The organism is Microbacterium sp. NPDC076768, assembly GCF_040687205.1.
Classification (GTDB): Bacteria; Actinomycetota; Actinomycetes; order Actinomycetales; family Microbacteriaceae; genus Microbacterium.
Map to the genome: position 1 here is coordinate 1 of NZ_JBFBMU010000005.1, position 44,856 is coordinate 44,856.

Genomic DNA, 44,856 nt, shown 5'->3' on the forward strand with positions numbered 1-44,856 from the left:
GCGTCGACGGACAGATCCACAAAAAGACAACCGCAAACGGCGTCCGTGTAATTTCGAGTCACGCCGGCACCAGAGCCGAATCCATCATCTCTGTGGAGTTTCTCGACACCGTGCGGGCCAGCTGGTTTGATTATGCCGCGTTGAGTTCCGGGGTCGCCACCTCCTCGTCGGTGGTGGTGAGGAGTTTCATGGAGTGCTCGGAGAAGTAGCGGCGGTCGGCGCCGTCCCATTCATCGTGCTGCTCGATCAGGACGTGGCCCGCCAGGCGCAGGAGCGCGGCGGGGTTCGGGAACGTGCCGACGACGTCGGTGCGGCGTTTGATCTCTTTGTTGACGCGTTCCAAAGGGTTCGTGGACCAGATCTGTCGCCAGTGCTGCTGCGGGAACCCGCAGAACGCGAGGATGTCATTCTTCGCGTCTTCGAGCATGTCCGCGATCCTTGGGTGTGACCGTGTCAGCATGCGCACGACCTCGTGGAACTGCGCGAAGACGTGCTCGGTGTCCGACTGCGCGAAGATCGTGCGGATGATGGACGCGACCATCGGTCCTGATGTTCTCGGAACATTCGAGAGCACGTTGCGCATGAAGTGCACCTTATGCCGATGTTCGGATTATGCCGATGTGGGCGATGGATCCCTTCTTTGGCGCGGGTCCTGTGCTGGCAAGGTCGGCATAATCCTGTGATCTGATCGATGCTCTTCTCATCTGTTCTTTGAGAGAGGAGAAGTCATGGTCAAGGTGTTGCGTTCGTTCGTGCGTGGCCCACTGGAGCGGTTCGCCGCGGGGTTCGCAGAGGAGTTGCTTCTGCAGGGTTACGCGCAGAGCTCCGCGGATCAGCATGTGTGTTTTGTTGCTCATCTGGATCGCTGGATGCTTGGTGAGGGTGTCGGCGTGGACGGGTTGACCGCGCCGGTGTTGCGACGATATCTCGAGCAGCGGCGCACGGCTGGGTATCGGCAATACCTGTCGATGAAGGCGCTTGCGCCGTTGCTCATCTATCTGACGCCGATGGGAGTCCTGCCAGTTGCGGAACCTGTTCTGCTGGGTCCGATCGAGGAGTTGCTGGCTAGTTACCGCCAGTATCTGCTTGTCGAGCGCGGTCTGACCGAGGGCACAGTGCGCGGCTACGTCGATAAAATGCGCCCGTTCGTTGCTACTCGCGTGCACGGCGACGTGCTTGATCTGGGCGGGATCACGGCGGCCGATGTCACCGGATACATACGAGCAGTCTGCCCGGGCCGGGCGCCGGGGACGGCGAAATTGATCGTCTGCGCGCTGCGTTCGTTGCTGCGATGGTTGCATCTGACCGGTCAGCTTCCGACGCCGCTCGACACCGCGGTGCCGGCGGTGGCCGGGTGGCGGCTGTCGAATCTCCCGAAAGGGTTGGAGCCTGCTCAGCTGGATCGGCTACTGGCCAGTTGTGACCGGTGCACTTCGACGGGCCGACGGGTTTACGCGGTGATGCTGTTGCTGTCGAGGCTGGGATTGCGCGCTGGTGAGGTCGCCCGGCTCGGGCTCGATGACATCGATTGGCGCCGCGGGGTGATCACCGTGATCGGGAAAGGCAACCGGGGTGAACGGCTGCCACTGCCAGACGACGTCGGAGAAGCGATCACTGCGTATCTGCAGGACGGCCGTCCGGCCGCGGCCGAAGGACGCTGCGTGTTCGTTCGAGTGCATGCGCCGATGCGGGAGTTGACTACCGGCGGGATCACGATGATTGTGTTCGATGGAGCGCGGCGCGCGGGGCTGGGGAAGATCCACGCGCACCGGCTGCGTCACACTGCCGCGACCGTCATGCTCCGCTCCGGCAGCTCGTTGCCGGAGATTGGCCAGGTGCTGCGACACCGGTCCCTGCTGAGCACGGCGATCTACGCGAAGGTTGACCGGGACGCGCTGAGCGTGCTCGCCAGAGCCTGACCGATCGTGACCCGGGATGGTGTCTCATGACCGGGCTACTGCGGGAGCATCTCGCTGACTACCTCACGCTGCGCCGCGCACTGGGTTACCGGCTGGAGCGTCCAGAGAAGCTGCTGAATCAATTCCTGGACCATCTTGAACACCTTGACGAGACGGTCATCACTGTCGCGGGCGCACTGGCCTGGGCACAGCTTCCCGCCAGTGGATCATCGAACTGGCGGGCCTATCGGCTTTGCGTGGTTCGTTGCTTCGCGACCTACCTACATGCGATCGACCCGGTCCACGAGGTCCCGGCCACCGGCCTCCTGGCACAACGACCGATCCGCGCCACTCCTTACCTATATTCCGACGTCGAGATCGCGGAGTTGATCGCGGCCGCCGTGATGTTACGCACTCCGCTGCGTCGCGCGACGATCGCGACGCTGATCGGGCTGCTCGCGGTGACCGGAATCCGGATCGGGGAAGCGATCAGACTGGATCGTCGCGACGTTGACCTTGCCGAGGGTCGCCTCACGATCCGGTTCGGGAAGTTCGGCAAGACCCGGGAGCTGGCCCTGCACCCCAGCACGATCGAGGCGTTGCGCGCCTACCGGCAACTGCGCGACAAGTCGGCACCCCCGACTGGGACGTCGGCATTCTTTGTCTCCACCGCTGGGACTCGGCTGATCTACTGCAACGTTCACAACACATTCCACCGGCTCGTCAAACAGATCGGTCTGATGCAACGGGCAGCGTCATGCCGTCCTCGTATCCATGATCTGCGACACACCTTCGCGGTCCGGACGATGCTTGATGCCTACGCGGCCGGTGAAGACGGGCAGGTCCGGCTGACGCTGCTGTCCACCTGGCTCGGCCACGTTCGTCCCCGGCACACCTACTGGTATCTGTCCGCAGCGCCGGAGCTGATGGCGTTGGCCGGGCGACGGCTCGAAGCGCACCTGACCGGCGAATCGGGGGCCCAGTGATGAGCGCGCTGGCCCCCACCTTGCAGGCGTTCTTTACGGACCGGCTGATCCGGCAACGCAATGCGAGCGATCACACTATAGCCGCCTACCGCGACACCATACGGTTGCTGCTCGGCTACGTCACCGCCCGCACCCACGTCCCACCGTCCCGGTTGGATATCGGCGAGCTTGATGCGCCGATGATCGGCGGGTTCTTGGACCATCTCGAGCAGGAGCGCGGCAACAGTGTCCGCACCCGCAACGCCAGGCTGTCCGCGATCCACTCGCTATTCCGGTTCGCGGCCCTCGCCCATCCCGAACATGCCGACAGCATCGCCCGCGTGCTCGCTATTCCACCCAAACGGTTCGACCGGGCGTTGATCAACTACCTCACTGAAGATGAGGTCGATGCGCTGCTGGCAGCCTGCGATACCGGCACCTGGACCGGCAGGCGCGACCACGCGCTTCTGCTGTTGGCCGTCCAGACCGGGCTGCGAGTCTCGGAACTGATCGGTCTCACCCCAGCCGACCTGGACCTCGGCGCCGCCGCACACGTCGCCTGTCATGGCAAGGGCCGCAAGGACCGGATCACCCCGCTCACACGCGCCACGACCGCCGTCCTGCGCGACTGGATCACCGAACAGCACGGCCAGCCAGACGCCGCGTTGTTCCCAACGCGTCGTGGCAACCGACTCAGCCGCGATGCGATCGAGCACCGTCTCGCGCACTACACCACAAAAGCGAGCACCGCCTGCCCATCGCTGCGAGGCAAAAAGATCACGGCACACGTGCTGCGACACACCACCGCGATGCGGCTGCTGCACGCCGGCGTCGACACCAGCGTGATCGCGCTCTGGCTCGGACACGTCAACATCGACACCACACAGATCTACCTGCACGCCGACATGACATTGAAAGAGAACGCACTCGCTCGAACCAGCACACCCGACGGACGAGACACCCAATATCGGCCGCCCGACAACCTGATCGCCTGGCTCGAAGCACTCTGATTATGCCGACCTTGCCAGCACAGGACCCGCGCCAAAGAAGGGATCCATCGCCCACATCGGCATAATCCGAACATCGGCATAATGCACTCGACAACGCTGCCATGCGGAGCCAGCGAAGACGGTCTCGATCGCGGAGATCAGACCAGTGTGAGCGTCGCTGATGACGAGCTTCACCCCGCCGAGCCCGCGGGCCTTCAACGAACGCAGGAAACTCGTCCAGAACGGCTGCGACTCGGTCTCGCCGACTTCGAAGCCCAGCACCTCGCGCCGCCCGTCCGCGGCGACACCGATCGCGACGACAACGGCCTGGGACTCGACCCGCCGGCCGACGCGGGCTTTGCAGTGAGTCGCGTCGAGGAACACATACGTGTACGCGGTGTCGGCCAGCGGTCGGTCACGGAATGCCGCAACGTCCTCGTCAAGGTTCGCGCAGATTCGTGACATCTCGGACTTCGAGATGCCGGTGTCCGCGCCGAGCGCCTTCACAAGGTCATCGACCTTCCTCGTTGAGACGCCGTGAACATAGGCCTCCATCACGACCGCGAACAGGGCCTGATCGACGCGGCGGCGTCGTTCCAACAACGACGGGAAGAATGACCCCTGTCGAAGCTTCGGGATCCGCAGATCCAGTTCCCCCGCGGTCGTAGTCAGAGTTCGCGGGCGAGTGCCGTTGCGTTGCGTTGTTCGTTCCGGAGTTCGTTCGAACGGTCCGGCGCCGATGAACGCGGCCGCTTCCGCATCGATCAGCTCCTGATAGAGCGTTTCGGTCGCGACCCGGATCCGGTCGGTGACATCGGTGAGTTTCAGTTCCCCGAGGAGCTCGAGGAGGGCAGACTGGTCAAGAGCCATCGTGCTTTGTGTCCTTACGTTGAGATTCCTAGACAGTTCTCACTGGCCATCGCACGATGGCTCACCCACGTCTACGACGCAGGCGACCTCATCGGAATCTCCACCACTCCACGGGACGTCACCCTCGTAGAAGCGCCAGCAATACGCTAGGAAGGCCTGAGATCCCCTAACGGCCGCTGTTCTGCGCCATCAGCAACCACCGGATGCATGTGTCGGTGGTTGCCATCCTCTTGGTGCGCCCGTCGCCCTTCACGCCCATTGTGCACTGGTTGTGCGTGGCTGACGTCGCCTGCTCCGGCGCTCCGCATTCCTTGCCCTAAGAAGGATCACGGCTGAGACCGGCCCGATCACGATGAACTTGAGCGCGTTCCAGATGCAGACAAGGGCAACGACGTAGAGCCAGCGGGACGCTCCCCCGTCGATCAGAGCTGTGCAGATGCTCGCGGCGAAGAGATACGGGACGGCGAGAAGCATCGCAGGCACGCCCCACTTGAGCCCGCGGCGGGTGCGAATCACGTCGAGCAGGATGTTCGTGGGCATGTACCTGCGCATGAAGTTGCGGAGGTGGATGCTGATAACCCAGATGATTCGAAGCAAAACAACGGTCCTCTCGTGGCTCGGCAACGTTGAACCTTGGAGGACTGCCCTGGGCCGTCATGCCATCGCGCGGGCGATGGCGAACATTGAGTGTGTCGCCTGTTGCCAAGGGTACGCCGAACCAACGACATAGGAAAGGGCGCGACGAGACTCACTTAAAGTGCCCGCGAAGCGCGAGTCGTGCCTCACGTGAGAATGCCCGCGAAATTCGTGGGGGCGTGATGATGGGGCATGGGATGTGAGTTGAGTGTGGCCACTCGGGTCGAGATCACGCAGAAGTATGCTCGCGCGTATGCGCGGGCGTCGAAGAGGGTTCGCGGTGGGTTGCTTGACGAGGTCGTCGCGGTGACGGGCTGGTCGCGCGATAATGCCAGGCGTCGTCTGTCCGCAGCGGCGAAGCCGGGCCCGCGGTCGGTGAGGAAGTCGCGGGCGCCGAGGCCGCGGAAGTTCTCGTATGACGCGACGAAGACGCTGCAGCGGGTGTGGGCGTTCAGCGGCGGGCAGTGCGGGAAGTATCTCGCGGCCGTGATGGAGATTCTCCTGGCCGCACTGGAGCGCCATGGCGAGCTCGTATTCGGGAGGAGCCGCTACTCGGCCGAGGTTCGGGAGGAACTGCTGGGAATGTCGGCGGCGACGATCGACCGCTACCTCGCGCCGGCGAAGGCGAAAGACTCGTTGCGGGGCATTTCGACGACGAAACCGTCGCCGCTGCTGCGGAACTCGATCACCGTCCGCAAGGCCGGTGATGAGGTCGAAGATACGCCGGGGTTCTTCGAGGGCGACACGGTCGCGCACTGCGGGCCGACACTGAAAGGCGAGTTCTGCCGGACACTGAACCTGACAGATATGCGCACGGGGCGGACGTTCCCGCGCTCGACGCGCAATAACGCCCACGTCCACATCCTCGCCGCGCTCACTCTCGCCGTCGAGACGATCCCGTTCGAGGTCACCGGGCTGGACTTCGACAACGGCGGCGAGTTCATCAACTACGACGTGATCGATTGGGCTGCGAACCGGAAGATCTTCTTCACCCGGTCCAGGCCCTACAAGAAGAATGACCAGGCTACGATCGAGTCCAAGAACAACCACCTCGTCCGCCGCTACGGCTTCTACTGGCGCTACGAGAACGCTGACGCACTCATGGTCTTGAACCGGCTCTGGCCCGTCGTGAACGACCGGTTGAACTACTTCACCCCGACGAAGAAGCCCATCGACTGGAAGACCGACAAGATCGGCCGCCGCTGCCGCATCTATGACAAGCCGAGAACACCGTTCCAGCGGCTCCTCGATGCCGGTGTCCTCTCGCCCGTCCAGGAACGCGAGTTGCTCGAGTATCGCGACAAGCTCAACCCGGCCGAGCTCGCCCGCCGCATCCAGTCCCTTCAGGACCGGCTCGTCGCGATCGCCAAGCGCGCAACCCTGGACCTCGAAGCCACCCTCGCGAAACCACTCCCCGATACCGCACGCGGCGTCACACTCCGCAAAGCGAGCTGAACTGACCCTCGGATTTCGCGGGCATTCTCAACTGAGGCACGGAGAAGATCTCGCGGGCATATTGACATGAGGCACTTCGGGGCGGATCTGTGCACCTTCACGGTGATGACTGCTGTGAAGGAGCCCTACGATGACTTCCCTCTCTTCCCTCGGACACGACGAGCGAAGCGCGCGTACCGTTCTCTCGCTCGTGGCTGCACCGAATGATCCGTCGACGGGTCTTCTCCTCGGCCAAGTCGGTGCCGTAGAACTGCTCCGCTTCGCTGATGCTGACGGCACCGTGCCCGGCCTCGACCAAATCGCAGCGGCAGTATGGCGCGAACGCTTGCACACTGTGAGCAGCGCCGACACCTTGGCCACACAGATGGCGACCTTCGAGCGACAAGGCCTCCGGGTCCTGATTCCGGGTGAGAAGGATTGGCCAGTCGCCCTCAACGATCTCAGAGCACGCACACCATATGCACTTTGGACGCGTGGCGAGACTGCGCTGCTGGCCAAGCCTCTCGCCGACCGCATCACGCTGACCGGTGCGCGCGCCTCCACCGCGTATGGGGACCACATGGCGATTGAACTCGCCAGTGACCTCGCGCTCAGTGGCCGTGTCGTTGTCGCTGGCGGTGCCTACGGTATCGAAGCAGTCGCACACCGGTCGGCATTGGCGACCGGTGGAAGAACGATTGCAGTCCTCGCGGGTGGGGTCGATCGCGCATACCCTGCTGGACACGCGGATCTGTTTGCGCGTATTGAGCAACGAGGTCTCCTCGTTTCTGAGGTTGCACCGGGTGTTGCACCAACGCGGCAGCGCTTTCTCGATCGTGGCCGGATTATGGCCGCGCTCTCCTCGACGACGGTGATCGTTGAGGCGGGGGCGCGGTCAGGATCGCTGCGTGTCGCCGACGAAGCGGTGGAGCTTGGGCGCTCAGTCGGTGCGGTTCCTGGGCCCGTGACGAGTGCCGCCAGCTATGGCTCCAACATCCTTATTCAAGACAGACGCGCCCGTTTGCTCACAGGTTCCGGAGACGTTCTTCGACTCGCTGACGAGGACAAGAGCAACGACCGCAACGCGGAGCTATCACGAGCATTTCGCATCGCTGCAGCGTGTGATCGTCGCTCACCCGATTCACGCGGCCTGTAATCGCCCATCTTCCTCAGCGCGGCTTCTTGGCGGTACGAGCGTGTACCGGCGTGACTGGGCAGCGGTCAGAGCACCCGCCCCTCCGAAGTCCGCTCAGACGGCTCACGATGGGACTGCACAACCTTGGCCGCGGCGCTCAAACGGCGGATCTCGGTGAGTGCTGCTTCGGCCCTTGCGTGATCGATTCGCTGCGCCGTGGCTTCGGGTCGGAGCCCAAGCGGGCTCGGCGTCGTGACGGCGTATCGGTCGCGATACGCGGCGATCGTCCGCGCCGCCAACTGCCACCTCTCACGCCCCGATGCAGTAGCGGGAGCTTCACCGAGTGACGCGATCCATTGCGCATCATCTGCGATGGCTTTGCCGAGCACTGCGTCGGCTCGCTGCGTGATGAGGTCACGACGTTCATCGAGCGCCTGACGCATGTCATCAGCGACCGACCCCATCGCTTCGGGCACGAGCCCGGCAATGAGCCTGGCCACTTTCCGTGAACGCCCCGATCCAGCGGGCTGAGCAGTCGCCGCTATCAGTCGGTGACGGATGACCGCAGCGATGTCGTCCGCATCCCCAAAGCCGCGCGCACGGACAAGACGCGGGAGCACACTGGCCAGGTCATGATGGTTGGCTTCAGCTCGGCGCAGCTCTGCGGTCAAAGGGCCGAACGCATCCGAGCCAATGACCTCATCCATTTCTTCGGTAGTGAGGCCGGATGCCCGAACCAGGGCGGCCCACCGATCGCGTTGCGCTGCCGCAGCGATCGTCTCGTACTCGGCGGCGAGCTGTGCAATCGTTCCCCAGACCTCTTGTTCGACGGCAATCGTTTCATGCGCGGAGAGTTCCGCGCCGACGTGCTGGAGCACGCCGCCGAGAACACTGCGGCCGGTGACTTCATTGTTCTCACCGGGATGCCGACCATCGTGGGAAGTGTCGGGCGTATCGACGGCCACGTAGGCGATATTGGCGTCACGTCCCCGCGTCATCGCCACGTAGAGCGTCTCCCTGGTCATGGCCGCGTCGACGAGCACGTGGGCAGTATCGGTGGTGAGGCCTTGCGCGCGGAAGGATGTCACGGCGTAGCCGAGTTCGACGTACTCAGCTACATAGTCGGCTGGCAGAAGAACGCTGGTCCCCCAGGAACTTCCAGCCCGTCGAACCAGCATCGATCCATCGCGTCGAACATCGACGACGCTCCAGCGATCCCCGTTGCGCACCCAGCCTCGCCCTGCCAGCAGGCGGCGGTCATTGCGGCGAGTGATGACGATATCTCCGCACGCCGCATGGGTTCCATCGTGCAGCTCTGATTCGCGCGTCCCGCTGACAGTTCCGTCGAGGATGAGATCGGTCCGCGCGCGGTTATTGAGCGCGGTCACGGATTCGTTGGAGTCGGAGACGAGAACCGTTGCGCGCCCCGCGACGAGATCGGTGCGCCATGCGGCGTAAGCCGCATCGATCATGCTTTCGGTGTCACCGTCAACGATTCGATTGCACGCGTCGTAGGTGTCGATAACTTCGGCGTGACCGTGGCGAAGATCGAGAGACGCACGCTTTTCCCAGTCGTGCGTGAAGCGGTGAACGTCGACGAGTTCGGGCACGTCATCGCGGTCGTGGGTGAGTAGTCCGAATGCACCGCCCGCGTCGACCGCCTGGAGCTGTGCGTAGTCGCCGACCAGGAGCATCTTTGCCCCAGCCTCAGCAGCGAGCTGGGCGATCCGGTCCAGCGACAGCGTCCCCGCGAGTGACGCCTCGTCAACGATGACGAGCTGGCCCGACTGAAAGGTCTCACCTTCTCGCAGGTGATTCTGCCACCACTTCGCCGTGTTCTCGGTTGCGATACCGAGATCCTCGGCGAGCACTTGTGCCGCACTCGACGAGGGCGCAAGCCCGACGACGGATCCTTGACCGTGTTCCTTTTCCCATGCCCGGCGTAGTGCGTTCATGGCGGTCGTTTTCCCGGCGCCAGCCGGGCCGACGAGCAGATCAACGACACGACCGGAGACAGCGATCTTCGTCAGCGCAGACGCTTGGTCTTCCCCGAGCACCAACCCCTCGCGGTCAGGCTTCCGCGTGACACGTTCAACCGTGGCCAGTGGGATCGTCGGCCCCGTCGTTGTGTGCGCGAGTTGAAGCAGGCGCTCCTCGGCGTCGAGCAACTCACCAGACGAGAACACCGTGGAGTTCTTCGGCCGAAACACCGAAGATTCATCGCTCCTGCGAAAGACGGCAGGGCTGGATGCCAGTTCGGGCGGCGTGAGTCGAATCGACACAGCCTCAGCAGCATCCACAACCATGCCGATGATCGCTTCACGATCGCGGGTGCTCGCGAAACGGTACCCCATCGTTTGCCGGGCAGCTTCGGCAGTGAGATTCCACCGGCGCCAGGTCGAACGCTTCTCCCCGACCGTGCCCACGACGCTCTCCCCCAGCCCACGAACGACGTCAAGCGGCAAGTCATCCGCGCGAAGAAGCAACGGCGCGTTATTCGTTGTGACCTCACGTGCCCAGCCTGTTGCATCACCACCAAGGATGTTGCCCGCCCGCTGCCTCCACTGAGTGGTGAGTTCAGCCAGCGAATGGATCTCCTTCTCCGGTCTTGTCGCGAGCGTCGCCTGGGCACGTAGTTTGATGATCGTCGCGCTGGAGGGTTGCCTGCCGTGCTTCTCCATGTACGCAGCGATGAGACGATCCTTCTCCTCATTGATGTAGCGCGAACGCGACGAGAACTCGGACACGAGTTTTTCAGGGACCTTAGCGATGGCCCATGCCGCGTTGCGGTCCCGTCCGCGATCACGCGTTTCCCACTCAACGCCGAAGAGCCGCGTGAGGTGATCCGCGAACACCGCTTCGTGGAACTCAGAGAGCGCCACCGTCGCAGCGTGGAGAGGGCGCCCATCCAAGCTTCGCCACTTGTTGTCAAGCACCGTCTGCACCTTGTTGCTGATAACGACGTGCGTGTGCAGATGCGGGTCGCCCGAGCGTGAGTCGTAATGGTCATACGCTGTCGCAATCAACCCACGCACGTCGACCTGCGCAACGGCACCATCCCCAGGGGTTGCACCGGCACGAGTGGTTGCAACCTCGCGCTCCATGAACGCAACCACCTCTGCAACCGCCGCATGGTGTGCGTTGACGACGAGAGATTGCGTCCCTGCGTCAGCAACTGCCCACAGCACGGAGGCGGACTTCGGGATGGAGAAGGTGAAGTCATACCCGGCCACTGCTCGTCGAGTGCCACGCTCGGATTCCTCCGCCTCGATCGCCGCGACTGCTCGGGCCCGAGCGGTAGGACCCAGCTCCGGATCGAGCGCACTGACTCGCTCACCAACCCGCTCAGCCGCCGATTTGTAAGCCGGGTACGCGCGCCCAAGCGGCTCGCCCGTGACAGGATCACGACCCATGCCAATCAGCAGCTGAAGCTGCGCCTCGGTGACCTCATCACCTTCGTGGATCTGCCCGCTTCCAAGGGCTGTGAGGCCACTGCCCATCCATCGCCCCGGCGGTGTGCCGTCTGCGTTGTAGTACCTCGTCAACGGGGTCGAAAGGTCCCGATCGCCGTCACCAGCAGCCACCGTGCGCAGCAGATACTTGTAGCCGTCGCCCGCCGACATCACACGCATCGACACCGTCACCGCAGCTCACCTTCCCTCCATTAAGGAGGAGGTAAACAAGCAGGAGCGGAGACTTCAGAAATCACACGCGAGTTGTCGCGACCTCGATCTGCAAGACGCGTGGGAGTTCAGGATGCGCAGATCACTCGTCGAGCGCCTTGAGAAGCGCGTCCTTAGCGTCGCTATAGAAGATGAATGAGACCTTCGTCGCGACCTCGTCACTGACATCCAGGAGTTGACGACGCGCGGACACCGGCAGAAGTAAAGCGGAGGCGCCCTTCTCCATCGCGTGCTCAGCGAGCGCCGCGGCGTTCAGTACCGTCTCGACCCCGCCGCCGAGCGACAGGTTGCCAACCGCAATCAACCCGCCACGTACCGACCGCTGAAGCATCGCGGAGGCCAGTGCGAGAAGGATCGGGAGCCCAAGACCGGCTCCGGTCTTGGCAGCATCGAGGGCTCGGACCTGAGCCGTGAGGTTATGCTCACGGGGGTCGCGGTCGCCCACGAGTTGCCTCGCCTGGGCGACGAGGTTCTGCTCGGCGACCTTAAAGCTCTCGCGGAGAGTGGCAGGCGCGGCCTGGTTGAGCAACCCACGTGCGCCCGAGCCGGGGGTGTCAGCCGCCTCAATCCGGTAGAGTCCGGGGCCGGCATCACCGCTGCCTTCGGAGATGGCCCAGACCTGACCTGGCGGCAACGGGTCGATGCCGATCGAGTCAGGACTCGCTAGCTCGGGGGTCGAGACGAACTGCTCGACGCCCTCACCGAGGCGGTAGCCGAACTGCGTGTTCCGGAATTCGGCGGCACCGATACGCCGCTGCTGCTCCTTGACGCGACGACGGGACTCCAGCGCGATGCGCACCGCCCATTCGAGGTCCTCGTCGGAGATGGCGGACTCCGCATCGGGGTACAGCAGCTTGAGCAGCCCGTCGACAGTCTTGTTCACCGCAGAGAGGTCACGGCCAGACAACGCGTCGGAGTAGTTCACGCGACCTTGGATCGACGTAAGCCGCGACTGGTCCCGGAGTCGCGACCAGCATTCGGAGAGGAAGTCGCTCACGAGTCCGAAGTGGTGGGTGAAGTACGTGGGATTGAGCTTCGGGACATCCCAGCCAGGCAGGTAGGCGTGGATGCGATCCATGAACGCGGTGTCGTCGCGCATCTCCGGCGGCAGGGGCGAGAGCAGGTGGCCGATGCGCTGCTGATGAGCGACATCAACGTCGAAGTTGCCGACCAACACGATCGAGCCGTCGGCACGGATGGACTCACGGCCGCGGGAAAATTCGCCCGACTCCATGTAGCCCTTCATGATGTTGACGCCGTCCTTCTGATCGAAGGAGACGCCGGAGACCTCGTCGAAGCAGACCACGTCGTACTGCGCGACGAGTCCGCGCTGCCCAGTCGCGTTGTTCACGAACATGCGGGCGACGGTCGCCTTGCCGCCTGAGATCAGATGCGCATACGGCGATACCTGCTGGAACAGGTGCGACTTGCCGGTGCCACGCGGTCCCAGTTCCACCATGTTGAAGTTTCGTTGCACGAACGGAACCATTCGAAGCAGCAGCACGTCCTGCGCGCGGTCGCTGAGCTGCGCGGGCTCGAATCCCACCGATCGAAGCAGCAGGTGCTTCCACTGCTGGGTCGTGAACCGTGAGCGTCCGTCGGCCAGGCGCGAGAGCGTGTCACGAGTCGAGAGCTGGATCGGGCGCAGCGAGCCGATGGCGAAGGGCTTGCCGTTGTTCTCCTCCGCGATCGCTGCGTCATAGAACAGGTCAACCTCGGCGTAAAAGCCACCCGTGAGCATGCGCTCGTTGTCGCGGACGACGGCGTCGTCTATGCGCACGTCGCGGAGCCCAAGGCTCGGCAATTCGGCGACGTAGGCGTTCGACTTTGCGTCGAGTCGAGCCTTGACGAGGTCGATGAGCTTGATCGTCATGCGCTCGCGAGCGCGCGACTTGAACAGCTCCTCTTCGCCTGCGCGCACGGTGCGGTCGGCGAGCAGGCGTCGCACAACCTGGAGACCCTCTTCGATCTCCTCGGGATCGGTGGTGGCGCAGTAGCGCCCGATGAGGAACTCACCCACATACGTAGGGACCGGGTAAGCGCCCTTGAACTGCTGCGCGAGATCCTTGCGGACGACGTAGCCTTCGAAGGCCGATGCTGCGGTCTCGTCGATCTCATCCAGCGTGATCGCCTCGGTCATTCGGCGCCTCCTACCTTGGTCTGTGTTTGGGCCAGAACCCCACCGTTCGGGTCGAGAAGCACGACCCACGCGACAGCCCCAGCGGGGGCAAGTTCCTCATCGACGAGCACTTTGACCTCGCCCGGCTCCGCGGGCGACTTCGGGCCGCCCACGACACTTGACGCGTCGGCGGGGCGGAGCCGGATCTCGGCGACGATGTCGGCCTCCGCGGGGCTGTAGTCGAGGCGACATCGCTGTCCGGTCCACCGGACGGCCTCAACCTGGACGGGCGCAACGGCCGTATCGCTGCGCGTCACCGTGACGACCGGAATCACACACTCTTGGAGGCTCAAACCACCGTGCTCGTAGAGGCGGCCCGCCTCGAACGCAGCGGCTCCTGGCGCGCTCACCATGTCGACGGACGTGTCCCAGGTCCAGGGCAGGATTGGGAAGTCCGGGCGCGCCGCTGCGGCCTTCAACCGAGCCACACGCGGCTTGCGCGCCGCGTCCCCTTCCGTAACCTGCAACGACAGGGTGACTTTCTGCGCTGCCTGGCCGGGCAAGAGGAACCCGTGATCGGTGACTATGACGACCTTCCGCCACCCCGCATCGAGCAGCCCTCGAACGCGCTCTGCAACGAGGTCGAGCTGCTGGTCGACGAGGTCCGCGAGCGCGTGTCCGTGCGAATGGCCGAGCGAGTCGATCGAGTTCGTCTGCGTCCATGCCTTTCCGCTCGGGTCGCCGACCTCGGCGGCGTCCCACTCAAGGAACTGAACACCTGCACTCGCGAGTGCCGAGCGCAGGACCGCGCCCTTGAGGGATCGGCCCTGGTCGTCGGCCGCGTCGAAGGCGGTCCCGCCGCCCACGGTGATCGCGATGGGGGCAACCGCCGGCTGCCCGGTCGGCGTCACGCTGGGGAATGCGGCCAGCCGAGTCTCTACGGCGGCGTCAAGCGGTGACAGCCGCCGAGCCACACGTGTAGCCAGGTCGAAGCGAAGCGCGTCGACGTAGACGACGGCAGTTCCCGTTCCAATGTCGAGGCCGGTTCGCCCGTGATAATTGGTCACTGCCGCCTTCTGGAAAGCCCGCGCCGACTCGTCGACCCAGGGATCGTAGAGCGCGCCAAGCGCAATGGCCACTGCGGCCCGGTCTTGCGCGGTCTTGGCCGCCGAGATCGCTCGTAGTGCGAGATCGTCAATCATGTGGCCCTCATCGCCGTACCAGGCAACCTGAGTCTCGAGGTCTGTCGCAGGTTTAGCGGTCGCCGCGCGGTCTGCCAGTTCGGCGAGGTGACCTACGGCCCGAGCGAGCGGTGCCTGCCCGAGGGCCGCCCAGACGTTGTCTTCCCGCGCCGCGTGTGCGGCAGCGAGGTCCTTGACTCGATCGCCCGGGTTCGGGTGAGTCGCGAGCGCACCGAGTGCAGTCCGCAAGGCCTCCTCCTGGTCGCGATTCCATGAGGGCCACGAACCAGGATGCGGGTCGGTGTCTCCAAATAGCGGCACGACAGAGGGGCGTGCCTGATCGAGGAGGTTGGCGATGTTCGGATAGCGGGCGGGATTCTCCGCGAACCGCTGCCAAACCGCACTCCACTCGCCAGCCCGGCTTCCGAGTTTGCTGGCCGCAGTGAGCGCGCCGTCCTTCTCAGGGCTGAAACCGTAGACGGACTTGCAGGAGGCGATGAGTGCCTGCCATCGCGCGCCCTCAAGTGAGCTTCGCACGCTGACCGGATCATCCATCCATTCAAGGAGGGTGCGCACCGAGTCATCGAGCACGAGGTGGTGCAGGCGCGACGAGTCGAGACGCCCCATGCGCTTGAGGTCATCGATGTCCTCGAAGAAGAACTTGTCCAGCACCTGCGTGAGGGCCGCCTTTGTCGCGGCGTCACCAGCAATGTCCAGCCCGGCACCCTGCTTTGACGAGAGGAACGAGTGCGGCGTCCACGGCGTCTGGCCGTGAGCGGAGGGCCACCAATTGGAGCGGATCGCGACCTCGGCGAGCGGCGCGAGCGAGTCGTTGAGAGCCGATGCCTCGGCCACGGAACTTCGGCTGATTCCAGGCAGATAGATCACCCACGGGTTGCGCTCATCGCGTCCGGCAAGATGAGACGGTAGTTCCGCAGACTCGGGTGAGGCAAGAACGGCTCGAAGCCAGAGCGCCGGGCCCTGCGCAGTTGCGGGGTCGTACTCGCCGAGAACGAGGATGGGCACCGCCTCCTGAAGGCTGCGGATCACCGGCTCCCATGTGCGCTCGGGGTCGGCCCACAGAACAGCTGCTGGGGCAAAGTTCGCCCCCGCGTTGAAGGCCCCGGCATCACGAAGGGCCTTGGCGACTATGGCACGGACAAGCGTCATTCGGCTGCCTCCGCAGCCTTCCGGGCTGCACGGCGCTCATCGAGTGTCGGGTGCAGGTCGTTGTGCCGCTCGGATCCGTCGGGATTCGTTCCGCGGTCCTTCTTCCAGTGGACGCTGACCTTCGACCGGAGCACGCCGGCGGTCACGAATGGCCGGATGTTGAGGCGGACACCATCGTCAAGGTCAGGCTCCCAACCGATCGGCTGCTCGGCCATGGACTTCCACCGCACGTACATGTCGTAGGGCGGTGCCCCGTCGAGAATGAGCTTGAGCCTGCGCTGGAGATCCTCGGCTGCGGCCAGGCGCGCATCTGCACCTGCTCGCTCCGCGCGCGCCTCGTGCTTCTGCCGGTCGATCCACGATCCGAGCGACGTGAAGGTCAGCTTCTCCAGCGTCCGCCGGTCGAGCTTGTGATAGTTGACAATCGCCGAGAACCCGTCCTTGCGACTGTCCCAGATGTGCCAAAGGAACGGCCGATTGTCGAAGACCCTGACGTGCTGTGCGAAGAACGAGTCGCGGAGCCAGTCTTCGAGCCTGCCATTCTTGCCACCAGCCTCTACAACCAGTCTCCTTTCGGTTGTACTCGACCACTCGCTGCCGTACGCAACGGCAAGAGCTTCGCGGAGTCGCGTAACGAGGTCAGGTTCGCCAGGAAGCGCCACCAGCGCGGCGATACCGTCATCGTCCGCGTAAGAGTCCAGTTCCACGGAGGTGTGCTCGGGCCAGCGATAACCAAGCACACGGGCAACCGCAACCTGAAGAGGCTCGCTCGAATCTCCTACCGAGCCTGAGATTCCCCACTGCGCTGGGTCATTCGTCGTCGCCGAGGGCAGAAGGCCGGCTTCCGCCGCGGCAGCGCGCCATCGATCTATATCGAAAGGCACCTTGACAAGAGTGGAGTTCGTCACCTTTAGTGCCGGCTCAATGCGGCGCACGTCCCGGCAATACTCCTCGGAGGACAGGTAGGCATACACGGCTGGGAGATCTGCCGGGTTCTTCGGAATGACAGGTGAGGCATTCGTGTCGAACAACTCTCCAAAGTAGAGAGACACTGGAAGCTCCCGCATCTGGCTCACAAGCACACCGCGTCTACCCCAGGCAGACTTGCCAACGATGCGAGACCCCGAGCTGTCGACCATCGGCCCCCTCCCGCCGCGCCAGTCGACTACATACGACCGTCCGCCATAGTCCACGGTGTCATCGACTGAACTCACGAAGAGGCTCCACTTGCCCCAATCCTCAACTTCCCAGAAGTACCGTCGATAGCGCCCATCGTCGCCGGTTTTGATCCCCTGATATGCATCTGCGTAGTCACCAAGCAAAGTGCCGGTGAAGACTGTCGTGGAAACCCTGTGATCTGGAGCCGCCAAAGCATCCTTCGAACGGACAGAAATGAAGGCGCCTTCGCGCAGTACCGCAGATTTCTCCTCCGGTCGACGCGGCTCATGAGCGTCGAGAAACTGGATCATCTCGCCCACTGAGTTTGTAATCAGGTACAACGCAACGAAGGCACCTGCGGCAGCGGAGCTGGTAAAGGCGCCCTCTCCAAGACGAGCCACAAGGTCGATTGAACGCTCTGTCAGAATCTGCTCTCTGAAATCAGTGTACGTAGTCTGGCTCAGCCAGTTCTGCGGAGCGACGACTGCTATCGTGCCGCCTGCATCAAGCAGATCTAAGCAACGTTCGATCATCGCCGTCGCGATGTCCGAACGGCCGAGCGGGTAAAAGGCGTCGATGTGCGCCGTCAGGGGCTCGTCCATACGATTCCGCTGCAAGTACGGCGGGTTCGTCGCAACTAGCGTGTAGGAACCGCCGAGCAACTCAGCCGCCTGCAGGATGTCATTGGCGGTGTGTCCCAGGACGGTCTGATCCTGAGACTCGGCCTTCACCGCCACCGCCAGGAGCGCGCGCAATCGGGGCCACTCGACTCCGATGCCACCGTCTGCCCCAAATAGCGCACTCCGTTCCCGGGCCGGCCGAGGGTCGATCAAGGACCCCAAGGACTCGGCAGAACGAAAGACACCATGGAGGCGAGACATGGCGGAGCGGAGAACGTCGTTGCTCCCCGCCAACGACTCCCACTCCTCGCGAGTACTGCGCACCGGCACGCCAGAGCAAGCGACCTGCGGAGAGGGAAGCTCGCGGAACCCGCCTTGCTTCCACGCTTCCAGCGCGACGTTGAAGGTCGCGATCTGGGTGCAGCGCGGGTCGAGTTCGAGGCCGTGAAGGTTGTCGCGAATGACGGCGTCTTGTGCCTCGGCCGGTGTGAGCCCCTCCTCCTCGGCGCGCATGCGCCAGAGCATCCCGAACATGGCAACGAGGAAGTGGCCCGAGCCGCAGCAGGGGTCCATCACGGTGACGTCGGCCGCATGCTCGGGCCAGTCGCTGAACGAGCCCGCGGCGGGAGTGCCGTCCTCATTGCGGCGGAGGTACTCCCACGTATCGACCAGCGGCGACTCGGGGTGACGGGCTGCCCACCATGCGCCGAGCGAGTTCTCCAGCAGGAAGCGGACCATGTAGTTCTCGGTGAACAATTGCGTCACGGGAGACAGATCGGCTCCACCAATCTTGACGCCAGAGTCGTTCACCCGTTTCTTCTCGGCCGTCTGCCAGAACTGGTAGACCCAGCCCAGCGCATCTTCGGTCGTGAACACCTCTGCCGGGATCTCCAGCAGGAGGCGCTCCAGCGCGTCCCGGTGTTCGGCCGCGAGCCGCACTTGCACCGCAGGATCGGTCAGGCGGAACACACCGGGCAGGATCTCCGACGCGAAGCGAGCGGCGACCGCCCACGCGTCGGGCTCGCCGAGGTCGGGCGCAAAATCGCCGCAGTCCTCAAACGACAACGGGATGTCGCGGTACTCGGGGTGTCGCAGGAGCTCGTTGACCTCCAGGAAGCGCGCAAACAGCAAGCGGTGCCATTGTTCATAGGCGACGTCATGGACGAGGTTTGTGAGGGTTGCTCCCGTTCGCGACGTGTCGTCACCGAGTTGCCGGCCCTTGTCCCGAAGCGCCAGGCGAAGCCCGTTCTGCTCCTCGCTCAGATAGGCAGGCCGGCTCAGCTCACCGACCGCGAGTGCGCGCAGGGCATCCTCAGCTGCGCGCTGTGCCGCCTCGCGGGCGCGTTGCGTCTGAGCATCGAGGAATCGCCGTTGGTCGGTATTCAGGACAGTAATCGTGGCCTCGGTCATGATCAGCCCTTCACCACTACGGTGTCATTACTGCTCAGGGCTTCGAGAAGCTGCGTCCGCAGTTCGTCGATGTACCGCTCGACCTCGACCGAGCTACTCAGGCTCGCCGTCGAGACGGTGACCGTGGCGGTCGTCGCCGCAGGAGTCGTGAGCCGCAGGGCTGCCTCCAGAGCGCGAGAAGCACGCTGCGGGATCGCGTCCAGTTCGGCGGTCCACCCTTGGAGAGGTCGCGCCTGCGCCGCCGCCAGTACAGCCGATGGATCGGCCAGGTTGGGCTCCGGCTCCGCAATGAGGTGATGGTCCGCGAGGAGCGACGCGCGTTGCGCCTGTTCAAGCGGCTTCCATACAGACTGCGCTTCGAGGCTTTCGACAGCCTGCTTGCGGGCGTCCCTCAACGCGCCCGCGGCTGAGTGGATCGCGTCGCGAAGCGCGTCAGCCAGGTCCTTGACTATCGGGGCGACAGGGTCGGCGTCGGCGAGCAGATCACGGCTTGCGACCAGTGCGTCGAGGCGGTTGCGTACGGTCAACGCGGTCTCTAATCCGGCAGAGGAGGTGGCGAGTGAGCGTGCGAGCGCCAAGGCTGTGGTTCGGCTCTTGCTGCGGCCCTCAAACTCCCCGAGCATGTCGCTGAAACTCGTGAGTTCGTCTTTCGCGCCTAGTAGAGCGTGCACTCGGTCGTTGCCGGAACTGCTGATGATGACCTGGATGTTGCTCGGGACGCTGATGTCCGGGAGCGGCGCCGGTCCGCTCACGTCCTTCGCGCGCTGAACGAGCGACTTCACGGCCTGCTCGACCGCCGAGACGAGTCCATCGTTGTCGGTCGGGAACCCGAGGGTGCTCAGCACCTGGCGCCCCTGAATCTTCTCGGCAGGCTTGAGAACTGTTACTTCACGGCGGAGCTGCACATTGCCGAGGCGGGTCTGCTTGAGTACGTCGGTAGTCGTTGCTTCACTGCCGTTGAGCGTCGCTCGAATCACCCCGGTGTCGAGAAGCACACCGAGGGCAGCCATGAGCGCGTCCCTCGGCCAGCCGAGCGGTTTCGAGGTGACGGCCTTCTCGACGTCGTTCGCGGAGGTGCCAGCCGAGCCGATGTGGCTGAGTACCTCTTTGATGACGCGATGCTGCTCAGGGTCGGCGTCGTGATTGACGGCCTTGAGGGCATCAGCCGCCGACCCGCTCTTGACCCTGGCGATCACCTGCGGCCAGCGATTGTCGTCTGCCTCGGCGAACCGCGGGAAGAGCCGCGTCGCGGCGTCCTGCGCGCCAGCTTCGATCCGTTCGCGCAGGCTGACTCCGCTGGGTGCCGTCCCGCCGCCAAGGAGAACGTTCGCCTTGGAGGTGACGTCGCGGACATGGGCGTTCACCTGGTCCGTCGCGCGATTGAGGCGGGTCTGCATCGCACTTCTGGCTTGCTTGCCCTCATCGTCCTGAGGAATGCCCTGCTGGTCGATCACTCGCTGTGCAGCGAGCTTGTTGCGGACCGCCGCTGCGAATGCGGGGGCCTGGAGTCGCGGAACGTGGACGAGGATGATCGGCGAGTCGACGCCAAGGCTGCGGGCGGCCTCATCGAACTGCTTCGCCGTGATTCCTTCGTCCCACTCTGAGCGGAGCCACACCGGGATCGCCTCGGAGTCGGGCGGGAGCGACGCATCGGCGTGCAGGGCAAGCTTGCGCGATTCTTTGGCGCGCCCCTGCTGGATCGAAGCGGGCAGCGACCGACCGACCTCTGAGAGCAACAGCGAATCGCGCTCGGTGCTCACCTCGCTGTCGGTGACCTGGGCGTGGTGCCTGCGGAACGCCTCGTCCCAATCGCGGCCCGCCTTCGTCTGAAGACGGAACTCCTCGCCGTCCTGCTGGATAATGCCCTCCGCGGCGAGCGCTTCGAGCACGGCAGGCACTTCTTGCCGAAGCCTGTCGCCATCACGGGCGAGGTCTTCGACGAGCAGGTCGACGAGATGGTCTGCCGAGGCGCGCACGCCGATATCCCCATGCCCCGAGGTCGGGAGGAGACCGATGAGATGGATCAGGCCGAGGACGCGACCACGCAGGGCGTTCTTCTGCCACTGCTCGTGGATCAGCGTCTGCGTCTCCTTGAGGAGCAGCCCCGCGCCGTTCAAGTCTTCATTCTTCTGGGAGTAAAGGAAGTCCGCACCAACCACCGTGCCCAGTGGCTCGGGCGCAACCTTACGGTTCGCCTCATGCACGATCCGGAGCTGGGAGCGCAGCTGTCCGGCGCGGCCGGCGTCGGCCTGGCGGAGCACGCTCTCCCAGAATCGACGCCGCACAGGAAGCAGCGGATAGTCCTCGGCGAGGTCCTTGTCGTCCTCCGCGGTGTGCTGAATCTTGCTTCCGATGAGCTGCCGGGAAATCTGCCCAGCGACCGACGCGAGGGTGCTGTCGAGACCCGACTTCTTCGCAGGCTCCTTGCTCAGCAGCACACGACGGACGACGGCATCGACATCCTGATTCTTGAGCACAACCTTGACGGTGAAACGGTCCTGGATCTTCTGGAGTGTCGAGTCCGCCGTCAACTCCTGCTGGCCCGTGGCGACGAGCAGCACGCGACCATCGAGTTCGCGGGACACCGACTCGACGAGGTTCTGGACCTCCATAGCGCGGCCGCCGTCGCCACTGATGTACTGCTGCACCTCGTCGAGGACGATCAACGACGGCGGGATCTGACCATCGCCGACGTATTCAAGGATCTTCTTGAGCAGCGCGACGGTCTCGTCAGTGGAGAACGACCGCGTGTCCGGCGGGAACTGGCTGCGAAGCGCGGCTCGCACGTCCTTGGCTGATGCGGCGAACTCCGTGTCGGAGGCGAGGATGGCGTTCGCGAGCCTCGCGCTGAGGTTGTACTCGCCAAGTTCCTCGATGAAGTCCCCACCGTTGGTCGTGATGTGGTCGCGGACGGCGACGAGGTGCCCGTTGCCCGCAAGCCAGAGAGCCACTTGGGCGGGCGCGACTCGCGTAGGCAGCCCGGCCGCCCCGAGGACGATGGAGAGGAACACCGAATTGAGGGTGTCGCCGCTCCGGTCGAGCGCACCTGCGGCTGCCCACGGTGCGGCGCCATCCCGGCGGCCGAGCGTGGTCAGCTCCGTCAGCTGGTCCTGGATGCCTTGCGGGATGTTGGTCAGGCCCCGTGCGGTCGCACCGTTCGGGAAGCTCGTGTCTGCCCACAGGTGCTGAAGCACACGGACGAGGTGGGACTTGCCGCTGCCGTAGAAGCCCGAGACCCACACGGCAGGCTGCGTCGTCCTGTTCCGGTGGCCGACGTACGAGTCAAGGATGCGCTGAAGGCCGTGCTCGTACTCGCCCTCCGAGACGAAGCTCTCGAGCTCGTACTTGAGGACATCCCACTGGTTGGAGTCCTCGGGACGGTCGACGTTGGTGACACCGTCGTTCGGAATCTCGAAGCTCAGCGGGTGCCGAATAAACAGGTCATTGTTGATCGTCACGTGAGGTCCTTCTGAGGATCGATGACGCGGGCGCGGTAGTTGAACCCGTCGCGCGCGTCGAGCAAGCGGAATGAGTGAGTCTCCGGGTCGTGAAGTCCCGGAAAGAGCACGAGGAGGCGGCCGGCGACAGCAGAATCGACGGACTTGATCACGTTCGACGCACGCAAGAACGGGAAGATCGAGCCGATACCGACGAGCGACACGACGGCGCCTGCGGGAGCCGCTTCAAGTGTCTGGCGGATTCGCGCGACCAGTGTCGTCTCGAACTGATCGAGGATCGACTGCGTGAGGTCGCTCGGCTCCTCGTAGAACGCCTCCGCGTGCCGGTGTGACGACAACCAGTGCCCGAAGTCGTCGGTGACATCGAGGACGATCCAGTCGTGGCCTGCCTGGGTCGTCGCCAGCCCCAGGTTCGGCAGCGAGTGCCGCATTTGCCGCTCTAGGTCCGGCGGGTAGACGAGCATCCAGACGCGCTCACCACCCGAAACGTTGTCCTTCCACGTCAAGGACAACTCGGCTCTGTAGGCATCGACGAGATCGGAGACACGACTCATGCCACACCGCCCAAGGCAGGGAACGACACGTCAACCACGTTGCCCGCTACGAGCAGGTCGAGGAGTCCCTGGGTGTGCGCGTTGCGCAGCGTATCCAAGGAACGGCCGGGAGCAATTTCAAGGATCTGAGACCACGGGTTATCGAGGACGCCAAGCCCGCGCCCGCCCGCCAGGTGCCCCAGGTAAGCGGCGTAGGCGATGGCTGCCGGTTGGGCGTTCACGGCAGTGCGAATCTTCTTGGCGCGCCCGGCAAGATGGCCGGTTTGGGTCCAACAGGCACCGGTGTTGCGACCGGTCTTTCCGAGTGTTGACTCCGACAACGCGCTGCCGAACTGTGCTGTTATGGCTGCGGTGAGATCAGCCGAGGTAACACTCGCCCCCGCAGGCAGGTCAGCGATCGCACCAAAGGAAGCGCGGAACACCTCATCTCGGGTGAAAGCCAAGAGCCCGGCCAGGAGCGGGCGAGACGAGCGATCGAGATCCCAGAAGTGCCGCAAAGCAGTGAACTCCGTGCGACCCGGGTCGAGGAAGTACAACTCTCGCAGGTGGCGGAACGACCGGAGCCTCCCCGCTTGTGTTGGGCGCCCGAGGACGTTGCCATCGACCACGGCCTCACGGTACCGCTCCGCGGGAGCGCCCAACGGCACTTCCTGCAGAAGCTCCACGAGATGGGAAACGCCGATTGTGTGGCTGGCGGTCGTCCGGAGCGTACCGAGGGCAAAGCTGTTCCCAGCAGTTTCAGAACTCGTCATCTCTCGACATTCACCCCCTCGCACACAGATAGTGGATCACTCTTCAACAGATTTGGGACTCCACCTTGCAATGTGGCACCCTGCTTCACAGAGCCCACTGCACCAGGAGCCTCCGACAATCGCGCAATCACGAGTCGCCCTCTCCCGTCGTTGCGCCGCCGCCTCGAACCCAGTCGTCGACCTCGCTCGCCTGGAACTTCCACAGTCGTCCGATCTTGTGGGCGGGCATGCCCTTCTCAGCGATCCAGGTGTAGACGGTGTCCTTGGTGACGCCAAGATGAACAGCGATGTCGTCAGCTGACAGCCACGGCTCGGTCACGTAAGTCCTCCATCTCGACCCGCTCAGGCCGACATTCCCGATGATATCGGAGTGACAGCGGGTTGAGTAGGGTTTTTCCGGGTGTGAACCGGATTACTGCCCCGCGCGACATCGCAGTCGCATCACGTTGCAGGTAAAGGAACCAGCTGCTTCGCGAGCCAGGCGTTGACCGCAGAACACCATCGCACCGGGTCGGAGTTCCAAGCAAGCGTGTGCCCTGCACCAAAGGATTCCAGTTGAACAAGGTCAGGACGTCGCGCGCGCAGTGCTTTCGACAAGCTGATGGGAGCTGAGTCGTCCCTGGCGCCGTGAAGGATCAACGTGGGAACGGCGAGCTCTTCGGCGCGCTGCACCCAATCAAACTCCCGAAGTGGGATTGCCCTCGGCAGCCCAATCATTCGAGCGAACGGGCCGAACGTCAACCACGGGGCGGCGAGATAGCCTGCGACTGCAGGCAAACCGCTGCGCGCGCAGTTCGCTTTGATCACGTCGATCCAGTTGAGAACTGGAGAGTCCAAGACGAGTCCGGCGATAACACCACGCTCTCGTGCGCGGCTCGAAACTCGTAGCGCGATCGCGGCACCCATCGACCAACCAAACAGCACGATCCGTTGCGCGCCGTTCTGGATCGCGTACCCCACTGCAGCTTCGGCGTCCTCGCTCTCGGTGAGGCCAAGCGTTGAGCGTCCGGTACCGAATCGGGGGCTTTCGCCGTCGTTGCGGAAGCTGACGATGACCGACGTGTAGCCCATCTCCGTGGCGACCTGCGCACCGCGCAAGGTTCCGGCCCGACTACTCCCAAGACCGTGGATGTGGATCGCCCAGGTCGCACCGTTCTCTTCGCCCTCAATGAGCCAGGCCGGGACTACCCCCACGCCTGTGTCGATCGAGACGTCCGTGGCACTGAGGCCTGCATCGGCTGGGTTTGCGAAGTAGATCCCGCTCCATGAGAAGTGGTCGCCAGCGGAAGCTAGGAAGTCGTTTGCCGCATCCGTCACAACCCGGGCGATCTGATCAGACCCTCGGTCGAGCACTTCGTCGGATACTCGCACCCAGTCCCCCGTCTCGACCCACAGGTTGTAGACGCCACGCGCGGCAGTCTCGCGTGTGCGGTCGAGGACCAGTAGTCGCCGATCTCCATCAACCTCCACGTCGCGGATGGTCAGGTCGAAGTTCCTTGGCCCTGCCGGTGCGGTCAGCCTCCGGGCGATAGTCCATCCGAGCCCCAGACCTCCCGCGGTGAGCAGCGCCGCGCCCGCGGCGATGATCCGTCTCATACCTGTCCTCGTTCGCGTGCAGGGCGACCAGGCACAGATTCACGTGCGCCGCGCGCATCAGCCCCCAGGAGGTGAGCCTCGGCTCGCTCCAGCAATGCACGATCGGGTCCAGTGACTTCGAAAGAGACGCGTGGATCGATCATGGCGTCACGGATCTCGACGATCACGCGGTGGAGGCGCAGCTCTGGGTCATCCAGGCTCGACCCGAGCGAGTTCGTGCCGCTGAGTCCCGGCCGCACGAGTGTTGCTCGACGCCAGAGCGGCTCCAGCTCTCTCACCATCTCAGCTGTCTGCGCACGTCGGGCGCGATCCCGCACGTATCGGACCATTGGTTGCCCCACGAATCCGGCGCAAAGAAAAACAAACGCGAGTAGAGATAGTGGCCCATACGTGGCGCCGACCGCGCTCATGAGTTCGAGGTTGCCTGAGATGTGCGCAACATCCATAACGATCACCACCACGCAGAGTGCGACGCCCGAAGCGGAGCCAATCAACAGCAGCGCTGGCGGAACGCGCTGGATGCCATCACCAAGCCGGAACTGGCGTGTCGCCAGCGCGAGCATCGCGGCAACGACGATCCCGCAGTACGTGAAAGCGACGATCGAATACGTCGCGGCCCACGGTTGGGCGCCGAGATCAATCATGAAATTGACCGTCGTTGACCCTCGATCCATGAGAGTGAAGGCCGCTGAGGCGCCAAGGAGTGCGATGAACAGCGCGGAGCGACCAACGGCCGCGCGCACCAACCGAGGGCGATACTCCCCCGCTTTCATTGCTGCCCGGCCAAGGAAGAAGAGGCCGATCATCAGGAGGCCATCTGAGAGCAGCGTGGCCAGGTTGGTTGCGCCAAGTACTCGATCGACGACAACGTAGATCGCATCGACGTTGAGTGTCATGGCGATAGCGATGGTGAGCGCAGAGTACGTGATGCTGCGGTCTGTGCGCCCGCGCCGCAGGATGAGCAGGCTCGCCACCAGCACCCACATGAGTGCCGCGACAAGCGTCTGGATCATGCGAATATCTCCGAGTAGCGAGACTCCGCGAAGGCCGAACCGCGGATGCCTGCCGCGAGCCGGTCGGCCAATGACTCTGCAGCGATCTCAGTGCCTGTGTCGAGGTCCTGGCGCCTGAGCAAACGTCCGCGAGTGTGCGGTGGGATATCGGGCAGCAGGGCATCCACCTCGGAGCATTCGTCGCCGTCGCAGTGCCCAAGAATCATGTGAGCGAACTCATGCAGAACGAACTGTTGGCGGTGCAGAACCGAGTCACTGTGGGCGTGGAGGATCAGATCCTCAGTATCGGTAGTCAGCCAGACGGCGCAGATGCCATCATGGTCGCCAAGCTCGGCAAGCTCAACGACACGCAGCTTCCGATGTCTGCGCTGCCGCACCGCGTCGAACAAGGCGTCGAAGGTGAAGATTCCGCCCAGAGCAAGATCCGCGACAGCCGTGGACACGGTCAGTTCGATATTCATGCTCTGCTCACCCTCCTTCGAGAGCATCTACCGGCGTCGCTCCGCACCGGGGGCACCGTCACTGCTCGATTGTGTGTGCCACTTCTTCGTCTAGGAACCTGCTGATGGCTTGGAGAGCTTGCGGTGAAATATCTCCAAGGGTGCGGGCTGCGTAGGACTTGACCTTCGCCGCCCGCATTGAGCGCACAAGATCAAGCTGTGCACTCACTCTCGCCGGGACCTCGGCCCCATCAGAACCGACAAGGAAGTCAGTGTCGACATCGAAGAACGATGCCAGCCCTTCGAATACCTCGGGATCTTGCACGTACCGGTGCCCGTTCACCATGTAGGTCCACCGCGATCTCGACAGATTGGTACCACGTTCGCCTAGGTAAGCGGCGATCTGCGAATACGTCGGTTCGATACCGGACTCAGCGATCGCAACATCGAGCAGCAGGCGCAGGCGTTTCGCGAGATCCGCAGCTGCGGCTTTGCTCTCGTTCTCGGTCATTGGTGCTGACCCCTTCCGTCGGGACGGGTAGGTATCGGCGCCGGCCACCCCGGCGGGGTGTTGCGCATGCTCAATATAGCCGTTGAGCATGCACAAATCAAGGGTTGCGCATGCTCAATTGCCATGTTAGAACGGAAGGCCTAAGCCATTTGAGCATGATCAACGAGTGCAGTTTGACGTGACCGCACCACTGCTCAAAGAGAGGTGAACCATGCCAAATTCGAGGCGATGATGCGCGTTCAGTCGGTCGCGCGTGGTCGCAGCTTGCTCACGACACCTCGGCGAGCATGCCTTTCCCGCTATCGCGACTTGGGCATCCCCGCTCACCTCACAGGTGCATCGCCACACGCTTCCACAACGTGGCACGCCTGAGAGGAGGCCGACCGATGACTTCGATTGACGATCGCCGCGAAGCGCGCGAAGCGAAGCTCGATGAGTTGCACGAAAAGTTGACCGAGGCTGTCGATCAGCTGGTGTCTGGCGAAGACTGGGCCCAGGCACTTGCCTTCGCTGCCCAGTTCCGAAGCCGTTCGTTCAACAACACGCTTCTGATCTGGATGCAGCACACCGCCGCGCATGAGGCAGGCTTGGTGCCCGATCCGATGCCTTCGTATGTGGCCGGGTACAAACAGTGGCAGCAGCTCGGGCATCAGGTGGAGAAGGGTCAGCCGGGTTATCAGATTCTCGCTCCAGTTACCGGCCGCTTCGCCTCATCATCGCCATCTGACCCGACATCGTGGCGACGACTCAACCGGTACGAGAAGCCTCGCCCCGGCGAGCAAGTTCGGTCGAAGATGGTCGGCGTCCGCCCCGCGTACGTCTGGGATGCCGCACAGACCTCGGGCGACCCGATCCCGGCACCGCCTACCCCGAAGCTGCTGCGTGGTGAGGCTCCTTCGGGACTCAGAGCTGGAATCACTCGGCAGATCGAAGCAGCCGGATTCCAGCTGCACGCCGTGGCCGATGCAGGCGCGATCTTTGGTGCGAACGGCGTGACCAACTACGGGGAGAAAACCGTGAGCGTCCGCGATGACATGGACCCGGCCGCCCAGGTGAAGACGCTGGCTCACGAACTCGCACATGTTCTCATGCACGGCCCCGACCAGGGAGATGCACGTCAGCACCGAGGTATTGGTGAAGTCGAGGCCGAGTCGGTAGCGCTCATGGTGAGCGCGGCGCACGGCATGGACACTACCGGCTACACGATTCCCTATGTCTCGACGTGGGCGGCTCAAGTCGATGGGGAGGAACCGTCGAAGGTCGTTCGGGCAACGGGCGAGCGCGTCCGTGCGACGGCGATGAAGATTCTCGATCAGCTCGACACGCAAATGACCGGTGACGGCACACCTCCGGGGCTTGAGCGGGACTCGCTTCGTCAAAGTTCCAAGGCAGTCGAACGCACGGGCGCCTCACCCTCAACCATGGCCACCGCGGCGTCACAACAGCTGGCGTTGGTCGACGTGCGAGGGCTGCGATGAGTGCGCCGCAATCATTCATGGCGACGCTGGATCACATTGGTCGCGGGGTCTCCCTCCGTCAGAGCGCGCTCGCGTTCGCAGCATCCGGTGTCCCCGTATTTCCCTGCACCGCGGGCGGGAAACGCCCCGCCGTTGCGGGAGGGTTTCATTCGGCCAGCAGCGAGCCCGAGTCGGTTCATCGCTGGTGGGCCGCGATGCCGTCAGCAAATATCGGGATGCCGACTGGCGCTGCCACAGGCCTTGTCGTGGTGGACGTCGACGTGCACACCTCGGTCAACGGCTACGACGCACTCGATGGCGCCCAGCGTGCCGGGCTGCTTGAAGGTTGGGAAGCCGCCATCAGGACTCCGTCCGGCGGGCTGCACCTCTTCTTCCCAGCAGACAGGAACAGCGAGCAGCGCTCATGGCAATCCGCGCGGACCGGAATCGACTTCCGTGGCGACGGAGGCTATGTCATCGTCCCACCGTCTGAGCGCACCCTCGCCGGGTCGACGCACCGATACGAGATCCTCCAGTTGGCTGGTACACCAGGTCGTCCGCTCGACTCGCAGCAGCTCCACGACTATCTCGATCCGCCGCAACTTAACGAGGCACGTCGAAGTCCGCGGTCGGCGCAACAGCCCGTTGACGTGCAACGGCTGGCCGATTGGGTTGCGCGACTCCGAGAAGGCGAACGCAACCATGGGCTCTTCTGGGCCGCGTGCAAGATGGCGGAGCAGATGGTGCCGAACAGCGAGGCGCTCGACGCCCTCAGCGCTGCCGCCGAACAGGCCGGTCTCAGCCAGCGAGAAGCGGCGACTACCGTCCGGTCTGCATACCGGGCAGTGCAGGGTGCATCTCCGCAGCGATCGATACGCGCCAACAGAACAACGTCGTGCGATCGCCCACCACCCGCGTCACACCCACGGGCACTGGCATGAGTGATTTCAACGCGCGACGATGGGCTGTCATGACGGCCGTCGCGGGCACCGTCTTCATTGCCGCGGGAGCTTTCTGGCTGTCATTCACCTCGCTTGCGGATCTTGCCGCCCGTTCAGGGATTGGTGCCGGGCAAGCGTGGGCGTGGCCGCTCATTGTCGACGGCGTCATCGTTGTATCGACCGTCGCCGTCGTCGCGCTGGCCGGAGCCCGAGCGGCCTGGTACCCCTGGACTCTGCTGGCTGGCGCCGCGGCCGTGTCGGTGACAGCCAATTCGATTCACGCGGTTGTCGCGGCGGATGCCGATGTGCCGAGCTTTCTCGCGGCGGCGGTGGCGGCGGTGCCACCGCTGGTCTTGCTGGCGATCACTCACCTCACAGTGCTCCTCATCCGTATCCCCGAGCGACCCGAAGCTGCTCGCAAGACCATGACGCAGACCACGCCCCAGGAGTCTGCGATGGCTTTGCGCGCGGACGGGTGGTCGAACAAAAGGATTGCGCGTGAGCTGAGTGTGCACCCTTCGACCGTGGGCCGCTGGTTCGCAAACAACCCGCTCGATCAAGAGCGCAATGTGCCCGCATCCGCAACGCCGCACAAGGAGGAATTGAAATGAGCGAACAAGAAAAGGACGGCGCCGCTGTCGCTGCCAGCGAGAATTCCGTAAGGACGACGAGCGCTCCGGAAGCAGTTGAGGCAGCAAGCGTTCAAGGTCATGGTCGTAGCACTGGAATCGACCCCGCGTTCTACCGCGGTCGTGGAGTCGAGTGGGTACGTCCGACTGATCTGATGGTGCGCGGTGGTTCGCGCGTTGCCGGGGCAGGGATCAATTTCCAGGCCGAGCTTCGACGTCGCACCTACCAGGCGACCGCGACCAGCGCCCGCGGCATCGCGGAGCGAGCCCGTCACCTCCCGCCGTTGTCCGCGTTCGGACATGGCAGCTCCCGACGAGGGGCCGAGCGCGGCGCGATCGGGACCCCCTGATCGTCGGGCACGGCATCTCATGGGCACTTCGCTGACATCCAGGACCCCGCTGGGGAGCGGGCGCGCACCTGCTTGCCAGGAGGTGCCCACACCATGACCAATAACAACAGCCCGGCGCCGCAGCCACGCGAGGACTATACGACGAGCGAGGGGCTTCGCGCCTTGCTGCATCGACTGCACGACACGGGTGTCCGCGCGTGGGAGCACGATCGCGTCGCTGCTGAACTCGCAGCATTCGCCGCGGAGAAGTATGCCGCATTGGCTCGCAAGCATGGCCTGGATCCGTGGGAGGCAGCGTCGGCAGCTTTCGACGTGATGAGAACTCGATCCGCTCGCGAGGCCATCGATCCTTGGGCTGTGGTCACCCGTGGCGTCCAAGTCACCTGCATCGCCGAGGAACGCGGGCAGGGCTTGCTCTGCGCGACGCATCAAGCACGTCGCCCGCAGGTATCTGCGTTTCACGACCCCGAGCGTTTTGCCGACCGTGAAAATCCACTGGCCGACTATCACCCGGCGTTCCACGTCATCGATCGGTATCCCGTCATCGAAGACGAGAACCCCGACACTGCGCGCGACACCGACACAGCTCGGCGCACGATCGACCGCGCGATCACACTGTTCACGACCTTGGGGTGGCCCGAAGACACGGCGCGGGCCGCGATCGAGCATGTGTGCAGCGCGGTGGCGCGTATCGGGTCTCGGCAAGGTGCGTACGAGCTGCTGCGCCGAGACAAGCACGCGAGAGCGCTTCTCGACTTGCCCGCCGACTCCTGGTCGTCGCTTCTGCACGTGCTGCTTGGGCACCCCCATCCTGCTTACCGAGCGACGAGCACCGGTCGCGGCATCCTGCTCCGCCTACTCGTCGGCGAGACGCTCCCGACGCTTCTCAGTGACGACGACCTGGTAATGGTTGTTGCGATGTCGGCGCCCATTCACGGGAGCACGCGATGAGTGCACGTGACGGTCATATCGAGCTGGACCGGGCCGTCGACTCGATCCAGGTCGGACGCCGTCACCGCACTGAGCTCGGCGACCTCGGATCGCTCTCCGCGTCGATCGAGCGCGATGGTCTGCTGCAGCCGATCACAGTCACCCCTGATGGGATCCTGGTCTGCGGAGCGCGACGATTGGCGGCGATCAAGCAGCTCGGATGGCAGCACGTCAAGGTCTGGGTGCGGTCCGGCATCTCGGGGGATCTCGCGCACCTCCTTGCCGAGCAGGACGACAACGTTCTGCACAAGCCACTCACCCAGCTGGAGAGTGCCGCGCTCTATCGGGAGATCAAGACGCTGATGGCTGAGGATGCCGCTCGCCGTCAGGAAGCTTCACGGTTCAGCCACGAAAACCAGCCGGGAACTGACGGTGACGCAAATTTTGCGGCACCGTCAGAGTCGCTCGGAGATTCCCGTGCGCAGGCCGCCTCGATGATCCCGGATGGCGCGTCACACACCACGCTGGAGAAGATCAACTACCTGCAGCAACTCGCTGACGATGAGAACCAGACAGAGTGGGTGCGAGAGGGCGTCGCAGCTGAGCTTGAACTCATTGGGTCCGGCGCACCCGTGCATCCCAGTTATGAACGCGCACGGCAGCTGGTGTTGGGGGCTCAGGCAGACGCACCGGTCGAGGACGTGGCACAGCTGGCGGAGGCCGCGCTGGCACGTATCAAGAGCATGCCGCATCAGAAGCGCCGTACCTCGCCGAGCCCCAGAACGGCGCCTATCGACAGCGACGAGCCCTGGCCAGTTCGGGCGTTCGTGGTGACGTGGAACGAACTCGATGGATGGTGGCGACACTTTGAGGTCGACGACCTCGTCCGCCAGCTCAGCGGCGCAGAAGTCGAGATGTTCCTCCATGTCGTTGACGCGACTTCACACTTTGCCGAACAACTCCGAAGCGCGCTCGATGCCGAGGATGCAGGTTCCGACTCAACAGCATCAAGAGGCAACCTTCGCGCGATCTGATGACGGGCTGGTGCTGCGCACCTGCCCGATATGAAGCTCCCCACCGCGCTCCGCTCACGACGCACGCTCGTCGCTCTCATCACCGCTTCGATAGCGGTGATCCTCGTCACAGGTGTTGGCGTCTACGGGATCATCATCGGTTCCCGAGAATCCACGGCTCCAATCGGTCCGTCACCGTCGAGCACTGAACCAGCAGCGCAACCGTCGCGTGAGTCACCGGTCCAGCCGTCTCGGATCCCGACTATCCCCCACAGCACCGATGCGGAGACCTTCTCGCGCGGCGTCGCGACGGCGCTGTTCACCTGGGACACCGGCAGTGGGTTCCTGCCGCTGGACTATGCCGAAGTCATCCTCGATGTCGCCGACCCCACCGGCACCGAGCAGCCGGGGCTCGCAGCCGACATTGCAACGTACATGCCCACCCAGGACGCGTGGGCACAGCTGCGACAGTACGCGACGAGCCAACGCTTGGAAATCACGTCCGCGCACGTGCCGGATACCTGGGCCAACGCGCTTGCTCAGGCTCGCCCTAGCCAGCTCCCCGCAGGCGCCACCGCATTCACGATCGCGGGAATCCGCCATCGCTCCGGTCTCTGGAACGGTGACCAAGTCAGCGCTGAGCAAGAGGTCGCGTTCACGGTCTTCATCGCGTGCCCGCCCGATGACAGTTGCTACGTCTTGCGGCTCTCACAGCTGAACAATCCGCTGCGTTAGGAAGGCCAGCTCATGATGAAGAAGCTCGCGATCGCAGTCGTCGCCCTGATGTTCTTGGCTCCAACGCTAGGGCTCGTCACCGTCGGCCTCGTGATAAATCCCGCCGTTATTGCGTGTCTTTCCTCGTCAGGACTCACCTTGGGCAACGTGCCGGACTCTCTCGTGGTGACAACAGCGAATGGTGAGACGTTCACGCTCAACAAGCAGCAGCTGACTCACGTGGCCACGATCATCACCGTGGGCTCACGGATCGAGGGCGTCACCCGAGATGGCGTCCAGATCGCGATCATGGCTGCGCTCACCGAGTCGACGCTGCGGCAGCTCGCGAACACGGGCACCTACCCGGAATCCGGGGGCTATCCGAACGATGGAAGCGGGTCCGACCACGACTCGCTCGGCCTGTTTCAAATGCGCCCACAATCGGGCTGGGGATCCGTAGCTGAGCTGATGGACCCCGAGTATCAAGCTGCTGCGTTCTTTGGCGGACCGTCCGGCCCCAACTATCCCTCGCCCCGCGGCCTTCTCGACATTCCTGGATGGCAGAGCATGGGTAAAGGCGAAGCCGCTCAGGCGGTCGAGGTGTCTGCCTATCCTGACCGGTACAACAACTACGAGCCCGTCGCCGAGATGATCCTCACGACTCTCACGAGCGGCAAATCGACTTCTTCGACGACTGCCCCGTCTCCGGCTGACGCCGTGGCCGGATCCTCGCACGTCGTGTTCCCGTTGCCGGAAGGTACCTGGGTGCTCACTGGTGACTTCGGGCCCCGCTTTGACCCCATCACCGGAGAGAGGGCCTTCCACTCAGGAACCGACCTTGCTGCCGCTGACGGAACACCCATCCTCGCAGCAGCGGATGGTGTCGTGACAGTCGCGGAGTTCTCTGGCGGCTATGGCGGACTCGTCGTGATTGAGCACCGCATCGATGGCGAGACCATCGCGACCGCCTACGCGCATATGTGGGAGAACGGCATCCACGCCACCGTCGGAGAACACGTCATCGCTGGTCAACACATCGGTGATGTCGGCTCGTCTGGACACTCCACCGGTCCGCACCTTCACTTCGAAGTCCGCCCGGGTGGCACGAACGCTGAGGCGGTCGATGCGGCGAAGTGGCTCAACGATCACGATGCCGCCGACCTTCCGGAAGCCACCGCAGGAGCCGGATGCTCGGCAATGATGGGCGGCTTGTCGTGAACGTGTTTCCGGACTTCGGCAGCATGAGCGGTATCGGCGATCTCAAGGTTGTCATCGGAGCGATGCTCACGATCATCCTGATTTTTGCTGTCCTCATGATCATCATCAGCGCAATCATCTGGGCCATCGCCACCTCCACTGGCAACCCGGGGGCCGCCGCGAAAGCACGCGCCGGGGTCTTCGTCGCGCTGGGCGCCGCGGTCCTCGCTGGCGGTGGCGTGACGTGGATGAACTGGCTCATTCAGTTGGGTGAGCAGCTGTAGCTCGCTTGTTCGTACCTGTCGAAAGGGACGACCGGCGCACCTGGCTCTCGACCATGTTTCAGCTACCGCCGACGGCGGTGTTCATGCCAAAGGAGCCACCGTGTTCGAACTCATCACGACCATCGCCTCAGCCCTGCCGATGGACATCGACATCACCCCGAATGATTCGGGGCTGCCGGGGATTGCGCAGCTGCGCACGATCGTCGGCGCCGTCATGACGATCGGCCTGATTCTCTCCGTGCTCGCGCTCATCATCTCGGCGATCGTCTGGGGATTTGGGTCAAACTCGTCCAACCCGCACCTCGCCTCTCGCGGCAAACTCGGCGTACTCATCTCCTGCGGTGCCGCCGTCATCTGCGGCGCATCAGTAACGCTCATCAATTTCTTCTGGAACGTCGGACAGCAGGTCTGAGACCCACCCATCCATCACTTCCAGGAGGCCTGCGATGAGTGTCTGCGATATTCCTGTCATCTCCAACGTGTGTGATGCCGTCGGTGAAGGTGCCGCGACACTCGTGTCGGCGCCATTCGACTGGCTCGCCTCCACGATGGGGCAAGCTGCCGGATGGCTCATCGAAGCCATGTGGACCGTCTTCGACAGCACAACCCTCGTGGATGTCCAATCCCCGGGCTACCTGAACGTCTACAACCTGCTCTTCGGCATCGGTGTCTTCATCGTTCTCCTGTTCTTCTGCTTCCAGCTGATCCTCGGCCTCATCCGACGCGAACCCGCCGCACTTTCCCGCGCAGCCCTCGGCGCAGCCAAAGCTGTTCTGGGGTCGTTCGTGGTCATTACGTTGACGGCGACGGCTCTTGAGATCGTGGATCAGCTGTGCATTGGGGTTGTTCAGGCCGCAGGAGAAACCACCGCCACCATGGGCGACAAGATCGCGCTCCTCACCGCAGGACTCACAACAATCAACATCGCCGCTCCCGGGGTCGGCGCGATCGTCACGATCTTCCTCGCCGGACTGATGATCTGTGCTGTCGCTATCGTGTGGTTCTCGCTCCTGATTCGCAAGGCCCTGCTGCTCGTCGCAATCGTGCTCGCGCCCATCGCTTTCGCTGGGGCGGCATGGGACGTCACCCGCGGATGGATCGGGAAATGGGCAGCGTTCGTGATCGCGCTCATCATCTCCAAGCTCGTACTCGTCGTCGTGTTCCTCATTGCGATCACGCAGGTCTCGACCCCGATCGAGGCTGACCTGTCAGCCGTCACCGAACCGATCTCAGGCATCGTGCTGCTGTTCATCGCAGCCTTTGCGCCGTACATGGTCTACCGATTCATTTCGTTCCTCGGCTTCGATCTTTACCACGCGATGGGAAGCGAGCAGGAAGCGAAGAGCGCTGTGAACCGACCGGTGCCAGTGCCGTCGAAGCCTCAGAGCGACGGAGTGAAGAAAGTTCTCGACGGTGGCTCCGGTGGTGGCGGGACATCCAACGCCGCTCCAGCAGCAACCGCTTCACCCAGCGCGTCTGCTTCGGGTGGGGCGACGTCCGGCGGATCAGCTGCCGGAGCGGGGGCGGGAGCCAGTGCAGGTGCCGGTGGCGCTGCCGCAGCGGCTGGCCCAGCAGCGGCAGCGGTCATTGGCGCGAAGGTCATCAAAGCTGCCGCTACTGCCGGGCCCCAGCTCGGAGGCGCTGTCGGTGGCACGGCCGAAACTGCGGCTGCCGGTGCGGGTGGTTCGGGTGCGGCTGCACCCGCTCCTCATTCCACGCCTCAGCCTCCCGCACCGCGATCGGATCCAACACCACCCAGAACCCAGCAGCCACGATCTGGGAAGGAATAACTGAGCATGCCAAAGGACTACGACGATCAACGAGCCGGGGACCTCATTCCGGTGAAACTCTCCCGACTGACACGAAGGGGCATCCTGCTCGGACTATCCCTCTCACAGCTGGTCGCGCTCGGAATGGGTGTGACCACGCTTGTGTGGGCCTTCTATGCCGGAGGCGGCATGCTCATCGCGTTCTCGGCACCCGTATGGCTCTGTGCCGCGGCCGTGGTGTGGATCCGGATCGCTGGACGTCCGATCGTCGAATGGATTCCCGTTGCCTTCTGGTGGATGTGGAAAACCACCGGTGGACAGTTGCTCTACCGGCGGCGTGTTGTGAAGCCGCGACCTGCGGGCTCGCTCGCGCTACCCGGCGACATGGCACGACTGCGCGAGTACGACGACCCGACCACCGGCGCCGGAATGGTTCATGACCCGACCGCCAGTACCCTAACGGCCATCGTTGCGGTCTCGCACCCAGCATTCGCGCTCCTCGATCCCGGTGAGCAGGAACGGCGTGTCTCCTCTTGGGGGCGTGTGCTCGCGACCGTGTGCAGGTCCGGGCGCCTCTCAATGCTGCAAGTGCTTGAGCGCACCCTCCCGGACTCCGGGACAGGACTCGCTGAATGGTGGGCATCGCACGGCAACGCAGATGGCTCCTGGGCCTCGACGACGTACGCCGAACTCATCGACCGCGCAGGACCCGCTGGAGAACGCCACGCCACCACGCTCTCCCTCTCGCTCGACATGCAGACAGCGGCACGACAGATCCGCACTGCCGGTGGCGGCATCCGTGGCGCTGCGGCTGTTCTTCGCCAAGAGATGTCTACATTGGTCGCCGCGCTGCGCTCAGCAGACCTCGCACCCTCATCGTGGTTGACGTGCGGCGAGATCGCCGTCATCCTGCGTTCGGCATACGACCCGGCAGTCGCCGCGACGCTTGAACGGCACGGCGAACTCGGCCAGTCGCTCGCCACCGCAGGTCCGGTCGCAGTGAACGAATCCTGGTCTCGACTACGCACAGACTCGGCCTTCCACGCGGTGTTGTGGATCTCAGAGTGGCCGCGGTCGATGGTCTACCCGGGCTTCTTGGCACCTGTGCTCCTGTCGACCGGGATACAGCGGTCCTTCTCGCTGCTCTGCACACCGATGCGGTCCGACCAGGCAGCGCGTGACATCCGGAAAAAGAAGACGGAGTACATCTCAGACGCAGCTCAGCGTCAGCGCATCGGCCAGCTAGAGGATGCCTCGCAGACGGCCGAGTTTCAGGACGTTCTCCAGCAGGAAGCCGATCTCACCGCTGGGCACGGCGTCCTGCGCTACACCGGACTCATCTCAGTGTCCGCACGAACCGCTGATGACCTCGACGCCGCCGTCGCCGCGATCGAGCAAGCCGCCATTCAAGCGTCCTGCGAGACGCGACTCCTCGTCGGACAGCAGGCCCAAGCGTTCACCGCGGCGGCGCTGCCACTGTGTAGGGTTGTGTGACTCGTCAATCTAAGGAGGAAGTCGATTGACGGCGGAACTGGCGCGTACTACCTATTCAGCCACGATCGAGTTCTCTTCATCTGCGCGATCCCGTGCACTTTCAATCCGGAGTTGGCTCGCCGCCACACTGTGCACCCCGTCTTCGACAACGACTGCGAAATTGTCGATCTGCTCATCGTCCGCCGCGGAAGAGAACATCCAGGTGAAGTCCTTCCGATCAGTGGCGACGCTGATCGTCGACCGCACGTTGTCTGCTTGATTGCGGCGAGGTCGCACATACCGGACTTCGCTCAACGGGAACACGGCCCCCAGTTCGCCCTCCCGAAGTAGAGCACGCGGAGACGCAGTGACGATCCGCTGGTCTGTGACAGCTACAAACGTGCTGGAGGCGATCTTGTCCACGATCGCGGCCGCCCTCCCTGGAGCCAAAGCATCCCAAGATGCATCGACCCGCTTCGCGAGCACCGCTGGCACGAGCGCCGCAAGGGTCCCTCCCGCCTCATGCGGAAACGCAATCCCCTGAAGGACTTCTGTGTCGTCCATGAACCATCGGAGTATCTGAAGGTAGGGATCGAGGTCTAAGTCTTCCGGAGCGAGCACGACATCGGGAGCACTCGGCTTGTCAACAGGTGGGTGCATGATGTTCGCAACCGGTTCGAAGGCCTCAAGCAGCTGCGCGCATGTCAGTTGCGACGCCTTGGCATCTTTTCGTTTCTTTGTGAGCGGCATAGTGGCACGGCCGGGAAGCTCAGCGATAATTCTTAGCTCGCGCACGAGCTCCTTGGTCAGGATCGCGATCTCATCACGCGCGGCCTGGATCTCGATCGGAGTATCCCGAGTAATGCGCTCGAACAGCTGGGCTTCGCTCTCGTCATCCGCACTTCGCGTTCTCGCCCGTACTGCCTTGATCGCTTGGTACTCCGCGTATGCCTTCAGAGAGCTGAGCAATGAGTAAGTGTCGAACACCATTGCCTCAGCATTGGACTCCAGGAATTGGCGCCGTGGGCGCCCCTTGAGCTTGCCAAGCTCCTGAACGTAATCCGCGACATTCCTTCGATAGAGCTTCATTTGCTTTCGTAAAGACGGATAACTCGCCGCGATTGAGTCCCACACGGAGTCAGGCACGGCCTCGATACTCCGCGCATGGTCGACCGCTTCATCCACAGCCTCAACCAATGCTTCAAGCTCAGACCATTGCTCATTTCGGATCGATTTCAGAGTTTGGGTGGTCAGCGCAATATTTGTGCGCACGAGACCCGAAATCTCTCCAAGCTGCATCTGGAGTGCCAGCATGGCAACAGCCGGGCCAATGGCAGCGATGGCCGTCGCGGCAGTCATAGAAGCAGGGATGAAGCGTGCCTGTGCGACCAACTCCCCATTCTTGAAGATTGCCCCGAGCTTTGCGCCGTCCTTTGCCGCCAGCTTGCCCCCACTCTGGAGCAAGGACAACGTTGCGTCGTTGACTCGGTACAGCCCTTGCGCGCTGGAAATAGCCTCGGCGACATTGCCAACTACGGTCCCGATGTTCCCAATCGTCCCCAGCGCTGTGTTGAGTTGCGCTCTGTCGAACGACGGAAGCATGTCGAGATCGAATAGTTCTAGGCCCTCCGGAACTTCGCCGAAGACAACGGCAATGCCTGGCGTTACCTCCACCAGAGTCGTGGACGTCACCTCTTCAAGCTCAGTAGTGTCTCCAGCCCGCGGACCATCGACGTCGTGCTGCGCCGCAGAGTCGTCATCGGTTTCGCTGTGAGCTGCTGACGAGTCATCCATACCCGGTCGTCCCCTCCCCGGTGGCTGAGACGCAGCTATCACCGATCCACACCACAAGTATCGCAGGGAGGTCCGACATCTCCAGAAGCGACGGTGCACCTGGCTGGTGTCCAAAGCCACAACTCAGGAGGTCATCATGCCCACGTTCTACGATCCCGGTGCAGATGCCGGGGAAGCATCCGAAGCGTTGCGCGGGCTCGCGCACGCAACGCGCACGTTTGAAAGTCCGCAGGATCTGTACGGCGTTCTCGGCGACCTGCTGTCAGGCGTGCGATCGCTCAAGCAGGTTCTCGATCAGCTCGCTGCCGCCCACATCAAGAATCGACCTCGTGCGTTTGACGAGCACGGTGACCACTCCATCGGATCCAATGATGCTTTGGCCGCGGCCGACGAACTTCACCAGGCGGCGACCCTGATCGACCAGGCAGAGGAACGGCTCGACGCCGCGGCGGGTGCGGCGAGTCGCGTTGCTTGGCACGAAGCTCCAGCCAGCGAAGCATCGACAATCGCTCGTTGGATCAATGTCGTCTTCCTGCAAGGTCAAGAAGCAGACGAGGTGCTGGAGATGATCGACGCCGACGGTGCTCTCGCTGGGCTCAACCATCTGAAGTATTGGGATTACGGTGACGAGACCACCAGCGCAGCGATGGAGAACGGATACGTCTACGACGCACCGCCGAGTGGCCCGCTTGAGCATGAACTGCGCGACGGTGATTACCACCTCGCCTACAGTCACGCGTTCGCGCACGTCGCGCTCTACCGAATCCACGCGGTGGACACGGCAGATCAACTGCCCGATGACGTTCGAAGCGTCCCTGCTCTGTCGGCACCTAGCCGTACTCACGGTTCACAGCGAGCGTCGTGGTTTGAGCCCGCCAGCATCACGGCGGTCAGGCAGCAGCGAGGTCTAGGACTATGAGCCACGATGATGCCGAGCGCCTGCACACTTCGGTTCTCGTCGCTCCAGCATCCGAGAAGCGGCGCATACGCAGGCAGCGCAGGCAGGCTGCCGCGGAGTTGCAAGCGGAGCAGCAGAGAGCAGAACATCAGGCGTCCCGCGCCAAGTACGCCGCTGATCTGGCTGAGCGCCGAACAACCACATTCATTTCGCCAGCTGGCGAACCGGGACCAACGCAGCTGCGTTCGCCCGGGAGGCTTCGCCTGCCACGGCATCAAGACACGTCGGCAACTCTTGCTGGTGCATACCCATTCCTGGCTGAAGGCGGGCTCGGATCCGACGGGGTCTTCGTTGGTCAGGATCTGTACTCAGGTGGCTCCTTCGTTTACGACCCATGGGTGCTTTACGCGCGCGGCATCATCACCGCGCCGAACCTCGTGCTCGCGGGCATTGTCGGATCCGGAAAATCCAGCTTGGCCAAGAGCCTCTACACGCGATCGATCCCGTTCGGGCGTCGCGTCTACGTCCCCGGCGATCCGAAGGGTGAGCACACTGCGATCGCTGAAGCTGTGGGCGGTCGGGCGATCGTGCTCGGTCATGGGCTTGCTGCTCGGCTGAATCCACTCGACGAAGGCTATCGACCAGCAGGAATGAGCGATGAGAGCTGGTCGTCCACGGTCGGCGCGCGACGCCGCGACCTGATCGGCGCGCTCGCCGAGACGGTCCTCACTCGACCACTCACACCCTTGGAGCACACCGCAATTGACACCGCCCTGACCGAGGTCGTTCGAAGCAACGACGTTCCGGTCCTTCCCATGATTGTTGAACACATCCTTGCCCCGACTGCCCAGGCGGATCCGGATGGGCGCCTAGCCGAAGACGGACGTCTTGCTGGGCATGCCCTGCGACGCCTTGTCGCAGGTGACCTCGCCGGGCTCTTCGATGGTCCATCGACAGTGCGTTTTGATCCGTCGCTACCGATGATCTCCCTTGACCTATCGAGAGTGACGGAGAACTCGACCCTGACCTCGGTCCTCATGACCTGCTCGTCGGCTTGGATGGAATCCGCCCTACTTGACCCGAACGGCGGGCAGCGCTGGTGCATCTACGACGAAGCATGGCGCCTCATGTCTCATCCGGCGTTGTTGCGCCGAATGGATGCGCACTGGCGGCTCGCTCGCCACTACGGGATCGCGAACATGCTGATCTTCCACAAGCTGACCGACTTGGAGAATGTCGGTGACCAAGGTTCCGCAATGCGAGCCCTGGCAAGCAGCCTTCTCGCCAACGCCGAGACGCGAATCATCTACCGGCAAGAATCCGATCAGCTCGGGGCCACTGCTAGAGCGCTCGGCCTGACGGGGACCGAACAGAAGCTACTGCCGGGTCTCGGTGTCGGCCAGGGACTGTGGCGCATCAAGGATCGCTCTTTCGTCTGCCAACACCAACTGCACCCTGGGGAGCTGGAACTCTTCGACACCACGAGCCGCATGATGAGCTGAATCATTTCAATTGCCATGTCGGCGGCTACTGTGCAGAACCGAACGATCCGTCGCACAATGACTCCACCGTCCGCAGACTGTGGCTTTGTCAAGCTGAAGTGGCTCTTCCCAGATGAGGGTGTAGGTCGGCCGGGAGCGTCGGTCCGCAGATAGACGTCGAGGTCTCCCGACGACGGAGGTTCCTACGCCATCCGTCCGAAAGACCTCGACGTGACCGACGCTACCCCGCCGGCCGGCTTCGGCCGCCCTGACCTGACCGCCTTCGCGTCTTATCCCGATCGGCTCTGATCGGGTCTGCTGACCCTCTCGACGAGAACGCAGCGACATCACAGCCACCCAACCTCGACCGTCCGGGAAGCCGGGACACGTCACATGGGCTGTGCTGCGGGCGTGTCGAGTGGGTCGTCCAGGGGCGACGCAGGAGCGTCGACGCGACGTGCTGAGAGGTGGTTCCAGTCGAGCGCTAGGACACCGGCTACAGGCATGGCGATAGGTCAGGAACGGCGTCGCTCCCTGCGCAGGAGGGAGCGCAGAGTCTCGGCGTTCGCGTAGCCGACCCGTAGCGCGATCTCGGCGGAGGTGAAGTCCGTGGTTGCTGAGAGGTGCCGAGCTCGTTCGATGCGAAGCCGTTGGACGAAGCCGAGCGGAGTGAGGTTGAGCGCCGCACGGACTCGTCGTTCGAGGGTGCGCCGGCTGGTGCCGAGCGACTGCGCGACGAAGGCGACGTTGAACGGTTCGTCCAGGCGGGCGCGCACGAAGCGTTCGAACTCGACGACGATCGGGTCCTCGTGCCGGAGATGTTCGTAGGCGACGAAGGCCGCCTGCGACGGACGCTCGTCGATGATGAGGAGCTTGGCGACATGTTGGGCCAGGTCGGGGCTGATCGATCGCACGAGTGAGAGCGCGAGGTCGATGTGGGCGAACGCGGCGCCGGCGGTGACGAGGTTCCCGTCGACCACGACCATGGTGTCGAGATCGAGGGCGACGGTCGGATAGCGCTTCCGGAACTCCGGCCCCAGGAACCAGCTGGTCGTCGCCCTCCGATGATGCATCCGTCCGGTCTCGGCGACAGCGAACACGCCGGTGCACGCCGCGGCGATCCGGGTGGTCGCCTCGTCGAGGCGCCCGAGCGAGGCGATGACCGAACGAGCATCTCGGCTCTGGAGGGCGTCGTTGGTAGCGGCGGCCGTAAGGGTTCCAAGCGCAGGGACGACGACCACGTCGAACTCTCCGGACTCCGACAGCGGGTGGTCCACCGACAGGGTCATCGATGCCGTCGTGGTCACTCGCCGTTTCGGTCCGAGGATGGCGAGTTCGATCGGGTCGATCCGCGGGTCGACATCGCCGCGGGCTCCGTCGGCCACCCGCACGATGTCGATGATCGACGCGATAGCCGAACCGAAGCAGCCGTCGATCGCGATCAGTCCGATACGCATGACGTAAACAATAGCAATACTGCCGTATACGCCACTCCCCACCGGCCCTCGCTCGTCATACGCTGAACTCGTCCCACGAAGAACCCCGACGTCAAGGAGAGTCCCTCATGTCCACACCCGCATCACTTCCGTATGCCTTCGTCGCCAAGATCGTCGCGGCCGATGGACAGCACGACGCGGTCGCCGATCTGCTCGCCGGCGCTGTCGCGCTCGCCAACGAAGAAGTAGGAACGATTGTCTGGTTCGCGGTCAGGACCCACGCCGACACCTTCTGGATCTTCGATGCATTCCCCGACGAGGCCGCTCGCGACGCCCACGCCAACGGCGCCATCGTCGCAGCCCTGATGGCCAACCAGCACCTCCTCGGCGCAGCACCCGAGATCCTGGCGGCCGACGTCCTCGCGTCCAAGCTCCCGTAGTCCGCCAACGCACGAGACGATCGCGCCCCGCCGAGCCGTCGCCAGGTCGCGACGCAACGCCACGCTGCGTTGCCGAGCGGTGCGAGGCCTATCGGCACACGGACAGGATGCCGGCCGCGAGCGCTCAGCCGGCGAGGGGTCCGTCGCAGAGGAGAGCGACGTCGGTGTCGGGCAGAGCCGTGAGGCCAGCGCATCGCGCGACCACCAGAACGGTTCGCCGGAGCCGCCTGTCGGAATCGAACCGACGACCTAATCACGTCGGCTTTGCGTCTATCGCTTGATGCGCCCACTGGGCGAACGAGCCGCTGACCTGCGCAAACGCCGGGGCCTTGGCCCTTGATCGTGGACACGGTGTCGGTTCGGTTATGCCGCTTCCGCGAGCGTAGCGGAGCGTGCGGCTTCGTAGGCGTTCGGGCTGATGTTGCCGATCGCGGAGTGGCGCCGGCGAGTGTTGTAGC

The 44,856-nt window shown here is 63.8% G+C and carries 34 protein-coding genes and 3 pseudogenes; 20 read left to right on the forward strand and 17 right to left on the reverse strand.

The features are described 5' to 3' along the window. Positions 1-130 precede the first annotated feature (130 nt). Positions 131-601 (reverse strand): annotated as a pseudogene (locus tag AB0O87_RS15055) (transposase); the annotation flags it as partial. 127 nt (positions 602-728) lie between these two features. Between AB0O87_RS15055 and AB0O87_RS15060 the strand changes: the two are divergent. Genes AB0O87_RS15060 through AB0O87_RS15070 form a run of 3 tightly spaced genes read left to right on the forward strand, consistent with a single transcriptional unit; the run spans position 729 to position 3,873 of the window. Next, the gene (locus AB0O87_RS15060) at positions 729-1,919 is read left to right on the forward strand and encodes a tyrosine-type recombinase/integrase (protein WP_363517684.1); all 1,191 of its coding nucleotides are present in this window, start codon (positions 729-731) and stop codon (positions 1,917-1,919) included. Positions 1,920-1,945: 26 nt separating this feature from the next. After that, positions 1,946-2,884, forward strand: coding sequence for a tyrosine-type recombinase/integrase (locus AB0O87_RS15065; protein ID WP_363517687.1), 939 nt, complete (start codon positions 1,946-1,948; stop codon positions 2,882-2,884). After that, positions 2,884-3,873: a tyrosine-type recombinase/integrase gene (locus tag AB0O87_RS15070; RefSeq protein WP_363517690.1), complete on the forward strand. Its 990-nt coding sequence runs from the start codon at positions 2,884-2,886 to the stop codon at positions 3,871-3,873. The genes AB0O87_RS15065 and AB0O87_RS15070 overlap by 1 nt, the downstream gene beginning before the upstream one ends. Before the next feature lie 78 nt (positions 3,874-3,951). Here AB0O87_RS15070 and AB0O87_RS15075 read toward each other — a convergent pair. After that, positions 3,952-4,722 (reverse strand): annotated as a pseudogene (locus AB0O87_RS15075) (IS256 family transposase); the annotation flags it as partial. Positions 4,723-4,971: 249 nt separating this feature from the next. Further along, positions 4,972-5,262: a sulfate permease gene (locus AB0O87_RS15080; RefSeq protein WP_327036970.1), complete on the reverse strand. Its 291-nt coding sequence runs from the start codon at positions 5,260-5,262 to the stop codon at positions 4,972-4,974. Between the two features lie 381 nt (positions 5,263-5,643). Between AB0O87_RS15080 and AB0O87_RS15085 the strand changes: the two genes are divergently transcribed. Continuing rightward, positions 5,644-6,813, forward strand: coding sequence for a transposase family protein (locus AB0O87_RS15085; protein ID WP_363517695.1), 1,170 nt, complete (start codon positions 5,644-5,646; stop codon positions 6,811-6,813). 130 nt (positions 6,814-6,943) lie between these two features. Further along, entirely contained in the window at positions 6,944-7,948 is a 1,005-nt protein-coding gene (locus AB0O87_RS15090; protein WP_363517698.1) for a DNA-processing protein DprA, read from the forward strand. 65 nt (positions 7,949-8,013) lie between these two features. Here the strand turns inward: AB0O87_RS15090 and mobF are convergent, their stop codons facing one another. From mobF to AB0O87_RS15150, 12 genes are all read right to left on the reverse strand, one after another. Further along, complete coding sequence (gene mobF, locus AB0O87_RS15095; protein WP_363517700.1) at positions 8,014-11,571, reverse strand: MobF family relaxase; 3,558 nt, start codon at positions 11,569-11,571, stop codon at positions 8,014-8,016. A 121-nt stretch (positions 11,572-11,692) separates the two neighbouring features. Further along, entirely contained in the window at positions 11,693-13,750 is a 2,058-nt protein-coding gene (gene brxL, locus AB0O87_RS15100) for a protease Lon-related BREX system protein BrxL (RefSeq protein ID WP_363517703.1), read from the reverse strand. After that, positions 13,747-16,080, reverse strand: a complete 2,334-nt coding sequence (gene pglZ, locus AB0O87_RS15105; RefSeq protein ID WP_363517706.1) for a BREX-1 system phosphatase PglZ type B — start codon at positions 16,078-16,080, stop codon at positions 13,747-13,749. The genes brxL and pglZ overlap by 4 nt, the downstream gene beginning before the upstream one ends. After that, positions 16,077-19,268, reverse strand: a complete 3,192-nt coding sequence (locus AB0O87_RS15110; protein ID WP_363517709.1) for an N-6 DNA methylase — start codon at positions 19,266-19,268, stop codon at positions 16,077-16,079. The genes pglZ and AB0O87_RS15110 overlap by 4 nt, the downstream gene beginning before the upstream one ends. Before the next feature lie 2 nt (positions 19,269-19,270). Continuing rightward, on the reverse strand, positions 19,271-22,726 hold the full coding sequence (brxC, locus tag AB0O87_RS15115) for a BREX system P-loop protein BrxC (protein ID WP_363517711.1): 3,456 nt from the start codon (positions 22,724-22,726) through the stop codon (positions 19,271-19,273). Then, positions 22,723-23,280 (reverse strand): BREX protein BrxB domain-containing protein, encoded by a 558-nt coding sequence (locus AB0O87_RS15120; RefSeq protein WP_363517714.1) that lies wholly within the window; start codon positions 23,278-23,280, stop codon positions 22,723-22,725. Before AB0O87_RS15120 ends, brxC begins: the two co-directional genes overlap by 4 nt. Beyond that, entirely contained in the window at positions 23,277-24,032 is a 756-nt protein-coding gene (locus AB0O87_RS15125) for a hypothetical protein (RefSeq protein WP_363517717.1), read from the reverse strand. The genes AB0O87_RS15120 and AB0O87_RS15125 overlap by 4 nt, the downstream gene beginning before the upstream one ends. A 127-nt stretch (positions 24,033-24,159) precedes the next feature. Further along, a complete protein-coding gene (locus tag AB0O87_RS15130) occupies positions 24,160-24,351 on the reverse strand; it encodes a helix-turn-helix domain-containing protein (RefSeq protein WP_363517720.1) in 192 nt (63 codons plus the stop codon). A 122-nt stretch (positions 24,352-24,473) separates the two neighbouring features. Then, positions 24,474-25,628: an alpha/beta fold hydrolase gene (locus AB0O87_RS15135; RefSeq protein WP_363517723.1), complete on the reverse strand. Its 1,155-nt coding sequence runs from the start codon at positions 25,626-25,628 to the stop codon at positions 24,474-24,476. Further along, positions 25,625-26,641, reverse strand: a complete 1,017-nt coding sequence (locus tag AB0O87_RS15140) for a DUF6545 domain-containing protein (RefSeq protein ID WP_363517726.1) — start codon at positions 26,639-26,641, stop codon at positions 25,625-25,627. Before AB0O87_RS15140 ends, AB0O87_RS15135 begins: the two co-directional genes overlap by 4 nt. Next, on the reverse strand, positions 26,638-27,102 hold the full coding sequence (locus tag AB0O87_RS15145) for a hypothetical protein (protein WP_363517729.1): 465 nt from the start codon (positions 27,100-27,102) through the stop codon (positions 26,638-26,640). The genes AB0O87_RS15140 and AB0O87_RS15145 overlap by 4 nt, the downstream gene beginning before the upstream one ends. Positions 27,103-27,160: 58 nt before the next feature. Beyond that, positions 27,161-27,592 carry a hypothetical protein gene (locus tag AB0O87_RS15150; RefSeq protein WP_363517732.1) on the reverse strand — a complete coding sequence of 144 codons (432 nt, stop codon included), beginning with the start codon at positions 27,590-27,592 and terminating at the stop codon, positions 27,161-27,163. Between the two features lie 386 nt (positions 27,593-27,978). Here AB0O87_RS15150 and AB0O87_RS15155 point away from each other — a divergent pair, with 386 nt between their 5' ends. The 12 genes and pseudogenes from AB0O87_RS15155 to AB0O87_RS15210 all read left to right on the forward strand — a co-directional run bounded on the left by AB0O87_RS15155 (position 27,979) and on the right by AB0O87_RS15210 (position 38,370). Further along, on the forward strand, positions 27,979-29,070 hold the full coding sequence (locus AB0O87_RS15155) for an ArdC-like ssDNA-binding domain-containing protein (RefSeq protein WP_363517735.1): 1,092 nt from the start codon (positions 27,979-27,981) through the stop codon (positions 29,068-29,070). A 17-nt stretch (positions 29,071-29,087) separates the two neighbouring features. Then, positions 29,088-29,990 (forward strand): bifunctional DNA primase/polymerase, encoded by a 903-nt coding sequence (locus AB0O87_RS15160; RefSeq protein ID WP_363517772.1) that lies wholly within the window; start codon positions 29,088-29,090, stop codon positions 29,988-29,990. Beyond that, positions 29,987-30,601, forward strand: a complete 615-nt coding sequence (locus AB0O87_RS15165) for a DUF2637 domain-containing protein (RefSeq protein WP_363517738.1) — start codon at positions 29,987-29,989, stop codon at positions 30,599-30,601. Before AB0O87_RS15160 ends, AB0O87_RS15165 begins: the two co-directional genes overlap by 4 nt. After that, positions 30,598-30,969: a hypothetical protein gene (locus AB0O87_RS15170; RefSeq protein ID WP_363517741.1), complete on the forward strand. Its 372-nt coding sequence runs from the start codon at positions 30,598-30,600 to the stop codon at positions 30,967-30,969. The genes AB0O87_RS15165 and AB0O87_RS15170 overlap by 4 nt, the downstream gene beginning before the upstream one ends. A gap of 93 nt (positions 30,970-31,062) precedes the next feature. Further along, the gene (locus tag AB0O87_RS15175; RefSeq protein WP_363517744.1) at positions 31,063-31,920 is read left to right on the forward strand and encodes a hypothetical protein; all 858 of its coding nucleotides are present in this window, start codon (positions 31,063-31,065) and stop codon (positions 31,918-31,920) included. Next, positions 31,917-32,933: a ParB/RepB/Spo0J family partition protein gene (locus AB0O87_RS15180; protein ID WP_363517747.1), complete on the forward strand. Its 1,017-nt coding sequence runs from the start codon at positions 31,917-31,919 to the stop codon at positions 32,931-32,933. The genes AB0O87_RS15175 and AB0O87_RS15180 overlap by 4 nt, the downstream gene beginning before the upstream one ends. Positions 32,934-32,963: 30 nt before the next feature. Further along, positions 32,964-33,647, forward strand: coding sequence for a hypothetical protein (locus AB0O87_RS15185; RefSeq protein ID WP_363517750.1), 684 nt, complete (start codon positions 32,964-32,966; stop codon positions 33,645-33,647). Positions 33,648-33,659: 12 nt separating this feature from the next. Beyond that, a pseudogene (locus AB0O87_RS15190) lies at positions 33,660-34,796 on the forward strand (M23 family metallopeptidase); the annotation flags it as partial. Between the two features lie 44 nt (positions 34,797-34,840). Beyond that, positions 34,841-35,107 carry a DUF6112 family protein gene (locus AB0O87_RS15195; RefSeq protein WP_363517753.1) on the forward strand — a complete coding sequence of 89 codons (267 nt, stop codon included), beginning with the start codon at positions 34,841-34,843 and terminating at the stop codon, positions 35,105-35,107. 100 nt (positions 35,108-35,207) lie between these two features. Further along, a complete protein-coding gene (locus AB0O87_RS15200) occupies positions 35,208-35,519 on the forward strand; it encodes a DUF6112 family protein (protein WP_191719927.1) in 312 nt (103 codons plus the stop codon). Positions 35,520-35,553: 34 nt separating this feature from the next. Next, positions 35,554-36,897 carry a conjugal transfer protein TrbL gene (locus AB0O87_RS15205; RefSeq protein ID WP_363517756.1) on the forward strand — a complete coding sequence of 448 codons (1,344 nt, stop codon included), beginning with the start codon at positions 35,554-35,556 and terminating at the stop codon, positions 36,895-36,897. Between the two features lie 6 nt (positions 36,898-36,903). Further along, positions 36,904-38,370: a PrgI family protein gene (locus AB0O87_RS15210; protein WP_363517759.1), complete on the forward strand. Its 1,467-nt coding sequence runs from the start codon at positions 36,904-36,906 to the stop codon at positions 38,368-38,370. 51 nt (positions 38,371-38,421) lie between these two features. Here AB0O87_RS15210 and AB0O87_RS15215 read toward each other — a convergent pair whose 3' ends face one another. Then, a complete protein-coding gene (locus AB0O87_RS15215; protein WP_363517762.1) occupies positions 38,422-40,143 on the reverse strand; it encodes a hypothetical protein in 1,722 nt (573 codons plus the stop codon). A 136-nt stretch (positions 40,144-40,279) separates the two neighbouring features. Here AB0O87_RS15215 and AB0O87_RS15220 point away from each other — a divergent pair, with 136 nt between their 5' ends. Then, positions 40,280-41,062 carry a hypothetical protein gene (locus tag AB0O87_RS15220; protein WP_363517765.1) on the forward strand — a complete coding sequence of 261 codons (783 nt, stop codon included), beginning with the start codon at positions 40,280-40,282 and terminating at the stop codon, positions 41,060-41,062. Then, positions 41,059-42,543: an ATP-binding protein gene (locus AB0O87_RS15225; RefSeq protein WP_363517768.1), complete on the forward strand. Its 1,485-nt coding sequence runs from the start codon at positions 41,059-41,061 to the stop codon at positions 42,541-42,543. Before AB0O87_RS15220 ends, AB0O87_RS15225 begins: the two co-directional genes overlap by 4 nt. A 494-nt stretch (positions 42,544-43,037) precedes the next feature. Here the strand turns inward: AB0O87_RS15225 and AB0O87_RS15230 are convergent, their stop codons facing one another. Next, on the reverse strand, positions 43,038-43,979 hold the full coding sequence (locus AB0O87_RS15230; RefSeq protein WP_166999605.1) for a helix-turn-helix domain-containing protein: 942 nt from the start codon (positions 43,977-43,979) through the stop codon (positions 43,038-43,040). 107 nt (positions 43,980-44,086) lie between these two features. Here AB0O87_RS15230 and AB0O87_RS15235 point away from each other — a divergent pair, with 107 nt between their 5' ends. Then, complete coding sequence (locus AB0O87_RS15235; protein WP_033107114.1) at positions 44,087-44,398, forward strand: antibiotic biosynthesis monooxygenase; 312 nt, start codon at positions 44,087-44,089, stop codon at positions 44,396-44,398. Positions 44,399-44,856: the final 458 nt, after the last annotated feature.

Bases quoted from the DNA above. Each gene is read 5' to 3' on its own strand.
- AB0O87_RS15215 (WP_363517762.1), bottom strand. From the start codon at position 40,143: ATGGATGACTCGTCAGCAGCTCACAGCGAAACCGATGACGACTCTGCG.
- AB0O87_RS15080 (WP_327036970.1), bottom strand. From the start codon at position 5,262: ATGCCCACGAACATCCTGCTCGACGTGATTCGCACCCGCCGCGGGCTC.
- AB0O87_RS15170 (WP_363517741.1), top strand. From the start codon at position 30,598: ATGAGCGAACAAGAAAAGGACGGCGCCGCTGTCGCTGCCAGCGAGAAT.
- AB0O87_RS15230 (WP_166999605.1), bottom strand. From the start codon at position 43,979: ATGCGTATCGGACTGATCGCGATCGACGGCTGCTTCGGTTCGGCTATC.
- AB0O87_RS15210 (WP_363517759.1), top strand. From the start codon at position 36,904: ATGCCAAAGGACTACGACGATCAACGAGCCGGGGACCTCATTCCGGTG.
- AB0O87_RS15225 (WP_363517768.1), top strand. From the start codon at position 41,059: ATGAGCCACGATGATGCCGAGCGCCTGCACACTTCGGTTCTCGTCGCT.
- pglZ (WP_363517706.1), bottom strand. From the start codon at position 16,080: ATGACGCTTGTCCGTGCCATAGTCGCCAAGGCCCTTCGTGATGCCGGG.
- AB0O87_RS15160 (WP_363517772.1), top strand. From the start codon at position 29,088: ATGGCGACGCTGGATCACATTGGTCGCGGGGTCTCCCTCCGTCAGAGC.
- AB0O87_RS15150 (WP_363517732.1), bottom strand. From the start codon at position 27,592: ATGACCGAGAACGAGAGCAAAGCCGCAGCTGCGGATCTCGCGAAACGC.
- AB0O87_RS15070 (WP_363517690.1), top strand. From the start codon at position 2,884: ATGAGCGCGCTGGCCCCCACCTTGCAGGCGTTCTTTACGGACCGGCTG.
- brxL (WP_363517703.1), bottom strand. From the start codon at position 13,750: ATGACCGAGGCGATCACGCTGGATGAGATCGACGAGACCGCAGCATCG.
- AB0O87_RS15205 (WP_363517756.1), top strand. From the start codon at position 35,554: ATGAGTGTCTGCGATATTCCTGTCATCTCCAACGTGTGTGATGCCGTC.
- AB0O87_RS15060 (WP_363517684.1), top strand. From the start codon at position 729: ATGGTCAAGGTGTTGCGTTCGTTCGTGCGTGGCCCACTGGAGCGGTTC.
- AB0O87_RS15135 (WP_363517723.1), bottom strand. From the start codon at position 25,628: ATGAGACGGATCATCGCCGCGGGCGCGGCGCTGCTCACCGCGGGAGGT.
- AB0O87_RS15090 (WP_363517698.1), top strand. From the start codon at position 6,944: ATGACTTCCCTCTCTTCCCTCGGACACGACGAGCGAAGCGCGCGTACC.
- AB0O87_RS15125 (WP_363517717.1), bottom strand. From the start codon at position 24,032: ATGACGAGTTCTGAAACTGCTGGGAACAGCTTTGCCCTCGGTACGCTC.
- AB0O87_RS15155 (WP_363517735.1), top strand. From the start codon at position 27,979: ATGACTTCGATTGACGATCGCCGCGAAGCGCGCGAAGCGAAGCTCGAT.
- AB0O87_RS15145 (WP_363517729.1), bottom strand. From the start codon at position 27,102: ATGAATATCGAACTGACCGTGTCCACGGCTGTCGCGGATCTTGCTCTG.
- AB0O87_RS15175 (WP_363517744.1), top strand. From the start codon at position 31,063: ATGACCAATAACAACAGCCCGGCGCCGCAGCCACGCGAGGACTATACG.
- AB0O87_RS15165 (WP_363517738.1), top strand. From the start codon at position 29,987: ATGAGTGATTTCAACGCGCGACGATGGGCTGTCATGACGGCCGTCGCG.
- AB0O87_RS15220 (WP_363517765.1), top strand. From the start codon at position 40,280: ATGCCCACGTTCTACGATCCCGGTGCAGATGCCGGGGAAGCATCCGAA.
- AB0O87_RS15180 (WP_363517747.1), top strand. From the start codon at position 31,917: ATGAGTGCACGTGACGGTCATATCGAGCTGGACCGGGCCGTCGACTCG.
- AB0O87_RS15110 (WP_363517709.1), bottom strand. From the start codon at position 19,268: ATGACCGAGGCCACGATTACTGTCCTGAATACCGACCAACGGCGATTC.
- AB0O87_RS15185 (WP_363517750.1), top strand. From the start codon at position 32,964: ATGAAGCTCCCCACCGCGCTCCGCTCACGACGCACGCTCGTCGCTCTC.
- AB0O87_RS15120 (WP_363517714.1), bottom strand. From the start codon at position 23,280: ATGAGTCGTGTCTCCGATCTCGTCGATGCCTACAGAGCCGAGTTGTCC.
- AB0O87_RS15235 (WP_033107114.1), top strand. From the start codon at position 44,087: ATGTCCACACCCGCATCACTTCCGTATGCCTTCGTCGCCAAGATCGTC.
- AB0O87_RS15140 (WP_363517726.1), bottom strand. From the start codon at position 26,641: ATGATCCAGACGCTTGTCGCGGCACTCATGTGGGTGCTGGTGGCGAGC.
- AB0O87_RS15065 (WP_363517687.1), top strand. From the start codon at position 1,946: ATGACCGGGCTACTGCGGGAGCATCTCGCTGACTACCTCACGCTGCGC.